This window comes from Rhodococcus sp. NPDC003382 (assembly GCF_053589135.1).
Genome location: NZ_JBSFRH010000018.1, coordinates 1 through 57,051 on the forward strand (window position 1 = coordinate 1; position 57,051 = coordinate 57,051).

General features: G+C 68.8%; 53 protein-coding genes (1 of these 53 only partly in view). 25 read left to right on the forward strand and 28 right to left on the reverse strand.

The window, feature by feature from the left end:
- Positions 1–373: 373 nt before the first annotated feature.
- On the forward strand, positions 374–1,627 hold the full coding sequence (locus ACWDUD_RS14115) for a Mur ligase family protein (protein ID WP_197256944.1): 1,254 nt from the start codon (positions 374–376) through the stop codon (positions 1,625–1,627).
- Positions 1,620–2,333 (forward strand): type 1 glutamine amidotransferase, encoded by a 714-nt coding sequence (locus ACWDUD_RS14120; protein WP_450109697.1) that lies wholly within the window; start codon positions 1,620–1,622, stop codon positions 2,331–2,333. Before ACWDUD_RS14115 ends, ACWDUD_RS14120 begins: the two co-directional genes overlap by 8 nt.
- A gap of 10 nt (positions 2,334–2,343) precedes the next feature.
- Here ACWDUD_RS14120 and ACWDUD_RS14125 read toward each other — a convergent pair whose 3' ends face one another.
- From ACWDUD_RS14125 to ACWDUD_RS14150, 6 genes are all read right to left on the reverse strand, one after another.
- A complete protein-coding gene (locus ACWDUD_RS14125) occupies positions 2,344–3,183 on the reverse strand; it encodes an alpha/beta fold hydrolase (protein WP_450109698.1) in 840 nt (279 codons plus the stop codon).
- 101 nt (positions 3,184–3,284) lie between these two features.
- Complete coding sequence (locus ACWDUD_RS14130; RefSeq protein WP_450109699.1) at positions 3,285–3,713, reverse strand: hypothetical protein; 429 nt, start codon at positions 3,711–3,713, stop codon at positions 3,285–3,287.
- A gap of 46 nt (positions 3,714–3,759) precedes the next feature.
- The gene (locus tag ACWDUD_RS14135; RefSeq protein ID WP_450109700.1) at positions 3,760–4,323 is read right to left on the reverse strand and encodes a hypothetical protein; all 564 of its coding nucleotides are present in this window, start codon (positions 4,321–4,323) and stop codon (positions 3,760–3,762) included.
- A gap of 183 nt (positions 4,324–4,506) precedes the next feature.
- On the reverse strand, positions 4,507–6,090 hold the full coding sequence (gene fadD5 / locus ACWDUD_RS14140) for a fatty-acid--CoA ligase FadD5 (protein WP_248674255.1): 1,584 nt from the start codon (positions 6,088–6,090) through the stop codon (positions 4,507–4,509).
- A 264-nt stretch (positions 6,091–6,354) separates the two neighbouring features.
- Positions 6,355–7,143, reverse strand: coding sequence for an enoyl-CoA hydratase (locus ACWDUD_RS14145; protein WP_248674256.1), 789 nt, complete (start codon positions 7,141–7,143; stop codon positions 6,355–6,357).
- The gene (locus ACWDUD_RS14150; RefSeq protein WP_450109701.1) at positions 7,140–8,126 is read right to left on the reverse strand and encodes an NAD(P)H-dependent flavin oxidoreductase; all 987 of its coding nucleotides are present in this window, start codon (positions 8,124–8,126) and stop codon (positions 7,140–7,142) included. Before ACWDUD_RS14150 ends, ACWDUD_RS14145 begins: the two co-directional genes overlap by 4 nt.
- 220 nt (positions 8,127–8,346) lie before the next feature.
- Here ACWDUD_RS14150 and ACWDUD_RS14155 point away from each other — a divergent pair, with 220 nt between their 5' ends.
- Genes ACWDUD_RS14155 through ACWDUD_RS14165 form a run of 3 tightly spaced genes read left to right on the forward strand, consistent with a single transcriptional unit; the run spans position 8,347 to position 11,245 of the window.
- Positions 8,347–9,654 (forward strand): TetR/AcrR family transcriptional regulator, encoded by a 1,308-nt coding sequence (locus ACWDUD_RS14155; RefSeq protein WP_450109702.1) that lies wholly within the window; start codon positions 8,347–8,349, stop codon positions 9,652–9,654.
- Positions 9,651–10,757 (forward strand): NAD(P)-dependent alcohol dehydrogenase, encoded by a 1,107-nt coding sequence (locus ACWDUD_RS14160; RefSeq protein ID WP_197256960.1) that lies wholly within the window; start codon positions 9,651–9,653, stop codon positions 10,755–10,757. The genes ACWDUD_RS14155 and ACWDUD_RS14160 overlap by 4 nt, the downstream gene beginning before the upstream one ends.
- Before the next feature lie 11 nt (positions 10,758–10,768).
- Entirely contained in the window at positions 10,769–11,245 is a 477-nt protein-coding gene (locus ACWDUD_RS14165; RefSeq protein ID WP_197256962.1) for a DUF4334 domain-containing protein, read from the forward strand.
- A gap of 99 nt (positions 11,246–11,344) precedes the next feature.
- Here the strand turns inward: ACWDUD_RS14165 and ACWDUD_RS14170 are convergent, their stop codons facing one another.
- A complete protein-coding gene (locus ACWDUD_RS14170; RefSeq protein ID WP_197256964.1) occupies positions 11,345–12,199 on the reverse strand; it encodes an oxygenase MpaB family protein in 855 nt (284 codons plus the stop codon).
- Positions 12,200–12,293: 94 nt separating this feature from the next.
- Entirely contained in the window at positions 12,294–13,004 is a 711-nt protein-coding gene (locus tag ACWDUD_RS14175; RefSeq protein WP_197256966.1) for a GntR family transcriptional regulator, read from the reverse strand.
- A gap of 223 nt (positions 13,005–13,227) precedes the next feature.
- Between ACWDUD_RS14175 and ACWDUD_RS14180 the strand changes: the two genes are divergently transcribed.
- Positions 13,228–14,736 (forward strand): aldehyde dehydrogenase family protein, encoded by a 1,509-nt coding sequence (locus tag ACWDUD_RS14180; RefSeq protein ID WP_197256968.1) that lies wholly within the window; start codon positions 13,228–13,230, stop codon positions 14,734–14,736.
- Between the two features lie 73 nt (positions 14,737–14,809).
- Positions 14,810–15,712 carry an oxygenase MpaB family protein gene (locus ACWDUD_RS14185; RefSeq protein ID WP_450109765.1) on the forward strand — a complete coding sequence of 301 codons (903 nt, stop codon included), beginning with the start codon at positions 14,810–14,812 and terminating at the stop codon, positions 15,710–15,712.
- Between the two features lie 94 nt (positions 15,713–15,806).
- Here ACWDUD_RS14185 and ACWDUD_RS14190 read toward each other — a convergent pair whose 3' ends face one another.
- The 4 genes from ACWDUD_RS14190 to ACWDUD_RS14205 all read right to left on the reverse strand — a co-directional run bounded on the left by ACWDUD_RS14190 (position 15,807) and on the right by ACWDUD_RS14205 (position 18,907).
- A complete protein-coding gene (locus ACWDUD_RS14190; RefSeq protein ID WP_450109703.1) occupies positions 15,807–17,282 on the reverse strand; it encodes an MFS transporter in 1,476 nt (491 codons plus the stop codon).
- A gap of 81 nt (positions 17,283–17,363) precedes the next feature.
- Positions 17,364–17,957, reverse strand: a complete 594-nt coding sequence (locus ACWDUD_RS14195) for a TetR/AcrR family transcriptional regulator (protein WP_450109766.1) — start codon at positions 17,955–17,957, stop codon at positions 17,364–17,366.
- Between the two features lie 8 nt (positions 17,958–17,965).
- Complete coding sequence (gene recR / locus ACWDUD_RS14200; protein ID WP_450109704.1) at positions 17,966–18,574, reverse strand: recombination mediator RecR; 609 nt, start codon at positions 18,572–18,574, stop codon at positions 17,966–17,968.
- Positions 18,575–18,583: 9 nt separating this feature from the next.
- Positions 18,584–18,907 carry a YbaB/EbfC family nucleoid-associated protein gene (locus ACWDUD_RS14205; protein WP_072813514.1) on the reverse strand — a complete coding sequence of 108 codons (324 nt, stop codon included), beginning with the start codon at positions 18,905–18,907 and terminating at the stop codon, positions 18,584–18,586.
- A 76-nt stretch (positions 18,908–18,983) separates the two neighbouring features.
- Between ACWDUD_RS14205 and ACWDUD_RS14210 the strand changes: the two genes are divergently transcribed.
- Entirely contained in the window at positions 18,984–19,724 is a 741-nt protein-coding gene (locus ACWDUD_RS14210; RefSeq protein ID WP_450109705.1) for an Rv3717 family N-acetylmuramoyl-L-alanine amidase, read from the forward strand.
- 43 nt (positions 19,725–19,767) lie between these two features.
- On the opposite strand, the gene ACWDUD_RS14215 is transcribed toward ACWDUD_RS14210, so the two are convergent.
- Positions 19,768–20,202 (reverse strand): SRPBCC family protein, encoded by a 435-nt coding sequence (locus ACWDUD_RS14215; RefSeq protein ID WP_248674260.1) that lies wholly within the window; start codon positions 20,200–20,202, stop codon positions 19,768–19,770.
- A gap of 144 nt (positions 20,203–20,346) precedes the next feature.
- Between ACWDUD_RS14215 and ACWDUD_RS14220 the strand changes: the two genes are divergently transcribed.
- The gene (locus ACWDUD_RS14220; RefSeq protein WP_450109706.1) at positions 20,347–21,792 is read left to right on the forward strand and encodes an FAD-binding oxidoreductase; all 1,446 of its coding nucleotides are present in this window, start codon (positions 20,347–20,349) and stop codon (positions 21,790–21,792) included.
- Positions 21,789–23,108, forward strand: coding sequence for a class I SAM-dependent methyltransferase (locus tag ACWDUD_RS14225; RefSeq protein ID WP_450109707.1), 1,320 nt, complete (start codon positions 21,789–21,791; stop codon positions 23,106–23,108). The genes ACWDUD_RS14220 and ACWDUD_RS14225 overlap by 4 nt, the downstream gene beginning before the upstream one ends.
- 38 nt (positions 23,109–23,146) lie before the next feature.
- Here the strand turns inward: ACWDUD_RS14225 and ACWDUD_RS14230 are convergent, their stop codons facing one another.
- The 6 genes from ACWDUD_RS14230 to ACWDUD_RS14255 form a co-directional block, all read right to left on the reverse strand.
- Complete coding sequence (locus ACWDUD_RS14230; RefSeq protein WP_450109708.1) at positions 23,147–24,184, reverse strand: type IV toxin-antitoxin system AbiEi family antitoxin domain-containing protein; 1,038 nt, start codon at positions 24,182–24,184, stop codon at positions 23,147–23,149.
- 123 nt (positions 24,185–24,307) lie between these two features.
- Entirely contained in the window at positions 24,308–26,452 is a 2,145-nt protein-coding gene (locus tag ACWDUD_RS14235; RefSeq protein WP_450109709.1) for a 3-hydroxyacyl-CoA dehydrogenase NAD-binding domain-containing protein, read from the reverse strand.
- Between the two features lie 23 nt (positions 26,453–26,475).
- Entirely contained in the window at positions 26,476–27,690 is a 1,215-nt protein-coding gene (locus ACWDUD_RS14240; RefSeq protein ID WP_450109710.1) for an acetyl-CoA C-acetyltransferase, read from the reverse strand.
- Between the two features lie 173 nt (positions 27,691–27,863).
- Entirely contained in the window at positions 27,864–28,502 is a 639-nt protein-coding gene (locus ACWDUD_RS14245; protein WP_450109711.1) for a response regulator, read from the reverse strand.
- Positions 28,499–30,460 carry a histidine kinase gene (locus tag ACWDUD_RS14250; protein ID WP_450109712.1) on the reverse strand — a complete coding sequence of 654 codons (1,962 nt, stop codon included), beginning with the start codon at positions 30,458–30,460 and terminating at the stop codon, positions 28,499–28,501. The genes ACWDUD_RS14245 and ACWDUD_RS14250 overlap by 4 nt, the downstream gene beginning before the upstream one ends.
- A 40-nt stretch (positions 30,461–30,500) precedes the next feature.
- Positions 30,501–31,187, reverse strand: a complete 687-nt coding sequence (locus tag ACWDUD_RS14255; RefSeq protein ID WP_450109713.1) for a hypothetical protein — start codon at positions 31,185–31,187, stop codon at positions 30,501–30,503.
- A 349-nt stretch (positions 31,188–31,536) separates the two neighbouring features.
- Between ACWDUD_RS14255 and ACWDUD_RS14260 the strand changes: the two genes are divergently transcribed.
- Together ACWDUD_RS14260 and ACWDUD_RS14265 are read left to right on the forward strand one after the other, a co-directional pair.
- Positions 31,537–33,372, forward strand: a complete 1,836-nt coding sequence (locus ACWDUD_RS14260) for an Hsp70 family protein (protein ID WP_450109714.1) — start codon at positions 31,537–31,539, stop codon at positions 33,370–33,372.
- A 79-nt stretch (positions 33,373–33,451) separates the two neighbouring features.
- On the forward strand, positions 33,452–34,768 hold the full coding sequence (locus tag ACWDUD_RS14265) for a DUF7373 family lipoprotein (RefSeq protein ID WP_450109715.1): 1,317 nt from the start codon (positions 33,452–33,454) through the stop codon (positions 34,766–34,768).
- 59 nt (positions 34,769–34,827) lie between these two features.
- Here ACWDUD_RS14265 and ACWDUD_RS14270 read toward each other — a convergent pair whose 3' ends face one another.
- A complete protein-coding gene (locus ACWDUD_RS14270; protein ID WP_197254429.1) occupies positions 34,828–36,432 on the reverse strand; it encodes a TRAP transporter large permease in 1,605 nt (534 codons plus the stop codon).
- Between the two features lie 357 nt (positions 36,433–36,789).
- Between ACWDUD_RS14270 and ACWDUD_RS14275 the strand changes: the two genes are divergently transcribed.
- A complete protein-coding gene (locus ACWDUD_RS14275) occupies positions 36,790–38,190 on the forward strand; it encodes an MFS transporter (RefSeq protein WP_197254431.1) in 1,401 nt (466 codons plus the stop codon).
- Here ACWDUD_RS14275 and ACWDUD_RS14280 read toward each other — a convergent pair.
- Positions 38,177–39,829 (reverse strand): PucR family transcriptional regulator, encoded by a 1,653-nt coding sequence (locus tag ACWDUD_RS14280; RefSeq protein ID WP_197254433.1) that lies wholly within the window; start codon positions 39,827–39,829, stop codon positions 38,177–38,179. The two genes, ACWDUD_RS14275 and ACWDUD_RS14280, sit on opposite strands and share 14 nt — an antisense overlap.
- Positions 39,830–40,108: 279 nt before the next feature.
- On the opposite strand from ACWDUD_RS14280, the gene ACWDUD_RS14285 reads away from it, so the two are divergent.
- The 8 genes from ACWDUD_RS14285 to ACWDUD_RS14320 all read left to right on the forward strand — a co-directional run bounded on the left by ACWDUD_RS14285 (position 40,109) and on the right by ACWDUD_RS14320 (position 47,001).
- Entirely contained in the window at positions 40,109–40,558 is a 450-nt protein-coding gene (locus ACWDUD_RS14285) for a GlcG/HbpS family heme-binding protein (protein WP_197254435.1), read from the forward strand.
- 182 nt (positions 40,559–40,740) lie between these two features.
- Complete coding sequence (locus ACWDUD_RS14290) at positions 40,741–41,460, forward strand: TenA family transcriptional regulator (RefSeq protein WP_197254437.1); 720 nt, start codon at positions 40,741–40,743, stop codon at positions 41,458–41,460.
- A 90-nt stretch (positions 41,461–41,550) separates the two neighbouring features.
- Positions 41,551–41,919, forward strand: coding sequence for a Rieske (2Fe-2S) protein (locus tag ACWDUD_RS14295; protein WP_197254445.1), 369 nt, complete (start codon positions 41,551–41,553; stop codon positions 41,917–41,919).
- A complete protein-coding gene (locus tag ACWDUD_RS14300; RefSeq protein ID WP_197254447.1) occupies positions 41,916–43,142 on the forward strand; it encodes an NAD(P)/FAD-dependent oxidoreductase in 1,227 nt (408 codons plus the stop codon). The genes ACWDUD_RS14295 and ACWDUD_RS14300 overlap by 4 nt, the downstream gene beginning before the upstream one ends.
- Complete coding sequence (locus ACWDUD_RS14305) at positions 43,139–44,584, forward strand: aldehyde dehydrogenase family protein (RefSeq protein ID WP_450109716.1); 1,446 nt, start codon at positions 43,139–43,141, stop codon at positions 44,582–44,584. The genes ACWDUD_RS14300 and ACWDUD_RS14305 overlap by 4 nt, the downstream gene beginning before the upstream one ends.
- Positions 44,585–44,625: 41 nt before the next feature.
- Positions 44,626–44,982, forward strand: a complete 357-nt coding sequence (locus ACWDUD_RS14310) for a Rieske (2Fe-2S) protein (RefSeq protein WP_197254451.1) — start codon at positions 44,626–44,628, stop codon at positions 44,980–44,982.
- Positions 44,979–46,568: a gamma-glutamyltransferase family protein gene (locus ACWDUD_RS14315; RefSeq protein WP_450109717.1), complete on the forward strand. Its 1,590-nt coding sequence runs from the start codon at positions 44,979–44,981 to the stop codon at positions 46,566–46,568. Before ACWDUD_RS14310 ends, ACWDUD_RS14315 begins: the two co-directional genes overlap by 4 nt.
- Entirely contained in the window at positions 46,558–47,001 is a 444-nt protein-coding gene (locus ACWDUD_RS14320; protein WP_248674271.1) for a RidA family protein, read from the forward strand. The genes ACWDUD_RS14315 and ACWDUD_RS14320 overlap by 11 nt, the downstream gene beginning before the upstream one ends.
- Before the next feature lie 8 nt (positions 47,002–47,009).
- Here ACWDUD_RS14320 and ACWDUD_RS14325 read toward each other — a convergent pair whose 3' ends face one another.
- Entirely contained in the window at positions 47,010–49,238 is a 2,229-nt protein-coding gene (locus ACWDUD_RS14325; RefSeq protein WP_450109718.1) for a DNA polymerase III subunit gamma and tau, read from the reverse strand.
- Positions 49,239–49,406: 168 nt separating this feature from the next.
- Between ACWDUD_RS14325 and ACWDUD_RS14330 the strand changes: the two genes are divergently transcribed.
- Together ACWDUD_RS14330 and ACWDUD_RS14335 are read left to right on the forward strand one after the other, a co-directional pair.
- Positions 49,407–50,042: a PadR family transcriptional regulator gene (locus ACWDUD_RS14330; RefSeq protein ID WP_450109719.1), complete on the forward strand. Its 636-nt coding sequence runs from the start codon at positions 49,407–49,409 to the stop codon at positions 50,040–50,042.
- 129 nt (positions 50,043–50,171) lie between these two features.
- The gene (locus tag ACWDUD_RS14335; protein ID WP_450109720.1) at positions 50,172–51,506 is read left to right on the forward strand and encodes an ammonium transporter; all 1,335 of its coding nucleotides are present in this window, start codon (positions 50,172–50,174) and stop codon (positions 51,504–51,506) included.
- A gap of 93 nt (positions 51,507–51,599) precedes the next feature.
- Here ACWDUD_RS14335 and ACWDUD_RS14340 read toward each other — a convergent pair whose 3' ends face one another.
- Positions 51,600–51,962: an HPF/RaiA family ribosome-associated protein gene (locus ACWDUD_RS14340; RefSeq protein ID WP_197254479.1), complete on the reverse strand. Its 363-nt coding sequence runs from the start codon at positions 51,960–51,962 to the stop codon at positions 51,600–51,602.
- Between the two features lie 147 nt (positions 51,963–52,109).
- Positions 52,110–52,703 carry an FMN-dependent NADH-azoreductase gene (locus tag ACWDUD_RS14345; RefSeq protein WP_450109721.1) on the reverse strand — a complete coding sequence of 198 codons (594 nt, stop codon included), beginning with the start codon at positions 52,701–52,703 and terminating at the stop codon, positions 52,110–52,112.
- A gap of 129 nt (positions 52,704–52,832) precedes the next feature.
- Here ACWDUD_RS14345 and ACWDUD_RS14350 point away from each other — a divergent pair, with 129 nt between their 5' ends.
- Positions 52,833–53,603, forward strand: coding sequence for a 2-phosphosulfolactate phosphatase (locus ACWDUD_RS14350; protein WP_450109722.1), 771 nt, complete (start codon positions 52,833–52,835; stop codon positions 53,601–53,603).
- Positions 53,604–53,622: 19 nt separating this feature from the next.
- On the opposite strand, the gene ACWDUD_RS14355 is transcribed toward ACWDUD_RS14350, so the two are convergent.
- Positions 53,623–54,258 (reverse strand): glyoxalase, encoded by a 636-nt coding sequence (locus tag ACWDUD_RS14355; RefSeq protein WP_450109723.1) that lies wholly within the window; start codon positions 54,256–54,258, stop codon positions 53,623–53,625.
- A 162-nt stretch (positions 54,259–54,420) separates the two neighbouring features.
- Between ACWDUD_RS14355 and ACWDUD_RS14360 the strand changes: the two genes are divergently transcribed.
- Complete coding sequence (locus ACWDUD_RS14360) at positions 54,421–54,876, forward strand: DUF421 domain-containing protein (protein ID WP_450109724.1); 456 nt, start codon at positions 54,421–54,423, stop codon at positions 54,874–54,876.
- Between the two features lie 157 nt (positions 54,877–55,033).
- Here ACWDUD_RS14360 and ACWDUD_RS14365 read toward each other — a convergent pair whose 3' ends face one another.
- The 3 genes in view from ACWDUD_RS14365 to ACWDUD_RS14375 are tightly spaced (at most 21 nt apart) and all read right to left on the reverse strand, a layout consistent with a single transcriptional unit that may run on beyond the window.
- Positions 55,034–55,609 carry an HhH-GPD-type base excision DNA repair protein gene (locus tag ACWDUD_RS14365; protein WP_450109725.1) on the reverse strand — a complete coding sequence of 192 codons (576 nt, stop codon included), beginning with the start codon at positions 55,607–55,609 and terminating at the stop codon, positions 55,034–55,036.
- 21 nt (positions 55,610–55,630) lie between these two features.
- Positions 55,631–56,512: a hypothetical protein gene (locus ACWDUD_RS14370; protein ID WP_450109726.1), complete on the reverse strand. Its 882-nt coding sequence runs from the start codon at positions 56,510–56,512 to the stop codon at positions 55,631–55,633.
- Positions 56,509–57,051: the 3' portion of a hypothetical protein gene (locus ACWDUD_RS14375; protein WP_450109727.1), read on the reverse strand. The gene runs 3 nt beyond the window's last position; only the last 543 of its 546 coding nucleotides appear in the window; its start codon lies beyond the right edge, outside the window; it ends in the stop codon at positions 56,509–56,511. The genes ACWDUD_RS14370 and ACWDUD_RS14375 overlap by 4 nt, the downstream gene beginning before the upstream one ends.

Consider the following 57,051-nt stretch of genomic DNA (forward strand, 5'->3'; position numbering starts at 1 on the left):
TTGTTGTCCAGGAGGGTTTAGAGATCGAAAATAACAAGGGGCGGGGGCGGGGGGGGGGGGGTGTGGGGGGGGGCGCCCCCCCCACAAAGGCACACCGGCGCGGAGCGCCGCTCCACGTGCCGGCACCGACCGGGCGAGGCGATCGGCAGCTCCTCGCCCCGCTCCCGGTCGTTTCGTCCTCGAGCACGGAACTCATCTCCGCCGGCCGTCTCCCCCTCGATCCCTGCGTGCGACTCCAGGGGAGCACGCGCGGCACACGCTCGAACCCGCCCACGGCCGGTCTGTGAGCGATTCCGTCCGTCCGGTCGCGGTGTGACCGCACGTACACCACTCGGCTCCGCAGCCCGAACGCAGCTGTGGAAAACTCGCCGGGGTGGGTACTAGCACTGGAATCACCACGCGCGGCCGGTTGGCGTTGCGCGCGGCGAAGGCAGCCGCGTGGGCGTCGCAGAAGGCCGGACGCGGCAAGGGCTCGATGATCGGCGGGCTGATCGCCCTGAAGATCGATCCGACGCTGATGAAGCAGCTCGGTCACGGCCGGAGAACGGTGCTCGTCACCGGCACCAACGGCAAGTCCACCACGACTCGCATGACCGCGGCCGCGCTCGCAACTCTCGACGACGTCGCGACGCAGCCGGACGGGGCGAACATGGACGCCGGCATCGTCTCCACCCTCGCCTCGAACCTCACCGCGCCGCTCGCCGCGATCGAGGTCGACGAGCTGCACACACCGCACGTCGCCGACGCACTCGATCCGCAGGCGATCGTGCTGCTCAATCTCAGCCGCGACCAGCTCGACCGCGTCGGCGAGATCAACATGATCGAACGCAAGCTGCGGGCGGGTCTGCAGCGTCATCCCGATGCCGTGATCGTCGCGAACTGCGACGACGTCCTCGTCACCTCCGCGGCCTACGACAACCCGAACGTCGTGTGGGTGGCGGCGGGTGCCGGCTGGGCCAACGACTCGGTCAGCTGTCCCCGCTCCGGCGAGCCCATCGTCCGAGACGGCGACCACTGGTACAGCAGTGGCTCCGATTTCGCTCGGCCCCAGCCTCATTGGTGGGTCGACGACGAGAACCTGTACGGCCCGGACGGGCTGGTGCTGCCGATGAAACTGACCCTGCCCGGTCGCGCCAATCGCGGCAATGCCGCGCAGGCGGTCGCCGCCGCGGTCGCGCTCGGCGCCGATCCGGCCGAGGCGGTCGCCGCGGCCTCGATCGTCGAAGAGGTCGCCGGCCGGTATTCGACGGTGCAGGTGGGCCCGCATTCGGTGCGCATGCTGCTGGCGAAGAACCCCGCGGGCTGGCAGGAAGCGCTGTCCATGATCGACCCGACCGTCGACGGTCTCGTCATCGCCGTCAACGGTCAGGTGCCGGACGGCGAGGATCTGTCGTGGCTCTGGGATGTGCGGTTCGAGCACTTCGACGGTGTGCAGGTCGTCGCGTCCGGTGAACGCGGAACCGATCTCGGGGTCCGCCTCACCTACGCGGGCGTCGAACACACACTGGTGCCGGATCCGTTGCGCGCCATCGCGTCCTGCCCTCCCGGCCGGGTGGAGGTACTCGCCAACTACACCGCGTTCCGGGATCTGAACACTGCGCTCGCGAAGGGATCTGCACATGCCTGAGTCGACCGTGCGCATCGGCCTGGTCCTGCCGGACGTGATGGGCACCTACGGGGACGGCGGCAACGCCCTCGTGCTGCGGCAACGTCTGCGGATGCGCGGGTACGACGCCGAGATCGTCCCCATCGGTCTGGAGGATCCGGTGCCGGATTCGATGGACCTGTACACGCTCGGTGGCGCCGAGGACTCGGCGCAGCGGCTCGCGACCCGGCACCTGCTGCGCTACCCGGGCCTGCAGCGCGCCGCCGAGCGCGGTGCACCGGTGCTGGCGATCTGCGCGGCCATCCAGGTGCTCGGCCACTGGTACGAGACGTCTGCAGGCGAACGCGTCGACGGTGTCGGCCTGCTCGACGTGACCACCACACCGCAGAAGACCCGCGCGATCGGCGAGATCGTGATCTCCCCCGCCGTCGAGGGCCTCACACAGCCGCTCACCGGATTCGAGAACCACCGTGGCGGAACGACTCTCGGATCGTCGGCGCGGGGCTTGGGCCGGGTGACCCGCGGCATCGGCAACGGTGTCGGCGACGGCCTCGAAGGCGCTGTGCAGGGCTCCGTGTTCGGTACGTACCTTCACGGTCCGGTGCTGGCCCGCAACCCGGAGCTGGCCGATCTGCTGCTGGCGCGCGCGCTCGGCGTCGACGCACTGGCACCGCTGGATCTCCCGGAGGTCGAACAGCTGCGCCGCGAGCGCCTGCGGACGAACTGACCGGACCGGTTCAGCCCCGGCCGCCGAGGTGCTCGACGACGAGCTCGGCGAGCGCTTCGGGGGCCTCGTCCGGGATCCAGTGGCTCACACCGGGCAGTGTCTCGAACCGGAACGGGCCGGTGACCCAGCGACCGCTCGCCGCGGGGCCGGACCGTCCGATCGCGAAGTCGCCGTCGCTCCACACCATCAGCGTGGGCACCGGCACCCGGCCGACGGCCTCGCGCGGCGACCACACCGACAACGCCCGATACCAGTTCAGACCTCCGCGCACCGCGGCACGATCCGCCAGTCGCGCCGCGTCGCGGGCAGCGGCATTCGCCGGCTGGCCGCTGCGCCGCAGCACCCGGCGTGCCGTCTTCTCGTCGGCGAACAACCGCTCGGGCAGCCAGGGCAGCTGATAGAAGAGCATGTACCAGGAGCGGAACAGCTGCAGGCTCGTGCCCAGCGCCCGGACGAACGCGGCGGGATGCGGCACCGACACGGCGGTGAGCGACCGCACCAGGTGCGGATGACGGGCGGCGGTCGCCCACGCGACGACCGCGCCCCAGTCGTGTCCGACCACGTGGACCGGCCGCCCGATCCGGTCGATGAGCGCCGCCGTGTCGGCGACGAGTTCGGACTGCCGGTAGTCACGGCGCCGGCGCGGGCGCGCGTCGGGCGAGTAGCCGCGTTGGTCCGGTGCGATCGTGCGGTACCCGCGGGCGTGCAGCAACGGTGCCACCCCGTCCCACGAGCGGGCGTCCTGCGGGAATCCGTGCAAGAGCACTATCGGTTCGCCGTCGAGCGGTCCCTGGTCGCGGACGTCGAAGGTCAGTCCCGCCCTGCTGAACGATTCGATGCGCTCCGGCATCCGGCCCCCCGTTGCGATCTGCCCCCGAACCGCGAACTGCCCCTGAACAGGGGTTCGGCCCGAATATTCGCTTTACGCGAACTCCGGGCCGGATCTCTGCTTCACGAGCCTCTGTCGTCCTCGGACGTCTGCTCGATTCGCACCAACGATGTTACGCGCGTCACAATCGGGAGCGCAAGTGCATTTCCGGCCGCGATCGCCTGATCGGCCAGCGCCGACACTTCCGGCCGTTGCACCAGCTCGCGCACGGCCGTGACCGGGGCGAAGAGCCACTCGACGGTGCCGACGATCTTCTCGACGCCGACCAGCGTCGCGTCGACCCTGTCGATCGAGCCACCGAGCCGATCGACGACGGTCTCGAAGTCCCCGAGCCTCGAATCGAAGGAGGCGAGCACCCGGTTGAACTCGTCGAGCGATGCCGCGATCCCGCCGGAGACGTCGTCGATCCGGGCGATCGTCGCGTCGGCGTTCAGCGCTGCGGCGGTGAGACGCCGCAGCCGGCTCGGATCGTTCGGCCTGGTCTGATCCACCACGTCGGCTCCCCCTCCCCCCGCTCACGGCTCTCGCCGTGGGCTGTCACTTCGCGTCGGCACCGTCCAGCAGCCACCGGTCGCCGTCACGTTCCAGCGTGATCAGGAACCGTGTCGCGTCGGTGCGCCCCTCCGGGACGGCCACATTCTTCACATCCTGGTCGAGGAACACCAGGACCGTCGCGCGGTCGCCGTCGACGGTTTCGACCGCGGCGTGATCCGCGCGCGCGACCGAGCTGCCCTGTCCGTTCTCCACCAGCGACCGCAGCTCGCCGGCGACCGTGTTGTATTTCGCCGCGAACTCGTCCGTGGAGATCTCGGTGACCGCGGCGAGCGAGGCGTCGAAACTCTGGAAGTCGTAGGTGCCCAGCGTGATCGCGTACTCGCGGGCACTGTCGAGTGCCTCGGTGCGCAACCGGTCCGCCGACTCGGCCCGCCACCACAGCACGGCGAAGGTCCCGGCGGCGATCGCGAGCACGAGAACCAGGCCCCTCACGATCCACTGCCGGCCCGAACCGGCCTTGGTCGACGTCCGCTCGGGAACCTCGATCGCTTCGAAGGGTGCTGTCACCTCTGGAGCCTTGCCGTCCGACGTATCCGTCGTTGCCATCAGTCGCGCAGTCCTTCCAGCGATTTCCGCCGTTTCTTGAAACTCGACACCGGGGGCAGCGGTTTGACCGCTGCCCCCCCGGTCCGGACACGATGCCCCTGTCGTCGTGTTCCGAAATCCCCCCGACCATCCCCCGACCGGGGGCACACGGCTCCCCCCGCCATGTGCCCCCCAACTCGACCGTCAGCCCTGCACGACGGCCGAGAGTCCTCCACGCAGTTCGTGCTTGACGACCTTGCCGCTCGCGTTGCGCGGCAGGGCCTCGACGATCACCACTTCCTTCGGGTGCTTGTAGCGCGCCAGGTTCTCGTCGAGGTACGGCTGCAGTTCCTCGATCGTGAGATCGTCGGCGCCGGGAGCCAGTGCGACGACCGCGACCGGAACCTCACCCCACTTGGCATCCGGACGGCCGATCACCGCGGCCTCGAGCACCTTCTCGTGGCCGTACAGGACGTTCTCGACCTCGGCGCAGTAGATGTTCTCGCCGCCGGAGATGATCATGTCCTTCTTGCGGTCCACGACGTAGACGAAGCCTTCTTCGTCGACGCGCACGAGGTCGCCGGAGTGGAACCAGCCGCCCGCGAACGCATCCGCGGTCGCAGCCTCGTTGTTCCAGTACTCGCGCATCATGGTCGGTCCGCGGTAGACGATCTCACCGACCTCGCCGGGCGCGACGTCGTTCATCTCGTCGTCGACGACGCGAGCCTGGATCGTCGGGATGACCTGGCCGACGGAACCGAGCTTGCGAATCGCGTCCTCGCCGTTGAGAACACACGTGATCGGCGACATCTCGGTCTGCCCGAACACGGCGACGTTCGACGCCTCCGGGAAGGTCTCGGCCATGGCCCGCAGGATCGTGTCCGAACTCGGTGCCGCTCCCCAGGAGATGTTGCGCAGCGAGAGCTTGCGCGGATTCGCCTGCTGCGCAGCACACATCGCCTGCCACTGCACCGGAACGAGGAACAGACTCGTGACTTTTTCGGCCTCCAGGACGTCGAGCAGCGTGTTCGGGTCGAACGCGCCGACCGGGTAGATGACGGTCGTCTGACCGAGCATCAGACTCGGGGCCATCGAGCCGAGCGCGGCGATGTGGAACATCGGCGACGCACAGAAGCTGATCGTGTCGTCACCGAAGTTGTGGAATGCGCGGATGCAGGTGAGGGACTGTGCTTCCATATTCGAGTGCGTCAGCACCGCGCCCTTGGGCCGGCCCGTCGTTCCCGAGGTGTACATGATCAGCGCGGGCGTGTCGTTCGGAATATCCAGGGGCTCGTGCGCTTCCCCTTCTTCCGCGACGAGATCCTCGTAGGCCACGGCGTCGCCCTGCGGGTCCGCGCCGACGGTGACGACCAGGTCCAGGCCCTCCGACTGCGCACGCGCCGCATCGGCGAGCGGGACGAGCGGTCCCTCCACGACGATGGCCTTGGAACCGGAGTCCGCGATGAGGAATGCCACCTCGGGCGGCGTGAGCCGGAAGTTGACCGGTACGGCGATCGCGCCGAGCGCGTTCGCGGCGAGCACGGTCTCGAGGTACTCGGGGCGGTTGAGCATCAGGATGATGACGCGGTCGCCGAAACCGACGCCGCGCCGCGACAGTGCGTCGGCGAGCTTGTCGACCCGCTCGTCGAGCTGCGCCCAGGTGATCGACTCACCCTGGAATCGCAGCGCCGTGCGCTCGGGGATCATCAGGGCGTGGCGGGCGACCTGGTTGTTCCAGTTGTTGTTGCGGAAGCGCGTGGACTCCGAGCGTGCGGAGGTAGCGGTCATCGACTGTTCCTCTCGAGGGGACGGGGAGCGAACCGGCGAGGTCGGCACCGTTACGTTGTGACACACATTACAGATGCCGAGGGGTCTGCGCCAGGCCCTTTGTTAACGTGGATTCTCGAATTCTTCGGACGTTCACGGGCACGTGATTCCGGAGGAACTGCGGCCCGCAGCATCTCGTAATCCGCTGGCCAGAGCGGTGTGCGCCGGTAGCGTGGGCCGCCGGAGCACACCGCGAACCAGCGGTGACAAGTGCATCGTCGGTCTTCAGGCGAAACGCGGGGGTCGCTTCTGCAGCATCGCGGTGGCACCCTCGAAGAAGTCCGCGGACGTCAGCAGCTCCGTCTGGCCGGCCTTCTCCCGTTCGAGTGCCTCGTCCAGCGCACCGAGCGTCGCTGCGTTCAGCGCCTGTTTGGTCAGGGCCAAGGCGCGTCGCGGTCCCGCCGCGGTCCGTGCCGCGACCGTCCGGACGTGGTCGAGGAGCTGATCGTCCGGCAGGGTCTTCCCCACGAGACCGAACCGGTCGGCGTCCGCCGCGGAGACCCGGTTGCCGAGCAACGCCATCTCGGCTGCACGGGCCCGCCCGATCGCCGCCGGGACGAGCAGGCTCGACCCGCCGTCCGCCATCAGGCCGACGTTGACGAAGGAGAGGAAGAAGTACGCGCTCTCGGCGGCGTACGTGAAGTCTGCGGCGATGGCGATCGACACCCCGAATCCAGCGGCCGGTCCGTTGACCGCCGCGATGACCGGAACCGGCACGGTGGCGATGGAGCGGATCAATGCGTTCGCGGTGTCCATCGTGACCGCCGGATCGGACGGGTTCTCCGCTCCCGCAGCCAGATCCGCGCCGGTGCAGAACGCCGTGCCCTCGCCCGTGATGACAATTGTGCGGACGTCCGGATTCTCGCCCGCCGCGTCGACGGTGTCTCGCAGGGCGCCGATCGTGGCGAGATCGACCGCGTTCATTCGCTTGGGCCGGTCGATCGTCAGCCACAGAACGTTGTCGATCAGCTCCGACCGCAGGCCCTGCACGGCCGCCTCACCGCCGCCGGTCACGCCTGCACCGCCGCCGGATCGAGGAAGCTCGTGAGGCGACCTGCGATGATCGATTCCGCCTCCGCGACCATCCGCTCGACGAGCTCCGCCACGGTGGGGATGTCGTCGATCAGGCCCTGGCACTGCCCGGCGGTCCAGATGCCGGCGTCGATGTCGCCTTCCTCGAAGACCTTGCGACCCCGGGCGCCCGCCACCAGGTGCTGGATGTCCTTGAATTCGGCTCCGCGGGACTCGATCTCGACTACCTCGGCGCTGACCACGTTGGCCGCGACCCGTGCGGTGTTGTGCAGGGTGCGGAAGATCAGCTTCGTGTCGAGTTCGCTGTTCGCGACGATCTGCTCCTTGACCGCGTGCGCGACGGGCGACTCGACGGTGCACATGAACCGGGTCCCCATGTTGACGCCGTCGGCGCCGAGTGCGAGTGCCGCGACGAGACCGCGGGCGTCGGCGATACCGCCGGAGGCGATCACCGGAATCCGGAGCTTGCGGGTCGCGGCGGGGATCAGCACGAGGCCGGGCACATCGTCCTCACCGGGGTGGCCGGCGCACTCGAAACCGTCGATGCTCACCGCGTCGACACCCACCCGCTCGGCCTTGACGGCGTGGCGCACGCTCGTGCACTTGTGGATCACCTTGATGCCGGCGTCCTTGAAGAACGGCAGGTGGTCCACCGGGTTCGACCCGGCGGTCTCGACGATCTTGACGCCCGACTCGATGATCGCCTGCCGGTATTCGGCGTAGGGCGGCGGCGTGATCGACGGCAGGATCGTCAGGTTCACGCCGAACGGCTTGTCGGTGAGTTCGCGGGTCCGTGCGATCTCGCGCACCAGATCCTCGGGTGTGGGCTGGGTGAGGGCGGTGATGAATCCGAGCGCCCCCGCGTTCGCCACCGCGGCGACGAGTTCGGCGCGGCCGACCCACATCATGCCGCCCTGAACGATCGGATGCTCGACGCCGAACGCCTCGGTAAATCGGGTTCTCACAGGTCCTCCCGGGATCCGCGCAATGTCGTCGGAAGGGCGGGGACGCACAGCCCGCCCGTCACTAAATCTGAGAATCGCCATTAACTTTGATTCTCGCCTCGCGCTTTGTCAATACGTTGTGTACTGCAGTTTTCCCGAAGTTCGGGTGCTTCCTGATGCTGTCGGGCGTGGAGTAGGATTGTTACCTTAGAGACAGAGACCCCGAACGCGAGGAGGCCCTGTGGCCGAACAGGCACAGGTCGAGAGTCGCCCGAGCCGCACCCGCGGAGCCGCCCGCGGCGGCGCAGGACCCGAGGGTGCCGACGGTCCCGACCGGCCCGCACCCCGGCGCCGCCCGAAGAACCGGAAGGCGCAGATCGCCACGGTCGCGGCCGAGGCGTTCAGCGAACGCGGATACCACGGGGTCAGCGTCGACGAGATCGCCGCGGCCGTCGGCATCTCCGGTCCCGCGCTCTACCGGCACTTCCCCAACAAGTACGCGTTGTTCCTACACGCGGTGACCGCACTGACCGAGGCACTGCAGGCCGCCGTGGCCGCGCCCGATCCGGACTCCGACGCCGCCGGACTCGGTCCGCAGGACGAACTCGACCGGCAGCTGCTCGCGACGATCCGCACCTCCATCGACAACCGCCGCACCGGCGGTCTGTACCGCTGGGATCGGCGGTACCTCACGAAGGAGGACCGCGCCGAGATCGACCGCATGATGCGGGACATCAACAGCCGCATCGGCGAGACGATCGCCGGGGTCCGGCCCGGCCTGGCCAGGTCCGACTACGTGCTGCTCAGCAGCGCGGTGCTCAGCGTCATCGGCTCCATCACCGCCCATCGGGCTCCCCTCGCGAGCCGCCGACTCGAGCAGCTGCTGCTCGGCGCGTGCCATGCCGTGATCGGCACCGAACTCGAGCCGGACGAGCCGCAGACGGACGAGCCCACGCGGGGTCCGGGACTCGCGGTCGCCAACCGGCGTGAGGTGCTCCTGCGCGAGGCGATCCTCCTGTTCGATGCCCACGGGTACCACGAGGTGAGCATCGAGGAGATCGGTGCGGCCGCGGGTATCAACGCCTCCGGCGTCTACCGGCACTTCGCCAGCAAGGCGGATCTGCTCGCCGCGGCCTTCCACCGGGCCGGTGACCGGCTGGCCGTCGCCGTCGGTTCGGCCCTCGCCGAGTCCACGACTCCGTCCGAAGCGATCGACGCGCTCACCGAGGTCTACGTGCGATTGGCGTTCGAACGCAGCGAGCTGATGTCGGTGTACTTCGCCGAGATCGGGAATCTGCCCGACTCCCATCGCGCGGACCTTCGCAACGTGCAGCGGCTGCACGTCGACGAGTGGGCCCGCCTGGTCGGTGAGGTGCGGCCCGAACTGTCCGCGGTCGAGTGCCGTTTCCTCGTCCACGCGGCCCTCAATCTGGTCCTCGACAGCGGCCGGCTCGTGCGATTCGATCCGGCTCCGTCGAACCTGAAGCGCGTGCAGCAGTTGATGCTTGCCGTCCTGCTCGGCGACAACACCGGGCAGGCCGGCGCATGACCCGCACCGCGACCGCGGCGGTGCTGCGCGCGCACGGCAGCGCCCCCGCCCTCGAAACCGTCACCGTCCCGGACCTGCGCCCCGACGAAGTGCTCGTGCGCATCGCGGGCGTCGGCATCTGTCACACCGACCTCACCGCCGCCGACGGTGGTGTTCCCCTGCCGCTGCCCGCGGTGCTCGGGCACGAAGGCGCCGGCATCGTCGCCGAGATCGGCTCGGAGGTCACCGAACTCGCGGTCGGCGACGCGGTGGTCCTCGGATTCGACTCGTGTCGTACGTGCCGCAACTGCAGCCGCGGTCGACCCGCCTACTGCACCCGGTTCGCACCCCTCAACTACGGGGGCCGCCGACCCGACGGCAGCACCACGATGCACGACGCCGCGGGCGAACCCGTCCACGGCAACTGGTTCGGGCAGTCGTCGTTCTCGTCGCTGGCGGTCGCGACCGCGCGCAACGCCGTGCGCCTGCCCGACGACGTGCCGGTGGCGCTCGCGGGGCCCCTCGGCTGCGGCCTGCAGACCGGCGCCGGCACGGTACTGAACACGCTGCGACCCGAGCCCGGCTCGTCGATCGCGGTGTTCGGGCTCGGTGCGGTCGGCATGGCCGCGATCGCGGCGGCGAAGATCGCCGGATGCACCACGATCGTCGGAATCGATCCGAATCCGCGGCGGCACGACGTCGCGGGGCAACTGGGCGCGACCACCGTCCTGTCCCCGGACGAGAACACGGCGCGACGAATCCGCGAACTGACCGGAGGCGGAGCCGATTTCGCGGTCGAGTCGGTCGGGTCCGAGACGGTGATCCGGCAGGCGCTGTCGTCGCTGGCCAGTCCCGGAACGTGCGCCACGCTGGGCCTGCGCGCGGGACGCAACCCGATCACCGTCGACCAGACGCACCTGCTCAGCGGTCGCACCCTGACCGGGGTCATCGAGGGTGACAGCGATCCGCACGTGTTCCTGCCACAACTCGCCCGGTGGTGGCGCGAGGGCCGGTTCCCGGTGGACGCGCTGGTTCGGACGTTCCCGTTCGAGAAGTTCGGCGACGCACTCGCCGCGGTCGAGGCGGGCGAAGTCGTCAAAGCGGTACTGACATTCGAACAGTGAAGGAGTTTGGGATGACGGTCCAGGAGGACGTCGCGGCCCTGCGTGCCCGCACGGATCGCATCGATCCGCGTGAACTCGACGCGGTGTGGGACCGACTCGAACCGGCCACGATCGACGATCTGGTCGGATATCGGTGGCGCGGATTCAGTTTCGACACCGGTCACCACACGCACCAGATGCTGGGCGCGGCACGCTGGTACGGCAAGTCGTTCGCCTCCGCCGAGAGCGCCCAGCCGTTGCTGTGCTACGACGAAGACGGAAACCTCTTCTCCGACAAGGCCACCGGTCGCGGCGGCGCGTCGCTGTGGGAGGTGCGGTTCCGCGGTGAGGTCACCGCGACCATGGTGTACGACGGCATGCCGATCTTCGACCACTTCAAGAAGGTCGACGACGACACGCTGATCGGCGTGATGAACGGCAAGGGCCGGCTGGTCTTCGACAACGGCGAGCACTACTGGTTCGGCCTCGAGCGCGACGTCGCTCTCTGAAACCCGTTGGTGGGGGCCGACATCCGGCCGGACCGGATGTCGACTCCCGTTACCCGGTAGTGCGCGGGACCTCGCCGAGGCGAGCGCAACGTCCGACGATCAGATGATGTGCTTGTCGGCGGCGAAGCGGCGGCGCATGTCGCGCAGGTAGTAGGTCGCCGACAGCTGCCGGATCGGACGGGGCACCTTGACGTAGACGGCTCCGATCGTGGCCATGAGACGGTCGAAGCGGCGCTGGTCGCGGGGACTCCACGGGAGCGCGAACTCGTCCCGGATACGCTGCGGCAGAAGGCCGATCGTGAGGAACCGCTGCAGCGGCATGGCGAGGCGCACCGGCAACGGCGAGTCGCCGCCGCTGAGCAGCACGCGGGTGTACGCGCGGACCTTGTCGTCGACCTGGAGGGTTGAGATCTTCTCGTCCCAGTAGGCGTCGAACTCGGCCCGGGTCGCCGGCCACATCTCTTCCTTGACCTGCAGCGCGGTGCCGTAGACCGCGGACTGCCGGTAGATGCGCTCGGCGTCGGCGTCGGACAGCTTCCCGAAGAAGCGCTCGTACATGTTCAGACCGTTGCGGTACAGCGTTGCCGCGACCCACAACTGCAGCTCGGGATCGAATGCGCTGTAGGTCTCCGAGCGCACCGGCACGTGGGCCTTGTTGACCAGCCGGACGATCGCCTTCTTCTCCTCCTCGGTGCCGAGGGTGACGGCGTAGACGTAGGTCATAGTGGTGCGCAGACGGTCGAGCGGCCGCTGCAGGGTCGTGCTGTGGTCGGCGACGCCGTACCCGACCCCACGCTCGGCGAGCTGCAGCAGCACGGTGGCGCCGGCACCGAGGAGCAGCATGGACTCACCGACGAAGTCGTTCAGGTTCACCGAGCCGGGCGGGATCGGCGGCACCGCCGCCGGCGTTTCCGGCGCAGACGTTTCGACACGCTCTTCCGTACGGGTCCCCATCGGTTCGTCCTCTTCTCAGCGAAATTCCGAGTGCTACACGGTCACCCAATATTGTGCACGGGTGTGTGCAGATTTCACAAGGGGTCGAACGGCCCTACTCCGCGGACCCGAAACCGACGCGCTCGAGATGCGTCACGAGGCGCTTCGCGGCGTCGTCGAACAGGGACAGGGTTTCGCCTCGCACGGCGTCGCGGTCGCGGGTACGCAGAGCGGCGATCAGGCGCCGATGCGATTCGACGGCCCGCTCGCCCCACCCGATATCCCCTGCGTAGAGGCGGTACGGGGTGTTGCGGGCGGCGCTGCCGAGGAACCAGGCCAGCTTCGGACTGTGCGCGAGGCGGTTGAGTTCCCGATGGAAGACGAACTCGGCATCCGCGATTCGCTCGACGTCCGGATCCCCACCCCGGGACGACGAAACCGCCGCAGCCAGAGCCTGATTGAGCTCGTCCAGGCGATCGAGATCGGCCTCCTTCGCACGATCGACGACGCGGAGAGCCAGCTCCACCGCGATGCGCCCCTGCAACCAGAAGACGTCGGCGACGTCGCCGGACCCGAACGGTGCGACGACGTACCCGCGGTTGGGGACCGACTCCACCATCCCCTCCCCCCGCAGCGTCAGCAGCGCCTCGCGCACGGGCGTGACGCTGACGCCCAGGTCGGAGGCGGTTTCGTCGAGCCGGACGAAGTCGCCGGGACGGAGTTCACCGGACATGATCGACCCGCGCAGATGCGCCGCGACCTCGTCGGACAGTTGCGGCCGTCGCGCCGATCCCGTGCCGCGGGACGTGCGTGTGGGTGCAGCCATCGCCTCTCCTCATCCTTCTCTCGCGCAACGATCCGATCGCGGGCAACAGGCGAATAGGGCGTGGCCGGTTGTCATTTCGCCTTTTCGCGCTCCCGGATCGGGCGAATACGGCCACACCTGCCCACGAGGGGTTGTCGACGCGGGACGCGCAGCCTAGTGTGAAACGCATTACCAGGAATCGCATCAAATATATGTGATGCGCTCGGCCAAGGAAGCGGCGCCAATGACCCAGGAACTGACCCCCACCGAGACGACAGGAGAGGCGGCCACCACGTTCGCCAGCCTCGATCCGCGCAACGGCAATGTGCTCGCCGAATATCCGATCGCCACCACCGCAGACGTCGCCGGCGCGGTCGAACGCGCTCGGACCGCCGCCCGTTGGTGGGACGCTCAGGGCTTCCGCGGCCGCCGCGACTGGCTGCTCGAATTCAAGAAGGCCATCGCGGTGGACGCCGACTCGCTCGCGAGCGTCGTCTCTGCCGAGACCGGAAAGCCGCACGGCGACGCGTTTCTCGAAGTGATGCTCGCCATCGAGCATCTCGACTGGGCGGCGAAGAACGCGAAGAAGGTTCTCAAGGCGCGCAAGGTGCCGTCCGGCCTCGCGAGCTTCAACCAGGCGGCGACGCTCGAATACAAGGCGCTCGGCGTCGTCGGCGTCATCGGGCCGTGGAACTACCCGGTGTACACCCCGATGGGTTCGATCTCGTACGCCCTCGCCGCCGGCAACGCCATCGTGTTCAAGCCCAGCGAACTCACGCCCGGCGTCGGCAAGTGGCTCGAGACCAAGTGGAACTCGATCGCCCCGACCCAGCCGGTCTTCCAGGTGATCACCGGTCTCGGTGAGACGGGCGCGGCACTCGCCCGCTCCGGCGTGGACAAGATCGCGTTCACCGGTTCCGGCCCGACCGCCCGCAAGGTCATGGCAGTGTGCGCCGAAACCCTCACCCCACTCGTCGCCGAGTGCGGCGGCAAGGACGCGATGATCGTCGCCGCGGACGCCGACCTGGACAAGGCCGTGCAGTTCGCCGCGTTCGGTGCCTTCGGCAACGCCGGCCAGACCTGCGCCGGCGTCGAGCGCGTCTACGTCGTCGAGTCGGTCTACCAGCAGTTCCTGGACAAGTTCGTCGCGGCCGTCGAGCGGGCCGTCCCCGGCGGCACGGACGATTCCACCTACGGCCCGATGACCCTGCCGCGCCAGATCGACGTCGTGCGCAGCCACGTCGAGGACGCCCTCGCCAAGGGCGGCACCGCCGTCGTCGGCGGCCCCGAGTCCGTCAAGGAGCGGTACGTCGAGCCGGTGATCCTCACGAACGTGCCGGAGACGTCCAGCGCGGTGTGTGAGGAGACGTTCGGCCCGACCGTCGTCGTCAACAAGGTGCGCGACCTCGACGAGGCCGTGGAGCGCGCGAACGGCACCAGCTACGGTCTCGGCGCGTCGATCTTCACCAAGAGCAAGTCGCGGGGTCGCGCGATCGCCGAACGCCTGAACAACGGCATGGTGTCGGTGAACTCGGTCCTCGGTTTCGCGGGCATCCCGTCGCTGCCGTTCGGTGGCATCGGCGAGTCCGGTTTCGGCCGTATCCACGGTGCCGACGGCCTGCGCGAGTTCAGCCGCCCGAAGGCCGTCACGGTCGAGAAGTTCAAGGCTCCTCTGAACCTGATGTCGCTCGAGCGGTCCGAGCGGGACATGAAGATCTCCGCCGCCATGCTCAAGTACATGCACGGTCGGTGATCGCGTGACCACGACACGTCCGTCCACCCGCCGCACCCGCAAGCCCGCGGTCGCGGCGGTGCCCGCGGCCCGCATCGAGAAGGCGGGTTCGTTCCCTGCGCCCGATCGTGATCCGCATCCGAAGCGCGGGCGCCTCGGGTGGCTGAGGGTGATCGAGGGTCTCGACCCCGTCACCCACCATCAGGACATCATGCGCATCACGGCGGGCTACGAGTTCCCGTGGGACTACCAGCGCTCGCTCGAGTTCGCTCTGTTCCGCACCTACTGCGTGCCGACGATCTCCGACTTGCTGGCGCGCACCGGGGAGTTCGAGAAGCGACCGCAGAAGCGGTACGACGACACGTCGCTGCTGATGGCCGAGCTGATCGAGCACGGCTACGACTCCGATCGGGGCCGCGAGTCGCTGCGCAACATCAACCGGATGCACGGGATGTACACGATCGACAACGACGACATGCTGTATGTCCTGTCGACGTTCATCTACGACCCGTTGGACTGGATCGACCGGTACGGCTGGCGGCGGCTGCATCCGAACGAGCGCCTCGCCTCGTTCCACTTCTACCGCCAGGTCGGTATCCGGATGGGCATCAAGGACATCCCGGAGTCCTTCCAGGAGTTCCACCGTTTCAAGACGGAGTACGAGCGGACGAAGTTCGTCTACAGCGACTCCAACAACAAGATCGGCACGTACACGCTGCGGCTGTTCGAGTCGTGGTACCCGTCGGTGCTCCGGCCGGTCGTCGCGTCGGCGGTGTATGCGCTGATCGACGAGCAGATGGCGACGGCGTTCGGATTCAAGCAGGGATCGCCGCGGTCGCGGGCGATCGCCGAGTCGGCACTGCGTGCGCGGTCGGCACTGGTGCGCCTGCTGCCGAAGCGCCGGGCGTCGGTGTCGGCGAAGAACCCGCAGAACCGCACGTATCCGGGCTACCCGGTCGGTTACCGGCCGCGCGATCTGGGCGTCGGACACCACTGATCCGGCCGGATCCCGAATCCACCCGGCCCCCGTTCCTCCGCCGGCTCGATCGAATCGGACGGCGGAACGGGGGCCGAGTGGTTGTTCGCTGTGATCAGGCGATGCTGCTGCGACGCCCGCGTGCCGGCAGCGCGAAGGCGGCGGCGAACACGATCACCGCGCATGCCCCGCACGCGAGGTAGGCGAGCGTGAATCCGGTGCCCGAGATCCCGCCGGCCAGGGTGTACGCGGCGAGGATCGAGGCGACCGTCGCGCTGCACACGGTGCTGCCGACGGTGCGCAGCAGCACGTTCACGCCGTTGGCGGCGGCGTTCTGCGTGGCCGGGACTGCGCCGAGGATGAGCAGCGGCAGCGTGCAGTAGACGAAGGTGGTTCCGATCGCGGCGACGAACACCGCGGCGACGACCGTCCAGACCGGCTTGTCCGGCACGGCATGGACGGCATATCCCGCGATGAGGAACAGCGCACCGGTGAACATCGCGACGCGTGCGCCGAACCGGTCCGCGACGCGCGCCGCGACGAGCGCGAAGATCATCATCGCGAAGCTCGCGGGCAGCTGGCACAGCGCGGCCTGCAGGATCGTCAGCCCGTAGCCGGCGCCGTGTTCGGGCGAGGCCTGCAGCAACTGGGTGGTGATGAGCGTGTTGCCGTAGAACGCGAAACCGACGACGACCGCCGTCAGGTGCGGGACCAGGACCGCGCGCTTGGCCGAGACCCGCAGGTCGACGAGGGGGTTGCGGTTGCGCAGCTGCTGCCAACCCCACAGGAGAAAGAGCACGACCGCGGTCGCGAACATCGTCAGCACCGCGGGGCTGGTCCAGCCCCACGTGCTGCCCTGGGTGATCGGCACCAGCAGGCACACCAGGGCACCGGTGAGACCGACGGCGCCGACGGCGTCGAATCGGCCGCCGGTGCGAGTCCGGGATTCGCGGATGAAGATCGTGGCCGCGGCGAGCACCCCGGCCCCGATCGCGGAAGTCACCCAGAAGAGCACGTGCCAGTTTGCGAACTCCACGATCGTCGCGCCGAACGGGATACCCACGGCGGTGCCGATACCCAGGGTCGCGCTGAGCACGGCGACGGCACGGTCGACGCGTTCGCGGGGCAGTTCGTCCCGCAGGATCGACATGCCGATGGGCAGCACCGCCGCACCGGCGCCCTGCAACCCGCGGGCCAGGATGAGCAGTCCGATGTCCGAGGTCAGCGCGCAGATCAGCGAGCCCAGCGTCATGAGAGCGAACGCGGTGACGAGCATGCGCTTCTTGCCGATCATGTCGGCGAGGCGCCCGAAGATGGGGGTCATGATGGCGCCGACCAGCAGTGTGGTGGTCAGCAGCCAGGACGCGGCGGTGGCGCTGGCACCGGTCAGGGCCGGCATGCTCGGCAACAGCGGAACCATGACCGTCTGCATGATGGCCTGGAAGACCGCGCCGACGGCGAGAATCGGGAAGACGAAACGCGACGAACCGCCGCGGGGGGCGGTCGTGCGGGAAGGTGCAACTACCGGTGAGGACAATCGGTCTGTGCGCGGGAATCGGATGCGCAAGGGGAGAACCGATGCCTGAGTCATCAGAAACTCCTTGCCTGTAGTAAATAATTGTTCACCACTGTAGGTGAACGGCCATTTACCTCACAAGGTGTGAGAGCTTTTTCACTCGCCGTCGAGCAGTTTCTGCACCAGAGGGGCGTACAACGGCAGCACGTCGTCGACCGTCCCGGTCGCGAGCTCTCGCATCATCCGGCGCCGCATGATCGCCAGTCCCATCACCATCGACATCGCCAGCTCCGCCCGCAGCCGCGCGTCGGGGCCGGGCAGACGCGCGGCGAGCGCGTCGATCATCTGCGTCGAGTAGTTCTCCCGCAGCGTGCGGTTGCTCTCCTCGCTCGTCCCGCTCATGAACAGGATGTTCATCGACAGCGGCCGATAGGGCTCGCTCGGTCGCGCGAGCAACGACACCATGTGCTCGCCGAGGCGTTCCACGGGCGCGTCGAACAGTGTTTCGGCGCCGCTGTGGAAATCGATCAGTTCCTCGAACAACTGCTCCTTGGAGCCGAAGTACTTGATGATCAGCGAGGCGCTGACCCCGGCATCCTCGGCGATGTCCTTGAGCGTGATCTCGCGGTACGGCCGGGTCGCGAACGCGACACCGGCCGCGTCGACGATCAGCTTCCGGGTCTCCTCGGCGGTCCGGCGGCGGCGGTGTTCCGGCGCTCCCGCTTCCGTCGGCGCCGTCTCCCTGGGCACCGACACGGCTACAGCGTCCGGCGACCGGACAATGCCCGGCCGAGGGTCAGTTCGTCGGCGAACTCGAGGTCGCCGCCCATCGGCAGACCCGACGCGAGCCGGGTGACGGTCAGGCCCGGGAAGTCGCGCAGCATCCGCACCAGATACGTCGCCGTCGCCTCCCCCTCGGTGTTCGGGTCCGTTGCGATGATGACCTCGGTGACGTCGACGCCGTCCTCCTGGTTGCCGATGCGGGTCAGCAACTCGCGGATGCGCAGCTGGTCCGGTCCGATCCCGTTGAGCGGATCGAGCGCACCGCCGAGCACGTGGTAGCGGCCGCGGAACTCCCGGGTGCGTTCGATGGCCTGCACGTCCTTGGGTTCCTCGACCACGCAGATCTGGGTGCGGTCGCGCCGCGGGTCCGCGCAGATCCGGCACCGTTCGTGATCGGACACCGTGCCGCACACCTCGCAGAAGCGCACGCCGTCGCGCACTCTCTGCAGGGCCGCCTGCAACCGGTCGATCTCCGGCGGCTCCACCGACAGCAGGTGGAACGCGATGCGCTGGGCGCTCTTCGGTCCGACGCCCGGCAGTTTCCCGAGTTCGTCGATCAGGTCCTGGACGGGTCCCTCGTACACGCCGGTCCTCTAGAACCCGGGCAGGCCCGGGATACCGCCCCCGAGACCGCCGGCCAACGGGCCCAGCTTCTCCGCGGCGATCTCCTGTGCCTTCGCGGACGCGTCGGCGATCGCACCGACCACCAGATCCTGCAGCGTCTCGACGTCTTCCGGGTCGACGACCTTCGGGTCGATGTGCACGGCCACGACCTCACCGGTGCCCTTGACGGTCGCGGTCACCAGGCCGCCACCGGCCTGACCGGTCACCTCCGCCTCGGCCATCTCGGCCTGCGCGGACATCAGCTGCTGCTGCATCTGCTGGGCCTGGGCGAGGAGCTGTTGCATATCGGGCATTCCACCGGGCTGCACGAGCACGTCCTTTCAGCAAGTTTCCACCGCCAGCGTAGTCGCTCGCCGGTACCGTGACGGAATGCGTGCGCGCCGGTGGTCGGGATGGATCGTCCCAGTTGCTGTTGCTGCGGTGCTGGTTGCCGGGGGCGGCCCGGCGCCGGCGCAACCGGGAAGCGGCCCGCTCGCCGGCCGCACCGTCTATCTCGACCCGGGGCACAGCGGCGCGAACGACGGCACCCTCACCACCCAGGTCCCCACGGGACGCGGCGGCACCAAGGACTGCCAGACCACCGGGACCGCCACCGACGACGGATACGCCGAGCACACCTTCAACTGGCAGCTGGCGGAGCTGGTCCGCGACGAACTCGTCGCGCTCGGAGCCCGGGTGCTGCTGAGCCGGTCCGACGACAGCTCGGTCGGCAGCTGCGTCGATCGGCGTGCGATCGAAGCGAACGAGGCCGGGGTGGACGCCGCGGTCAGCCTGCACGCCGACGGCGCCGCCGCCGACGCCCACGGCTTCCACGTGAACTACTCGGCGCCGCCGCTCAACGACGTGCAGGCCGGACCGTCGGTCGCGCTGGCGACGTCGATCCGCGACGCACTGCTCGCCGCGGGAGCCACGCCGTCGACCTATCTGGGCGCCGACGGGCTGCTCGGCCGCGACGACCTGGCCGGCCTGAACCTGTCGCAGCGCCCGTCCGTGCTCGTCGAGGTGGGCAACATGCGCAACCCCGGCGACGCCGCGCGCATGGCCGATCCCGCGGGCCGCGCTCAGCTGGCCGGTGCGGTCGTCGCGGGGATCGCGGCGTTCCTCGGGTGACGGCGTTCCTCGGGTGACGACCGACCCCCGTCGAACCCTGCTGTCAGTCGACTTCGCGACGAAGGTTCTCGAGCACCTGCTGCTGGATCTTGCGCAGCCCGAGCGGCGCGAAGGTGCGTTCGAAGAAGCCGCCGATGCCGCTCCCACCCTTCCACTGGGTCAGCGTCACGACGGTCGACCCGGTGCCGTTCGGCACCACGCTCCACGTGGTGACCAGCGTCGAATTCGCGTCCTCTTCGGTGATCGTGCTGCCCGACACCGACACCTTCGCCTCGATGTCGCGGACGCGCTTCTCGGTGGCGTGCAGTTTCCACCGCGCGACGGTTCCGGTGCCCTGACCGCCCGAGACGACCCGGTAATCGGTGTAGTGGTCGGAGAGGATGCGCGGTCGCACCGTCTCGTAGTCCGCGAGGGCCGCGAGCACACGCTCGGGAGCCGCCGCGAGCTGAATCGAACTGCTTGCGCTGACCTGCGCCATTGGGGTCCTCCTGGTGTCGTGTCTCGGCCGTCTGCGGTCGCACCGACCGGCAACTCGTCGAGTCCGCGCGGTAACCGGACGTACTCGACACTCCGGTCTATTGTGGATTGCGCCCGCAGACGCCGAGCCCGCAGGGGGAGCCGAATGCCGAGTACGCCACGTCAGATCGTTCCGACCGGTGTGCCGGCGCACCGTGAAGGCGTGGACCGCCTGCTTCGTTCCTACCGCAACATCCCCGGCGACGCACCGGTTCGGCTCGCGAAGAAGACCTCGAATCTGTTCCGCGCCCGCGCAAAGATTTCCGCACCCGGCCTGGACGTCTCCGGTCTCGGCGGGGTGATTTCCGTGGATCCGAAGGCGCGCACCGCCGATGTGGCGGGAATGTGCACCTACGAGGACCTCGTGGACGCCACGCTCCCCTACGGTCTTGTGCCGCTCGTGGTGCCGCAGCTCAAGACCATCACGCTCGGCGGTGCCGTCACCGGGCTCGGGATCGAGTCCACGTCGTTCCGCAACGGCCTTCCGCACGAGTCGGTCCTGGAGATGGACATCCTCACCGGTGCCGGTGAGATCGTCACCGCCACCCCGGACAACGAGCACGCCGACCTGTTCCGGGGTTTTCCCAACTCCTACGGTTCGCTCGGCTACGCAACGAGGCTGCGCATCGAACTCGAGCCGGTGAAACCCTATGTTGCGCTGCGGCACCTGCGGTTCGATTCGCTCGGCGCGCTGCAGGCCGCACTGGACCGCATCGTCAACGAACGCAGCCATGCGGGCGTGCCGGTCGACTATCTCGACGGCACCGTGTTCTCGGCGACCGAGAGCTACCTGACTCTCGGCACGCAGACCGACGAGCCGGGTCCGGTGAGCGACTACACCGGTGAGAACATCTACTACCGCTCGATCCAGCACGCGTCGGTCAACCATCCCAAGACCGACCGCCTCACGATCCGCGACTACCTGTGGCGGTGGGACACCGACTGGTTCTGGTGCTCACGCGCATTCGGTGCCCAGAACCCGCGGATCCGTCGCTGGTGGCCGAAGAGTCTGCTGCGCAGCAGCTTCTACTGGAAGCTCATCGCACTGGACCACAAGTACGGCATCGCCGATCGGATCGAGGCCCGCAAGGGGAACCCGCCCCGCGAGCGCGTCGTCCAGGACGTCGAGGTGCCTATCGAGCGCACCGCAGAGTTCATGCGGTGGTTCCTCGCCGAGATCCCGATCGAACCGGTGTGGCTGTGCCCGCTGCGGTTGCGTGATCGCAGCGCCCCGTCCGATGCGTTGTCGTTCGACGCGCAGCGGCCGTGGCCGATGTACCCGCTCGAGCCGAAGCGCACCTACGTGAACGTCGGGTTCTGGTCGTCGGTTCCGGTCGTCCCCGGCAACATCGAAGGAGCCGCGAACCGGACGATCGAGCGGAAGGTCGCCGAACTCGACGGCCACAAGTCGCTGTACTCGGATTCCTACTATTCGCGGGAAGAATTCGAAAAGCTCTACTACGGCGGGGGCGAATACCCGGCGCTGAAACAGAAGTACGACCCCAGGTCCCGTCTGCTGGACCTCTTCGCGAAGGCGGTGCATCGAAAGTGACCACATTCAAATCGGCGCCGACAACCCGCAGAGCGGGTGGACACGACGACAAGCTGAATCTGGCGGAGATCGTCGAGATCGTGACCGGCGGCGACATGCCGCTGCGATTCACCGCGTACGACGGGTCCGCCGCCGGACCGGAGGACTCCCCGTTCGGCCTTGCCCTGAACTCCCCGCGTGGAGCCACCTACATCGCGACCGCCCCCGGCGACCTCGGGATGGCCCGTGCCTACGTCGCCGGCGATCTCGAACCCAAGGGGGTGCATCCCGGCAACCCCTACGAACTGCTGAAGTCGCTGGGCGACCTGCACTTCGAACGCCCGCCGGCGCTGGTCCTCGCCCAGATCGCACGGTCGCTGGGCCGTGACCTGCTGCGGCCGATCGCCCCGCCGCCGCAGGAACACCTGCCGCGCTGGCGCCGGATCGCGGAGGGCCTGAGGCATTCCCGCAGCCGCGACGCCGAGGTCATCCACCACCACTACGACGTGTCGAACGAGTTCTACGAAATGGTGCTCGGCCCGTCCATGACGTACACCTGCGCCCTGTTCGACTCCGAGGACCAGTCGCTCGAGGAGGCGCAGGAGAACAAGTACCGGATCGTCTTCGAGAAGCTGAACCTGAAGCCCGGCGATCGTCTGCTCGACATCGGTTGCGGCTGGGGCGGAATGGTCCGCTACGCGGCACGGCGCGGCGTCAAGGCGATCGGCGCGACGCTGTCGCGCGAGCAGGCCGAGTGGGCGCAGAAGGCGATCGCCGCGGAGGGACTCGGCGATCTGGCCGAGGTGCGGTTCTCGGACTACCGGGACGTACCCGAGACCGGCTTCGACGCCATCTCCTCGATCGGGTTGACCGAGCACATCGGCGTCAGCAACTACCCGGCGTACTTCGGGTTGCTGCACAGCAAACTCCGCGAGGGTGGCCTGCTCCTCAACCACTGCATCACCCGTCCCCGCAACAACGGGAAGGTGAAGGCCGGCGGGTTCATCGACCGCTACGTCTTCCCCGACGGCGAGCTGACCGGTTCCGGCCGGATCATCACCGAGGCGCAGGACGTCGGCTTCGAGGTGCTCCACGAGGAGAACCTGCGTCAGCACTACGCCCTGACGCTCAAGGGCTGGTGCGAGTACCTCGAGGCCAACTGGGATGCGTGCGTCGCCGAGGTCGGTGAGGGCACGGCCCGCGTATGGGGCCTGTACATGGCCGGATCCCGGCTCGGATTCGAGCGCAATATCGTTCAGCTGCACCATGTTCTGGCGGTCAAGCTCGGCGCCGACCAGCGGCCCCTGACCCCGCTGCGTCCCTGGTGGAAGCCGTAGGCGGCTCCGCCGCCCGTGCGTGGTTTCGGTAGCACCCACTACCGAAACCACGCACGACACTCGCAAGGACCGGGAGCGCCCCGCACCCACCCCAGCCTGGTCAGCACCGCTTCGACCTCCCGCGCGACCTCGCACGGCGCCGACGCGACCTCCTGATAGCCGAAGACCAGCCGCGCCCGTCCGGCCAGTTCGGCGGCGTTGTCGCGACGCCGGTCCCGGAATGCGACCTCGACCATCGAATGCGCCCACCGGCCGTCCAGCCGAACCGTGAGCGGGCATCCGGCGGCGTCGTAGGTGCAGTCCTCGTACAACGTCCGGCCGTCGACGACCGTCGGGGCCTGCCGGGTCGCGACGGGCAGTGCGTGCGCCTGCTCGACGTCGATCGCGTAGTGATATTCGAGGACGGACTGCACACCGTCCGCCAGCAACGTCAGGGCCTCGGTGATCGGACCGCGGTAGCGGTACGGTGGCCGTTCCTCGATCCGCCGGCGCACATCGTGCAGTCGCAGCCCGGCGTTCGTGACCGTGGAGATCAGCGACATGTACGCCTCTCGCGGAGACGCTTGCGCCGTCGCCAGATCCAGTGCCGTGTCGACCTTCGTCGTGCGCGGCAACCGTGCGTCGACACCGATGTAGGCGTGCGCGCGGGACCGGTGCACGACGACCCCGGGATGCAGCGAGGCGGACGGTTTCGACACCGGCAGTTTCGCCTTCGGCCCGGCTGCCCGGACGGTCGCGCGTTGTGGCAGTGCGGATTTGCCGACCGGGACCGTGATGTGGACGGGTGCGGTGTCGTCGACGGGCAGCATGCCCCAGACCTCCGCCGCCGTGCGATGACTGAGCATCGCCGGACCGCCTCCGTACAACAGCGCAGCTTCGAGCACCATCGTCCGGGTGAGCGGTCCGCTGCTGACCGCGTAGACACCCTGCAGCACCCGTTGCCAACGCCCGGTGTCGAGCAGGTGCCGGACCGCTCCCCTGCCGATACCCGCCTCCGTCAGCTCGGCCTGGGTGACCAGACCGGTGCGGTCGTCGAACAGCCTCTGTACGTTGCTTTTTCCGAAATCATCCCCCATGCGGTCGATGATGACCGACGCGGAGACGGGAAAGGGCTCCCGACCGGGGTCGGGAGCCCTTTCCTGTGGATAACTCGTGCGTGGTTTTGGTAGCTGCTGCTACCAAAACCACGCACGGGCGCGCTAGCGCAGGGAGGCCGGCGGGGTGAAGCGCTCGCCGTACTTGGCGGCGAGTTCCTCGGCCCGCTTGACGAAGCCTTCCTTGCCACCCGGGTAGCCGACGATGAACTGCGCGACACCGCCGGTCCAGGCCGGGAAGCCGATGCCGAGGATCGAACCGATGTTGGCGTCGGCGGTCGTCTCCAGAACGCCCTCGTCGAAGCACTTCTGGGTCTCGATCGCCTCGGCGAACAGCATGCGGTCGATCAGGTCCTGCAGCGGCACGTCGAGCGTCGCCTCGGTCTGGTAGTGGTCACGCAGACCCTGCCAGATGCCGAGACGCTTGCCGGTCTCGTCGTACTCGTAGAAGCCGGCCTTCTCGAGGCGTCCCGGACGACCCTGCTCGACCATCCAGTCGACGACGTCGAGCGCGGGGTGACGGGTGGCGCCCATCTTGGTGTCGCCCTTGGCCGCGGCCTCGGCCGTCTCCTTCGCGATCTTCTGCATGAGCTTCATGTTCAGCTCGTCGGTCAGCTGCAGCGGCGGAGCCGGGTAACCGGCCTGCGAGCCGGCCTGCTCGATCGTCGCGGGCTCGATGCCCTCGCCGAGCATCGCGATGGCCTCGTTCACGAACGTGCCGATCACCCGCGAGGTGAAGAAGCCGCGGCTGTCGTTCACGACGATCGGGGTCTTGCGGATCGCGAGCGTGTAGTCGAACACGCGGGCCAGCGCCTCGTCGGAGGTCTTCTCGCCCTTGATGATCTCGACCAACGGCATCTTGTCGACCGGGGAGAAGAAGTGGATGCCGACGAAGTCCTCGGGGCGCTTCACACCGGTCGCGAGACCCGTGATCGGCAGCGTCGAGGTGTTCGAGCCGAGCAGCGCGTCGGGATCGACGATGTCCTCGATCTCCTGGAACACCTTGTGCTTGAGCTCGGTGTTCTCGAAGACGGCCTCGATGACGAAGTCGACGCCCGCGAAGTCGGCGACATCGGCGGTCGGCTTGATGCGATCGAGCAGAGCCTTCGACTTCTCCTCGGTGGTCTTGCCACGCGAGAGGGCCTTGGCCTCGATCTTCTCCGAGTAGCTCTTGCCACGCTCGGCGGCCTCGAGGGTGACGTCCTTGAGGACGACCTCGAAACCGGCCTTGGCGGAAACGTACGCGATGCCGGCGCCCATCATGCCCGCGCCGAGCACGCCGACCTTCTTGATCTCACGCTTCGGCACGTCCTTCGGACGCGAGGCGCCCGAGTTGATGGCCTGCATGTCGAAGAAGAACGCCTGGATCATGTTCTTCGCGACCTGGCCCGTGGCCAGCTCGACGAAGTAGCGGGACTCGATGGTCGACGCGTTGTCGAAGTCGACCTGCGAGCCCTCGACCGCCGCGGCCATGATGGCGCGCGGAGCCGGCATCGGAGCACCCTTGAGCTGCTTGCGCAGGTTCGCGGGGAACGCCGGGAGGTTCGCGGCGAAGGCCGGCGACGACGGGGTGCCACCGGGGATCTTGTAGCCCTTGACATCCCACGGCTGCACGCCGCCCTCGGGGTTGGCCTTGATCCACGCCTTCGCGGCCGGGACGAGTTCCTCGATGCTGCCGACGACCTCGTCGATCAGGCCGAGCTCCTTGGCCTTGACCGCGTTGTACTTGTTGCCCTGCAACAGAACCGAGAGCAGCGCGGTCTGGATACCGAGCAGGCGGACGGTGCGGGTGACGCCACCGCCACCGGGCAGCAGGCCGAGGCTCGCCTCGGGCAGACCGATCTGCACGCCCTTGACGTCGGCGGCGATGCGGTGGTGGGTCGCGAGGGCGATCTCGAGGCCGCCACCGAGAGCGGCACCGTTGATCGCGGCGACGACGGGCTTGCCGAGGGTCTCGAGGCGACGCAGGTCCGCCTTGATGTCCTGCACCTCGTCGAACGTCGCCTGCGCGTCGTCGGGTCCGATGGCGATGAGGTTGCGCAGGTCGCCGCCGGCGAAGAAGGTCTTCTTCGCGGAGGTGATCACGACACCGGTGATCGAATCCTTCTCGGCGACGAGACGATCCACGGTCGCCTTCATCGAGGACTTGTAGAGCGCGTTCATCGTGTTCGCGCCCTGGTTGGGGTCGTCGAGGGTCAGCACGACGATGCCGTCGGCGTCCTTATCCCAGGAAATCATGTTGTCGCTCACTGTTTTTCAGATTCCTTCCGGTGTCAGACGCGCTCGATGATGGTGGCCACACCCATACCGCCACCGATGCACAGGGTGACGAGGGCGCGCTTGGCTCCGCGACGCTCGAGCTCGTCGACCATCGTGCCGGTGATCATGGCGCCCGTGGCGCCGAGCGGGTGGCCCATCGCGATGGCGCCGCCGTTGACGTTGAGCTTCTCGTCCGGGATGTTCAGATCCTTCTGGAACTTCAGGACGACGGAGGCGAAGGCCTCGTTGATCTCGAACAGGTCGATGTCGTCGACCGTCAGGCCCGCCGCGGCGAGGACCTTGTGAGCGGCCGGGGTGGGGCCGGTGAGCATGATCGTCGAGTCGGCACCGGAGGTGGCGGTCGCGACGACGCGGGCACGCGGGGTCAGGCCCAGGTCCTTGCCGACCTGCTCGGAACCGACGAGCACCAGCGCGGCACCGTCGACGATGCCGGAGCTGTTGCCACCGTGGTGGACGTGGTTGATCTTCTCGACGAAGTGGTACTTCTGCATGGCCACGGCGTCGAAGCCGCCCATCTCGCCGATCGTCGCGAACGACGGGGCGAGCTTGCCGAGGCCCTCGAGGGTGGTGTCGGGGCGCATGTGCTCGTCGTGGTCGAGGATGGTCAGGCCGTTCTGGTCCTTGACCGGCACGACCGACTTGGAGAAGTAGCCACCGGACCACGCGGCAGCGGCGAGCTGCTGCGAACGCAGGGCGTAGGCGTCGACGTCCTCGCGGCTGAAGCCCTCGATGGTCGCGATGAGGTCGGCGGAGATGCCCTGGGGCACGAGGTAGCTGTCGTAGTTGGTGGCGGGATCGAGCATCCACGCGCCACCGTCGGAGCCCATCGGGACACGCGACATGGACTCGACACCGCCGGCGATGACCAGCTCGTCCCAGCCGGAGCGCACCTTCTGCGCAGCCAGGTTCACGGCCTCGAGGCCGGAGGCACAGAAGCGGTTGAGCTGGAAGCCGCCGGTGGTCACGGGCAGGCCGGACACGGTGACCGCGGTGCGCGCGATGTCGGCACCCTGGTCGCCGACCGGGCCGACGACGCCGAGGATCAGGTCGGAGATGCGGTTCTCGTCCAGGTCGGGGAAGCGAACACGCAGCTCGTCGATCAGGCCCGTAACCAGGGAGATCGGCTTGACGGAGTGCAGCGACCCGGTCTTCTTGCCGCGGCCGCGCGGAGTTCGGATGGCTTCATAGATGAATGCCTCTGTGGTCACAGTGCGGGGTTCCTTCCCGTGCTTTCGAATGTGACGGGCGTTGTCCGCTGTGACAGCAGCCACGCCCAACCTCCACCACCCTAGGAGCGTCCGGTCCGGCGGTTAAGGACCGAACCGATCGGAGTCCGTGACCGAAGCGAGCGAGCGCTCGGGTGCGGGACGGACGGGCGTGGTCAGACGCCGAGACCGGCCTCGCGGGCCCGCACGATCGCGGTCGCGCGGTCGACGGCACCGAGTTTGCCCAGCACGTTCGACACGTGGTTGCGCACCGTCTTCTGGCTCAGGACCAGCCGCCGCGAGATCGTGGCGTTGTCGTAGCCGCGCGCGACCAGGTCCAGCACCTCGCGTTCGCGATCGGTCAGTTCGGGGAACGCACCGCGCGCGACCCTGCGGGACGTGGCCATCACACCCAGCGCCTTCTCCGCGACCGAGGCGCCGACGATCAGTTCCCCGCCCGCGACCGCCCGGATCGCGCGTTCCACCCCGGACGGATCGGCACCTTTGACGAGGTATCCGCGCGCCCCGGCCCGCATCGCCGCGACGAGCAGATCCGCGTCCTCGTGCATGGTCACCATCAGCACCCGGAGTGCGGGATATTTCGCGACGAGACCGGCGGTCGCTTCGATGCCGGAACCGTCACCGAGTTCGATGTCCATCAGCACGACGTCGACGTCCGCGGTCACCACGTCGAGGGCCTGGCTCACCGAGCTGGCCTCGGCGACCACGTCGATTCCGTCGAGGGTGCCGAGCAGTGCGACCATCCCGAGCCGGAAGACGGGATGGTCGTCGACGACGGCGACACGGATGCTCATGACCCTCCTGCCGGAACTGCTGGTGACGTGGCCGTCCACGGCAGACGAGCACGCACGACGGTGCCGTGCGGGTGTGCTTCGGTGATGTCGACGACCCCGCCGACGTCGCGGGCACGTTCGCGCATGCTGTGGGTGCCGACGCCGACGCGGGCGTCCGGTCCCCTACCGCGACCGTCGTCGCTGACCTCGACGGTGAGCAGGTCTCCGGTGGTGTGGATGCGGACCGTGCATCCGCGAGCACCGGAATGCCTGCGCGCGTTCGTGACCGCTTCGACGGTGATGCCGTACGCCGCGGCGGCCACCGCCCGGGACAGTCCGGCCGGAGCGTCGGCGTCGACGTCGATTTCGAACCCGATGTGCGAATGTGTGCCGGCGAGTTCGTCGACCGCGGCGACGAGTCCCAATTCGTCGAGCACCGGCGGGAGCAGCCCCCGCGACAGTTCCCGCACGCCCTCGACCTGATGGTCGAGTTCGCGCAGCAGCGCATCGATCAGTTCCAGGGCGGCCGTCGGGTCCGTGGCGGCGAGGTTGCGGGCGCCCTGCAGCCCGAGCCGGATTCCGGCCAGGGACGGGCCGAGCCCGTCGTGCAGTTCCCGACGGATGGTGCGCCGCTCCTCGAGGCGTGCCTCCCTGAGCTGGTGCCGCGCCGCGTCGAGTTCCTCTGCGGACCGCAACACGACCAGCCCGGCTTCCACGACGGTGGCGAGCTCACCGAGCGCGCGCAGGCTGCGGGGCCCGAGGGCTTCGCCGGGCGGCGCGGTCACCGAAAGGGTTCCGGACTCGAGCGTCATCTCCTCGACGCGACCGGTGGGTTCTCCCCAGCGGGCGAGGATCTCGCCGTCCCGGCTCACCGTGACCGATTCGAGCCGCAGCGCGGTGCCGATGCCCGCGGTGAGGTCGCCGAGGAGTCGGCGGGGAGTGCCGGCGCCCGCGAAGTGACGGCCGAGATTCTGTACCGCGCGGGCGGAGTCGATACCGTCGCCGTACACGAGGCGGTGCACGCGGCGGGTCAGGTGGCTCCGCACCGGCTGCACGGCCAGCGCGACCGCGGTCGCGGCGATGGCCTGGGCGACGACCGAGCCGTCCGTCGGCAACATCAGCGACGCGGTCACCGCGACCACGAGATACCCGGCGGCGAGCACCGCGACGAGACTGCCGGCGAGCGCGGCGCGGCTGACCGCGAAATCCAGTCCCCACAGTCGTTGCCGCAGCACCACCACGAGGATCGCGACGGGGTAGAACGCCTGGGTGGCCAGGTGGATCAGCGGAGTGAGCATCCACGGCAGGCCGGGGACGGCGAGCGGAATGTAGGAGGCCGTCATCAGTGCCGCGCCGAGCGCGAGCCAGCCGAGCCCGGCGGACTCCGCCGCCTGTGCGGTGCGGCGCCGCCACAGCACGTGCGCGGCGGCGAGGAACCCGACCACCACGACGGGCAGCACCAGCCACGGGTCGGCGGTGTCGGTGTACGTGCGAGCCCACCAGAACCAAACGGTCGCAACGGTTCCCGCGACCACCCCGATCCGCTCGCGCTGCCCGAGCGTGCCGTCCCGGACCAGCCACGGCACCACCAGGAACAACGCGAGCGTTCCCGGGATCCACGCCGAATTCTGCAGGGGCGCGAGCGCGCCGACGAACGGCAACTCGGGTCGCACGAGCGCGAGCCGCGACCACGCGTAGGACAGCGCCGCGATACCCGGGCCGATCGCGGCGACCGCCGTGATGATCGGCACCGGATGCACGCGACGCGCGAGCACCACCCCCGTGACCGTGCCGTACACGGCGGCACCGACGACGTCGACGAGGAAGAACAACTGATCGGCGTCCAGCGTCGGCCGGGCGCCGAAGAACACCACGACCGAAACGACCGCGAGCGCCCAGGCCAGGACGGCGACGACTGCGGCGGGCACCGGTGCTCCACCGGTGCCCGCCGACCCCTCGTTCTCGTGCGCGACTGTCATGGTGCGCCGAGTATCCCCGATTCCCCCCGCATTTCGTGATTCACCGCGTCCGCGCGGCGACCGCGAAGCCGACCCCGGCCACGAGAACCCACACCGGGCCGACGAATCCGGCCAGGTACTGCAGCGGCGAGATGCCGGTCAGCAGCGTGAGGCCCCCCAGCACCACGCTCGCCCAGCCCAGCCAGCGCGGGACGGCACCGTGCCGCAGCGACGCGACCGCGACCGCGAGACCACTCACCCCGGCGCCGACCCACAGCCACGGAATGGTGCCCATCCAGTGCGAGGCGACCACCGCGACCTCGGGAACCATCTGTCCCGGCTCGCCGAGCCCGAACAGCAACTCGGTGTCGAGACCGGTCCCGAGCAGGGTCGCCGCCGACGTCAGCACCAGCCCGAACGCGGCAACGGCCGGCAGGATGCTGAACTCGGGCAGCGCGATGCGGAGGCGTCGCTGCAGACCCGCTGCGAACACGAGGAGCAGCACGGTGCCGACCATCAGCGTCAGGTGCATGACGAGCATCGCTGTGCGCTGCTCCGCGAACTCGGCGGTGATGGCGACCGCGTTGCCCGCGGTTTCCTCGTTGTAGGCGGCACTCATCGCCATGCTGGCCTGGATTCCGACCACCCCGGCCAGGCCCGCGACCGCGCCTGCCCAGGCCCACATCGACCCCACCGGGGGCCGGGGACTGTCGACGGTGTCGCGCTGTGCAGCGCTGTCGATGCTCATGTTCACCCCTCCGCTCGGGCGCCCGGTGCGCCCGTCGACAAGGACAGTGCTGCGCTCGGCGTCCCGGGCACGAGGGACAGCCGTCCCGACTTCCCGGGACGGGACGGCAACCCGAGGTGATGTGCGCCACAGCGCGACTCGCGGTTCGGGGCTCCGACGTGCGCGAATGCGGTGAGGTGCCACCGATGTGGAAAATTCCCGGGGGCAAGCGGGAACTTTTCGGCGGGGCCGCCCCTCTCATCCTCGACACACGGATACGACGCGAAAGCGAGGTCGGGATGAGCAGCGGGCACCTCTCCGGTCTCGCCCGGCCGGGTCGACGTGACAACCACACCGTAAGGGGAGAACGATGAGCTGGGTCCTTGCCGTCGACTTCGGCACCTCGAACACATCGGCCGCTCACCGCATCGGACCGGACCGGGTCGAGTCGCTGCCGCTGACCCACACCAGCAACCTGATGTCGTCGTCCGTGTACATCGACCCGGCCCACGCGATCTCGACCGGCGACGTCGCGGTGAACCGGGCGTCCGTCGACCCCGCCGGCTTCGTCGTCGCCCCGAAGGCACACGTGTCCGACCGGTCCGTGCTGGTGCGCGGTCAGGAAGTTCCGGTCGCCGCGATGATCGCGGCCGTGCTGCGCACCGTGTACGGGCAGTCGCTGCAACGGCACAACAACCACCCGCCCGCGGAGGTGGTGCTCACACACCCCGAAGCGTGGTCCGAGCGGGAACTGTCGGTCCTGCGCGAAGCGGCGTCGATCGCCGGGCTCGGCGGCAACGTGTCGCTGATCTCCGAACCCCGCGCCGCGGCGTTCTACTACTCACGCCAGCACGACGCCAAGATCGTCAAGGGATCGACCATCGCGGTGTTCGACTTCGGCGGCGGCACCCTCGACGTCGCGGTGCTCACCGCGACGAACGAGTGGACGTTCGAGGTGCTGCGCGCGGGCGGCGACAACGCCCTGGGTGGCAAGAACCTCGACGCCACGATCTCGCGCTGGGTGGACCGGCAGCTCGCCGACGAGGACCCCGATCTGGCGGCATGGTTGCGCCGGCCGGAGGGTCTCGACGCCCGCCGCAACCTCGACGATCAGATCCGTCGCGCCAAAGAGCTTCTCTCCCAAGCGCCTTCGGCGACCATTCGGGTCACCGGCAACGGCGCCGACATGACGTTCACGCTGACCCGGGACGAGTTCGAGCAGCTGATCGAACCGCAGATCACCCGCGGGGTGCAGCTGGCCGCGTCGGTGCTGCGAGACGCCGGCATCGACCGCGGTGGTCTGCAGGCGCTGTATCTGACCGGCGGCTCGTCGCGCATCCCCTACGTGCACCGGCGCCTGGCCGAACTCGGCCCGATCGCCACCCTCGACGACCCGAAAACCGTCGTCGCCAAGGGCGCGGCCGGGTTCGTCGCGGGTGGCCGCGTCACCGAACCGCCGGCGGACCGGCAGACCGTGGCGCTGGCGCGCGATCACGCACCCGGCCCCCGCCACGCCGCCCCGACCGGCCGGACGCAGCCCGCACCCGCCGTCTTCGCCGACGCCGCGACCCCGGAGACCACCTCGGCCGGGAAGCGCAAGCCGCTGCTGGTCGGCGCCGGTGTTCTCGTGGCGGCCGCGGTCGCCGCCGGCGGCGTCTACGCCTTCGCCCAGAGCGGCGGAACCGGTGGAACGTCCACCGCCTCCGCGGACACCGTCGAAACGACGACGGTGCTCGCCTCCGAAGGCGGTCTGCCGCCCGCCACGGCGGACTCCACCTACATCAGCGAATCCACCGACGACGTCACCTCGATCCTGCCCGCCAAGCTCATCACGTCGTCCGTCTCGTGCGAGAAGGCCGGGTTCAGCATGGAGAACGCCCTGCGCGTCGACTGCGACATCGATCCCGCGTCGTCCCTGGGCAAGACGATCGGCATGGGAGAGCACGACTACGTGACGGTGTCCGCGTACCGCGACGACCAGTACGCCCGATCGACCCTGATCCGCATGCGCGACAAGCCGATCACCGGCTACACCTCGGTTCTCTCCGAGGATGGTAACCGCATCATCGAGTACCAGCCGTCCGACCCGTACACCTCCTTCTTCAACGGCATCGACAAGACGAAGGGTCTCGTGATCAGCTTCTCGATCGCACCCGTCGACAAGGGACTGACGCTCCTGCGAGAGCTCGGTTTCCCCACGTCCTGAACCAGTTTCACCCCCCGATCTCTCGCCGCAGTACGGCACGAGAACGACGGCACACCAGAACGACAAGGAGTTCCACATCATGCGTACGTCACGCATCCTCACGGCCGCCGCAGCGGCAGCCGCTCTCGCCCTCACCGGGTGCAGCAGCGACGTCGAGGGCACCGCCGTCGACAGCGAGACCGCCGCGCTTGCAGCAGATTCCGGTGCCGAGCAGCAGGCGGACTTCGACATCGACTCCCTCGACACCGGCGGATACAACACCGTCCCCAAGGACTTCGAGGCGGAAGGCCAGCTCGCCGGCGACTTCGGTCCCGCCGTCGAAGGCCAGCGCATGGCCGAGTTCGTGGTTGCCCCGTACACGATCGACCCGAAGCTCGTCTCGGGCGGCGGCATGAACCAGGGCGTCGGCGTCGGGGGTCTCGCGAAACTCGGGCTCCTGAGCGACAGCGTCTCCGAGATCTCCGACAAGTACGAGATCATCACCACGTTCAGCGACTTCCAGGACTACGCCGACGGCTCCCACGGCCTCGGGATCTCCGTCGTCCGACTCCCGGACGAAGCATCCGCTGCCGCCATCGTCGCCGACCTCTACGCCGACGAACTCACCGACGGCAGCGGCGGGGACGACATCTTCGCGTCGGGGGCCGGCACTCCGGCCACACTGCCCGGCCTGCCCGATACCAAGGCCGTGACCTTCCGGTGGGAAACCGGCTCCGACACGGTGTCCTCGTACACCGTCAACGGCCCTCACTTCATCTACACCTACGCCACCACCACCCCCGACGACCCCGAGTGGGCGAAAGACATCACCACGCGCGCGCTCGAGAAGCAGATTCCGCTGCTCGGCAGCTTCCCGTACACGCCGACGCCGGAAATCCCCGAACTGGTGGTCGACATGGACAAGGTCCTCGCCCGCGCCGTCGGTTACACCGAGGAGGAGACGACCCGGAACTCCGAACTCGCGGTGTACGGCCCGCTGGGCTGGCTGCACTTCGACAGCAACCCGGCACAGACGGCCGAGCTCTTCGAGAAGACCGGCACCGACCGGGTCGCCATGGCGAACTCCACCGTGTACCGCACGGCAAGCCCGGAGGACGCCGAGACCGTTCGGGACGCGTTCCTGGCGCAGACCCGGAAGAACTACTCCGAGATCACCGAGGACGCGTCGGTGCCGCAGAACGTTCCCGACACGACGTGCATGAGCGGTGACGTCGCCGAGGGCCGGATGTCGGTGTGCTACATGACCTACGGTCCGTACGTCGCCGAGATCCAAGGCTTCCGGCCGATCGGCAACACCGACCCCGAGCGGGACTCGTTGCGCACGATGTCGCAGCGCATCGCGACCCAGTACGTCAAGTTCGTCAAGGCCGAGGAAATGGGTTTGGGCGAGAACTGACCCCGTTCCCGCCTGTGCCCCTGCCGCCGACCGCGGCAGGGGGCACAGCACCGGGTTCGTCAGAACACGAGCACCGCGAAGACTGTCGAGAGAACGAGACCGGCCATCACCGGAAGGAAGCACTTCCGGGCGAGATCGAGGACCGGCACCCGGGCGAAACCGGCCACCGCGACGAGCGACGACCATGCGACGAGCACCCCGCCACCCGACCAGATGTTGCCCATCTGACCGATCGCGGCGAGTGTCGCCGGATCGATGTCGACGGCGGGTCCGAGCGCACCCGAGAGCGCTCCCGTGAGGGGCAGGCCGCTGAAGCCCGACCCGTCGAGACCCGCGACGACACCGATGAGCAGGATTCCGAACGCGGTGACGAATGCGTTCTGCGGCAGATGCGTCTGAATCGCGGTGACGAGGTCGAACAGGATCGACGGTCCCGTCGCGTCCGACGGGAGACCGAGGATCGGCCCCACGAAGTCCGGGTTGCCGATGAAGAAGAACCCGGCGATGGGCAGCACGCATCCCATTGCCTTGAACGCGAACACCAGACCGTCGACGAGGTGCTCCGACGTCGTCTCGAGGAAGCCACCCCGGTCGGTCGATGCGGCGGCTGCGAACAGGATCAGTGCCGCGAGACCTCCGACGATCGCGGCGGCGTCGCCGCCCTTCAGCGGCGGTACGACCTCGGTGAACTTGCCGAGCATCAGATAGACGATGAACGCCAGGTAGACCAGCGGCACCAGCATCGCGAACGCCTTGGCGGTGCCACGACGTTCCTTCTCCACAGCGGCGACCTCATCGTCGGACGGGTCGGCGTCGACCACCGGGTCCGAGGCGCGCACCAGCACTGCGGTCGCCGCGGCCGGCTGCCCACCGTCGCTGGTCGGTCCGCCCACCGGCTCCGGGTGCACCGGGCGAGCAGAGCCGCCGCCCGCCGAACCGCCGGGCCGGTCCTCCTCCCGGGGGAGGTCGCCGATTCCCCGGTCGGCTTCCGCCTCCCACTCGACGAGCAGGTCCGGCGACGGCGCACGCCAGGTTCGCTTCTGCGTCAGGTAGGTGATCACCAGGGCGGTGACACCCACGATGAGCGACAGGACGAGAGACTTGTCGGCCACTGAATCGGTGTCCGCCCCTGCCGCGACCGCCGAGATGCCCGGCGCGACCTTGATGATGTAGTCCGACGACAGTGCCATGCCCTGGCCACAGATCGCGATGACCATACCCGCCGAGAGCGGCGACAGTCCGGCGCGGATGGCCACCGGAATGAGCACCGCGCCGACCAGGGGGACGGCCGGGGTGGGCCAGAAGAACAGCGAGATCACGTAGGTCACGGCGGCGAGGACGAGGAAGCTGCTCGCGCCCACGCGCATCACGCGACGGAACGGCGCGACCATCATCCGGTCGGCGCCGAGCTGGCGCAGCGCTCCGAGCATCGCCGTGACCATCGCGATGATGAGGAAGATGTTGAACAGTTCCTTCGCCGCGACGAGGCTCGCGTTGAAGATGGACGACAGCCCCGTGACGATGCTGCCGGAGAAGACCAATGCGGTCAGGAACGTTGCGACGACTGCGGGAACGACGATGTTCTTCCGCAGGGCCATGGTGGCCAGGATGACGAGTATGCCGGCCAGATAGACCCAGTGGGCGGCAGTGAGTTGTACGTCCAAAGCATGTCCTTCGGCGGGAGGGCGGAACGGATCGGGCTTGATTGGTGGAACTTTCCGCGTTCGGTCACACCGGGTCAACGAGAACCCTGCACACCGGCCCGGACGCTACCTGTGCACTGTGTTCCACTTTTGCGATTTCGTGTCGCCGAGTCGCTCGAATGTGAAAGATTGCTACGAGCGTGTTTCGCCAAGGGACAAAGCGCACTTTCCGGCGATACCTGTGCAGGGTGCCCTGATCAGGGGTCCACACGTGTGCACTCCGACCGCGCGCTGCCGAGCCACTCACCCGCCCCACGATGGGACAGTGGGATCGCGGCACGAACGGGGCCGCGCAGTTCCACGGTTCCAGGGAGTTCGATGAGCACACGCACAGAGGTGGCAGGCACACCGTCGGAAGCAACCGGCACGGGCACCCCACTCGCGTTGTCCGCCCTCCTCGCCGGCACGCTCATCGGCACCCTCAGCAACAACATCATCAATGTTCCCCTTCCCCTGATCCTTTCGGATTTCGACGCGTCCCTCGAGGACGGTGCGCTGCTCGCCGTCGGATTCCTCCTCACGTTCGCCGCGTCGATGCCACTCGCCGGATACATCGGCGACCGCTTCGGTCGCCGTCGCGTCTACAGCGCGGCCCTGCTGGGTACCGCGGTGTGTGCGCTCGGCGCCGCAACCGCACCGTCCCTCGAGATCCTTGTCGTGTGGCGTGCACTCGGCGGCGTCGCGGCCGCGGCGTTCGCCCCCGCCGTCATGGGGCTGATCGCGTGGTTGTTCGACGCGCAACGCCGCGCCCGTGCCGTAGGCGCGTGGGCGACCGTCAACGGTATCGGGCAGGCGATCGGCCCGACCCTCGGCGGATTCGTGGCCGGGAACTGGGGCTGGCGGTGGGTGTTCGTCCCGCTCGTCCCGATCGCACTGCTCGGGTTCGCCGGGACGATCCGCTGGATTCCCGCGTTCCCCGGGCGCCGCATGAACCTCGACGCGCTCGGTGCGGCAACGCTTACCGCCGGATCCGCCGGAATCGTGTTGGGACTGAGCATGTTCGGGCAGTCCGGCGTCGATGCTGCGATGCCACCGGTCGTACTCGCCGCGTCCGCAGGAGTGCTCGGCTGGTTCGTCGCACACTGCCTGCGCGCCCGAACGTCGTTCGTCGACGTGCGACTGCTGGCCGAAAGTCGTTTCGCCCGAAGTGCTGTCGCAGCCTTCGCGCAGATGTTCTGTCTCGGTACCGCGCTGCTGGCGGTTCCGTTGCGGCTGACGGAGACGGGTGCGTCCACCGCGACCGCCGGCACGATCCTGTTCGCGCTGCCCGCGGTCATGGCTGTCTTCGCGCCCCTGGTGGGGCGCACGACGGACCGGATCGGTGCCCGGCGCGTGCTCCGCACCGGGCTGGCGATCCTGATCGTCGCCCAGTGCGCTCTCGCGGTCGTTCTCTCCGCAGGAGAGCCCGATCCTCGGCTCGTCGCAGGCGTTCTCGCGGTGACCGGGGCCGGGATCGCCGCCGTTCAGACGCCGGCTGCGGCCGGATCGACACGCTCACCCGCGGGCGCCCAGGGCACCGGACTCGGGGTGTTCAACCTCATCCGTTTCGGCGGCTCCGCGGTCGGCGCGGCATGGGTGACGATCGCGCTCGCTCCCTGGTCCGTGAGCGTCGTCTTCGCGGTCTGTGCGGTGACGGTATGTGTCGCCTTCGCCGCCTCGTTCCTCGGTCGCGACCCCGAGGATGTCGAGAGCGTGGCGAAAGCGCTCAGCGATAGTTGATTTCGTGTTCGACCGAGGTGTGGAGACGATCGAGCAATTCGAGCCGGACCGCGAGCCACGCGGTGAACTGATTCTCCGGGGTCCGCACGTCCATCGCCATGGCCCGCGAGATCCGGTCGAGTTTCGACAGCATCGTGTTGCGGTGCACGTTGAGTTCGCGCGCGGCCGCGTTGACGTTGCCGCCGGAACCGAGATAGGCGACGAGTGTGTCGTAGAGGTCGCTGCCGGGCCGGAGGGAGCCGAGCACGTCGCCGACGAACCGTCTGCTCCGGTCGGTCTCCGCGACGAGCTCGAGAACCCCGTACCCACGTAGGTCGTAGTAGGACACCGACCCCGACATCCCCATCCTCTGCCCGATACCGAGAGCAACACGCGCCTGGCGGTAGCTCTCGCGGATCTGGTCGGCGCCCACGGCCGGTGCTCCGTGCGCGACGGGGACGGGACGGCCGCGCCGCCGCGACAGGTCCTCCGACACGGCCTCCGCGAACTCGGTGATCTCCGCCTCGACGTCACGGGCATCGCGGTATCGCAGTGACCGCACCACAACCAGCACATCACCGATCACGGTGACGTACGAGCGGATGGAAGGATGCGGCAGGACGCTCGCCGCGTAGCGGGCGAGACGCAGCAGCCCACCGGCCGCCTCACCGGCCGGCACGTTCGGGTTCTCCACGTATCCGGGAGCGACGAACACCGCGAACGTCGAGGTCAGATCGATGTCGTGGTATTCGGCACGGGCCTGCATGTCGTGCCGGCTGGAGAAATCCCCGTGCACCAGGGCCTGAACGAAGTCGCCGCGCGCACGTTCCTCGGCCTCGTCGACACTGCGCTGGCGCAGCATCTCGGATCCGATGATCGCGGTCGCCTGCTCGGTGACCACCGCGTGTTGCGCGAGATCGTGCGGATTCGGCGTCTCACCGGAAGCGAGGACCACCACCCACCCTTCGAAGCGTTTGCCGAGCCGGATCGTGCTCGCGGTGCAGGTCCAGTGCACGTCCCCCGCGGTCACGTCGATCACCCGGGTGTCGTGGTGACCCCGACCGGCGGCCGACGCACCGGTGAGCGAGTCGTGAAGCCGCTCCGAGATTTCCCGGACCGCGGTCCGCTCGATGCCGTGATATGCCACTGCCTGACCGCGGGCGTCCAGCGCCACCGCCGGATGCTGCGCGAGCGACGACACCTCCTTGATCAGGAGCGTGAGCCCGGCCCCTCGGTGGAGCAGCCCCGCGAGCGTCGAGTGCACGTGCGCGGAATACCGCATGACATGCACTTCCTGCATCAGGGACCGCTCGGCGAGCAGCCTGTTGAGTGCCGCGAACCCCACCGGGAGGTCGAGTTCGACGACGGGCAGGCCGGGTGGCCACGAGGTGATCGCGGCGGGCAGAGCACCGTCGACGACGAGCGCCGCCGCACCGCGCGCCGCGACGGCCGGCATCGCGTGTGCGTTTGCAGCCAGTGCCTCGGGCCGGACGTAGACCGCCACTCCGGCGAGGTCGTCGTAGCGACCCACGACCTCACCGAGCGGCAGTATCCAGCTCAGGACGCGGTCGAGGTCGGCACCGTCCGGTGCGACGCGTGCGCCGGCCATGAGCGGTTCCTCCAGCAGTCCGCGGACAGTCAGACGCGGGCTCGGTTCCATGGAGACCTACTTCCGTCGAGGGGCTGTAACGCCACACGGGGCCGGTGACGTCGTGCACTCCCTAAATCAGCTACCAGAGACGTACAGGCTCCGCACATGTGCATGTTATCCACATACTGCCCGCGTATCGGGGTCATTTTGACCGTCCCAACGGCCGCGCGGTGCTGTTAGAAATGAGCCACGCCCGACCACGAGCCTCCCGGCCGGGCAACAATCCGCCCGCTCGGGCAGCCGTCCCGGCAAGAACCGAACCGGCCCCGACTCAGAAAGTGGAGACCGATGCATCGCATTTACCGAATCACTCTCGACGACGCACTCCCCCTCCTCGCCGCCGGCCGAGCGAAGGCCGAGGAGATCGGCGTCAAGCAGACCCTCTGCGTGTGCGACGAAAGCGGGAATGTCATTGCCCTGCACAGGTTGCCGGGCGCACGACTGACCGGGGTCGACATCTCGATCGCCAAGGCGTTCACCGCCGCCGGCCACGAACGCGCTACACACCTGTTCAACGAACCGCCCAACGGGCCGGCACTCCCCGGGAACGAGGCATTCGGCATCAGCCACATGCTCCCCGGCAAGTTTGCGATCTTCGTCGGCGGCTTCCCCCTCGTCTACGACGGCCAGATCGTCGGCGCGGTGGGGATCAGCGGCGGAAACGGCGAGCAGGACAAGGCTGTCGGTGCCGCGATGCTCGCCGAGTTCGAGGCTCTCGTGTCCGCGACCGCGCACTGACACGTGCACTTCGACCCGACTACGCGGCGATTCCCGGTCATTGTGGCCCTGGCAGCGCCGATCCCACCCACCTAGGCTCGAACTCACCGAAACAAGCTGCACACCAGCACATTCGGACCCGCAATGTCGCGGAGCTCTCCACAACGGCATCGACCGCACGACAACCCGGAAAGGCACATCTCATGACCGAACTGCTCGGACGCGACGAGTTCCGCACCGCACTGGAAAACGCCATCAAGGGACGTGAAGCGAAGGACGCCTCCTTCAGCAAGGCATGGGCCGAAGGCAAGCTCGAGAAGCACCACTTCGCCCGGTGGGCGGAGAACCACTACCACTACGTGGGCCCCTTCGCCGACTACCTCGCGAACATCTACTCCAATACCCCCGACCACTACACCGACGCGAAGGACTTCACGCTCCAGAACATGTACGAGGAGGAACTCGCCGACATCCGGCACACCGACCTCCTCATCAAGTTCGCCGAAGCGTGTGGCACCACCAAGGAACGCGTCGAGGACCCGAACAACATGAACGCCGTGACCCGGGGACTCCAGGCCTGGTGCTACGCGGTGTCGCAGCGTGAGCACTTCGTGGTCGCCACGGCCGCGCTCGTCGTCGGACTCGAGTCCCAGGTCCCGAGCATCTACAAGAAGCAGATCGTCCCGCTCCGCGAGGTCTACGGCTTCACAGAGGACGAGATCGAGTTCTTCGACCTGCACATCACCTCCGACGTCGTGCACGGGGAACGTGGCTACCAGATCGTGCTGGACTGCGCCGACACGCCGCAGCTGCAGCAGCGGTGCCTGCAACTCGTCCGCTGGGGCGCCGAGATGCGCTACTCGTACACCAAGGGCCTGTACGACACCTACGTCGCTCCCGACCTGGAGCTGGCGTCGGCCTGATTCAAGACTCGCGGGGAGCGGTTGCTGCACAGCGGTTTCCGATACACAGCGGTTTCCGCTCCCCGCGTAGCAGACCAGCGAAGGAGAACGATGTCCACCGACGCCACCAGCGCCCCGACCTGGGTTGCTGTCGCCACCGTGAAGGAACTGACCCGCCGCCGCAAGCTCCGAGTGGAAGTCGACGGCGTTGCAATCGCACTGTTCCACGCGAACGACCGCTTCTACGCCTTCGCCGACCTGTGCGTCCATCAGGACCGTTCGCTCGCGAAAGGCACTCTGCTCCACGGCCGTGTCATCTGCCCCGGTCACCAGTGGCGGTTCGACCTCGAAACCGGGTACGAGGAGGACCAGGACCTCTGCCAGCCGACGTACCCCGTCTCCGTCGTCGACGACATCGTCCACATCGATCCCACCCCGCGACGCACTACCGGGGAATCCGGAAAGGACTGCACGGCATGACCGTTCGCACAGTAGTCACAGTCGGTGCCGGCCAGGTCGCCGCGGTCGCCGCCCGCACGCTCCGCCGCCGCGGATTCGACGGCCGCATCGTCCTGCTCGGCGACGAGCCGCACGAACCCTACCAGCGGCCGCCGCTCTCGAAGGAGTTCCTCGCGGGCCGCGAGGGCGGGGAGTCCCTCGCCCTGATGACGCGGAAATGGCTCGACGCCAACGACATCGACATCCGCACCGGGGTCGCGGTGCAGCGGGTCGACACCGCCACGCGCACCGTCGAATTCGACGGCGGGTCGCTCGCGGCCGATGCCGTGATCCTCGCGACCGGAGGCCGACCCCGCACGCTCGCCTCCACCGGCTCCCGGCCCGACCTGGTCCACTACCTCCGCACGCTCGACGACGCGACCGCCCTCGCGGCCCGGCTCACGCCCGGCTCGACGCTCGCCGTCGTGGGTGGCGGATTCATCGGGCTCGAGATCGCCGCGACCGCACGCTCGCTCGGCGTGAGCGTGACGGTGCTCGAACAATCCGACCAGCTCCTCGGCACCGTTCTCGGCGCCCGGGTCGGCTCCTACTGCGCCGATCTGCACCGTCGCAACGGCGTCGACCTGCGCACCGGAACCGGCGTCACGTCGCTGACGACATCCGACGCGGGCGTCCGGATCACGACGACCACCGGCGACACGATCGAGGCCGACGCGGTCGTGGTCGGCATCGGAATCGTGCCCAACACGGAGGTGGCCGCCGCGAGCGGGCTCGCCGTCGACGGGGGCATCGTGGTCGACGCCGTCGGACGTACGTCGGCCGAGCACGTCTACGCGGCCGGCGACGTCGCGAGCCGCTTCTCACCCCGGGCCGGCCGGCACATCCGCGTCGAGCACTTCGACAATGCGAACCGGCAGGCCGCCGTCGTCGCGGACACGATCGTCGGGCGCCAGTCGCTCTCCGACGACCCGCACTGGTTCTGGTCCGACCAGTACGACTCCAACATCCAGTTCGCCGGAACAGCGAGCGGAGCAACGGAATACATCGTCCGCGGCGACATCGACTCAGGCGAGTTCTCCGTCTTCTACCTGACCGGCGACGTTCTCTCCGCCGCATTCGCGATGGACCGCGGCGAAGACATCATGGCCGCACGCGAACTCCTCGGCCACCGGGTCGACGCCGTTCGGCTCGCCGACGAGGACGTCGATCTGTGGGACATGTACGAGGAGGTCGAATCCGCATGACGATCACGGGCCTGAACCACATCGACGGCAGCTGGGTACCGGCGGCGTCCGGCGCCGTCTTCGAACGCCGCAACCCCGCCGACGACACCGACCTGATCGGCACGTTTCCCGATTCCGATGCCATCGACGTGCGCAACGCCGTCGACGCACTCGACAAGGCCGCGCCCGAATGGGCTGCCACGCCGCCCGAACGGCGGGCCGCGATCCTCGAGGCCGCCGCCGAACATCTCGTCTCGCAGGCCGGCACGCTGGTCGAAGAACTGATCCGCGAAGAGGGCAAGACCCGCGCCGAGGCGTCGATGGAGGTGAGCCGGACGCCGCTGAACCTGCGGTTCTATGCCGGTGAGGCGCTCCGTGCCACGGGCACGACGTTTCCCGCGCCGGGTTCGACCACGGTGTACACCGTGCGCGAGCCGATCGGGGTCGTCGGTGCCATCACGCCGTGGAACTTCCCGCTCAACATTCCGTCCCGCAAGCTCGGGCCGGCACTCGCGGCGGGCAACACCGTCCTGTTCAAGCCGTCCGAGATCACCCCGCTCATGGGGCAGCGCCTCGTCGAGGCGCTGCTCGCCGGAGGCCTGCCGCCGGGCGCTATCGCCCTCGTCCACGGCGACGGCAGGGCCGGGACGGCTGTGGCCGGCGACGAGCGAGTCGCGGCCGTGACGTTCACCGGTTCCACCGAGGTCGGCCGCGCCATCCACCGCAGCATCGGCCCGGACCGGCGGGTGCAGCTCGAGATGGGCGGGAAGAACCCCGTGGTCGTGCTGGCGGACGCCGATCTCGACGCGGCCGCCGCGCTGATCGTCAAGGGTGCGTTCGGGTTGTCCGGCCAGGCATGCACCGGAACCAGCCGGGTGGTGGCCGTGGACGAGATCCACGACGCACTGCTGGAGAAGGTCGTCGCACGCGCCGAGGCACTCACCGTCGGGGCGGGGTCCGCTCCCGGCGTCTCGATGGGGCCGCTCGCGAGCCGGGGCCAGCTCGACAAGTTCCTCGCGTACGTCGCGATCGGAACCGATGAAGGCGCACGTCTCGTGTGCGGCGGGACGCGGTGCGGCGACGAGACCGGCTTCTTCGTGCGGCCCACGGTGTTCGCGGACACCACCCCGGGCATGCGACTGCTGACCGACGAGATCTTCGGGCCCGTCCTCGCATTCCAGCGCGCCTCGTCGTTCGACGACGCACTCGCCCTCGCGAACGACACCGCGTTCGGTCTCAGCGCCTCGATCGTCACGAACAGCCTCTCCGACGCCCACCGGTTCGTCGCCGGTTCGCGGACCGGTCTGGTGAAGGTCAACCAGCCCACCACCGGCATGGCCGGCAACGCGCCCTTCGGTGGCTACAAGCAGTCGAGCACACAGACCTTCAAGGAACAGGCCGGCCCCACGCTCATGCAGTTCTACCAATCCGAAAAGACCGTGTACCTCTCCCCCGAAGCCTGACCGACGTCCGGCTCACACCCACAGATGCCTGGAGGAAGACCATGGAGTTCAAGCGAGTGGCCCGTTCCGGGCAGGTGACCGAAGGTATCGTCCGCCGGTTCTACGCCGGCGAATACGAATTCGCCATCTCCCGGCTGGACGGGAAGGCATACGCGACATCCAACTACTGCTCCCACCTGGACTGCCTGCTCTCGTCCGGCAAGCTGGTCCAGGACGGTATCGGATGTTCCTGCCACGGAAGCGCTTTCGACCTCGAAACCGGGGAGCCGATCTGCCCGCCGGCAACCGAGCCGATCAAGACCTACCCGTGCGAGGAGCGTGACGGCGAGATCTTCGTCGGTATCGACCCGAACGAACCCCCGGAGGGTCCGCGCCGGCGCCGGAAGAGGTCGGCATGAACCGCCGGCCGCCGACGCTCGCAACCGGAGGGATGGTCGCGTCGAGCCATCCCCTCGCGAGCCAGGAAGGAGCGCGCGTACTCGCCGACGGCGGCAACGCGGTCGACGCGGCGCTCGCGATGGCCGCGGTCACGTGGCTGACGCTGCCCGGGCAGTGCGGACTCGGCGGTGATGCGTTCGCAGTGGTGCGCGAACCCGACGGCACCGTTTGGACGGTCAACGGCAGCGGCTACGGACCGGACGGCGGCACAACCGGTTTCTACCGGGACCGGGGCTTCGATGCGATTCCCCTCGACGGGGCGCTGGCCGTGGCGGTGCCGGGTGCACCGGCCGCTCTGGCCGCACTGCACGCGCAGGGGGCGAGCAGAGCGCTGCCGGAGCTGTGGGAACCCGCCGCGCGTATCGCCGAACGCGGCCTCCCGTGCTCGGCGAAGACCCGCACCGACGTGCAGACCGCGTTCGACGCGATCCGCAGCGACGCCGGACTCGCGGACGTGTACACGAAGCACGGTGCTGTTCCGCGCGTCGGCGACCGGCTTCCCCAAGCCGACCTCGCGCGCACGATTCGTGCACTTGCCCACGATCCCGCTTCCTTCTATACCGGCAGCCTCGCCGAACGATGCGTCGACGCGGTGCGGGCGGCCGGTGCCCCGTTCACGGGCGACGAATGGCAGCAGTGTGCAACGGTTCCCGTGGAGAACGCACTGACCGGAACCTATGCGGGGGCAACCGTCCACCAGACCCCATTGCCGACTCCGGGATGGATGGTGCTGCAACAGGCCGCGTTGTGCGACGGGGCATTGGGATCCGAAGACCTGCTCGGCTCCGAGGCGATCGATCGCATGGCCCGGGCCGCCGCGATCGCGTTCGAGGACCGATTGCGCTGGTGCTCGTCCGACAACGACGGGGCGGCACGCGCTCTCGACCCCGGCAACATCGCCGCTGGCCGGGCGCGTCTCGAATCACGCGAACCTGTAGGCGCTTTCGCTGTGGCGGGTGGGGATACGACGTCGCTGGTCGCCGTCGATGCGGACGGTCGCGCCGTCTCGTTCATCCATTCCCTCGCCTTCACGTTCGGCGCGAAGTTCACCGTGCCCGGCACCGGCATCGTGCTCAACAACCGGCTCGGACGCGGCGCGTACCTGATCGACGGGCACCCCAACGAGGTCGCGCCGCGACGCAAGCCCCTGCACACGCTCAACGCGTGGATCGTCACCGACGCGGCCGGCGAACTGCGGCACGTCGGTAACACCCCGGGCGGCGACGGCCAGGTGCAGTGGAACATGCAACTGCTCTCGCACCTACTCGACCACGGACTCGATCCGCAGGAGGCCGTGTCGGCGCCGCGCTTCACGGTCTACCCCGGCTCCGACGCGAACACCCTCGGGGCACCGACGGAGTTGCGCATCGAAGCAACTGTTCCGGAGTCCGTGCGCCGAGCGCTGTCCGACAAGGGACATCGGGTATCGGTGCTCGACGCGTTCGGCGCCGAAGGCAGCGCACAGATCGTCTCGCTCGACGAGCGCGGAGTGATGCTCGGCGGTAGCGATCCTCGGCAGGAAGGAGTGGCTCTCGGTGTCGAATAACGATGCTGTTCTGTCCGTTTCGGCTCCGGCACCCCAGGGGCGCTATGTCGCCGCGGTGGTCGCGGGCGATACCGTTCGCACCGCCGGAATGACACCGCGCCGCGACGGTGCCCTGGTGATCACCGGTCGCGTCGGTGCGGAGGTGTCCCCGGAGGACGCGCAGGCTGCCGCGGCTCTCGCCGTCCGCAACGCGCTCGCCGCCGTGCGCTCGGCGCTGCCTACCGGCACACGCTTTCGTCCCGTCGAGATGGTGGTGTATGTCGCGGCAGCGCCGGGCTTCACCGCGCTGTCCACGGTCGCGGACGGCGCGTCGGAGGTCGTCGAGCAGGAACTCGGAGCCGAGAACCTGCCCGCCCGCAGCGCCATCGGGGTGTACTCGCTGCCCGGAGGTGCACCCGTCGAGATCGCGCTCACCGCCGTGATCGTGCCCTGAGCGGGTCGCTACTTCTCCTCGATCCGCTTGGCGCCGAGGATGTCCTTCAGCAGTTCGAGGGCAACGTCCTCGGGGTCGCGACGAGTCGACGGATCGCCCGGGGTCGCGGCCTCGGCGAACATCTCCTCGACGTCGGCCTCCGTCACCGCCGACGGGTCCGGGGGCGGAGCGTCGTACGCCCCTTCCGGCCCGGGATCGTCCGGAAGATCCGGTGCTTCCGGAGGCGGAATGTCGTCGTAGTTCGGCCCCGACTGCTCGGGGCGGGCCGGACCCGGACCCTTCTGCTCGTCGGGACGCGGCTGGGCCGCAGCACGATTGGCCTGGCTCGGCCTCGAGAACCTCGGCTGCCCGCTCGGCCGCGACTGTTGCTGCACGGGAGCGGCTTTCACGGGTGCCGGAGCGGCCGACCCGTGCACGCACGTGACCTCGAAGTCGACGCCGAACACCTCGCGCAGCGCATCGGCGACGACGGAGGCATTGCGCGGTTCCGCGAGACGCTTCACGAGCGGCATCGAATCGTGGACGAGGACCACGCACGTGCCCTCCACGTCGCGCACCGACGCGCCGGACAGCATGACCTCGACCGTGCGGCTGCGGGCACGCACCTTCGCGCGCACCTCCGACCACACCGCGCGCAGGCCCGCGGCGTCGGGACCCGAGGCCGGCTGCGGCGGTGCGGCGGGCCGGGGTTTCGGCTGGGGTTCCGGCTCCGGTTCGCCGCGATCGGCGACCGCGCGGGCCGGCTGTGGCGGCGAAACCGGCTCGGGCTCGGGAGTTTTCGATTCGACCGGACGCGCAGCCGGTTCGGGGACCGGCGCCGGTTCGGGCGTCACCGGTTCCGGAGGTGCCACCGCCGCAGGCTCTGTCTGCGGCGCCGGACGTGCAGGCTCCGCCTGCGGCGCCGGACGTGCAGGTTCCGCCTGCGGAGCGGGCGCTGCCTGTTCCATCGCCCGACGCTGCGACGGCCGCTGGAACCGGGCGGCGGGTTCGTCGGGTGCGATCGGCGCGACCGCCGGTTCCGGCACCGGGCGCGGCGCGGCCGCCGGGGCCGCAGCACCGGCAGGGGCCGCAGCACCCGTCGCCGGGACGAACCCCTGTTCGAGCCGCTCGAGCCGTTGCAGCACAGCGGTTTCCGCATCGGATACAGCCGGCAGCAGCATTCGGGCGCACATCACTTCGAGCAGCAGGCGCGGCGCGGTCGCGCCGCGCATCTCCCCGAGACCCGCGTGCACGATCTCGGCGTACCGCGTGAGCGTGGCCGGTCCGATCCGGTCGGCCTCGTCGCGCATCCGGTCCAGGATGTCGCCCGGCGCGTCGACGAGACCGCGGTCGGCGGCGTCGGGCACCGAGCGGAGCAGGATCAGGTCCCGCAGGCGCTCGAGCAGGTCCACCGCGAAGCGCCGCGGATCGTGTCCCGCGTCCATCACCTTCTCGACGGTGCCGAACAGTGCCGCTCCGTCCCCGACCGCGAGCGCGTCGACGGCCTCGTCGATGAGCGCGACGTCGGTGACACCGAGCAGCGCGAGCGCGCGCGAGTAGGTCACGCCTTCGGGCCCGGACCCGGCGAGCAACTGGTCCATCACCGACAGCGAGTCGCGGGGCGACCCTCCGCCCGCCCGGATGACCAGCGGGTACACGGCGTCCTCGACGGGCACGTTCTCCTGCGTGCAGATCCGTTCGAGCAATCCGCGCATCGCGGTCGGCGCGAGCAGCCGGAACGGGTAGTGATGGGTGCGCGACCGGATGGTCGGCAACACCTTCTCCGGTTCGGTCGTCGCGAACACGAAGATCAGGTGCTCCGGCGGTTCCTCCACGATCTTGAGCAGAGCGTTGAAGCCCTGCGTGGTGACCATGTGCGCCTCGTCGACGATGAAGATGCGATACCGGGACTCGGCCGGGGCGTAGAACGCGCGGTCGCGCAGTTCGCGGGTGTCGTCGACACCGCCGTGGCTGGCCGCGTCGAGTTCGATGACGTCGAGGTTGCCGCCTCCACCGGGACCGAGCGCGACACACGAGGCGCAGACCCCACACGGCTTCGACGTCGGACCTTCCACGCAGTTCAGGGACCGCGCGAGGATGCGCGCCGACGAGGTCTTGCCGCAACCGCGCGGCCCGGAGAACAGGTACGCGTGATTGATACGTCCCGTGTCGAGGGCGGTGCTGAGGGGCTCGGTGACGTGCTCCTGCCCCACCACCTCGGCGAAGGTCGCCGGTCGATACTTCCGGTACAGGGCCACGCGCCGAGACTACCGGCGCACTCCGACACGAGGGCCGAGTGGTCGCCACCGGGCGGTCCGGGCAGGTGGCGACGGTCCGTGATCGAGACCACACACTCCCGACGCTTGCGTTAACGATATATCGCGTTCTATCTTGTTGGTGTCGAACAAACAGAAAGGGCGTACACAATGCGCAACGAACGACACCTCGGCGGACAGCGCCGACACAACACCCCCGACGGCGAGTTCCACCGCGGCCGGCGCCGCGGCGACGGACCCCGGCGCGGCGAGCATCCCTTCGGCGGACCCCGCCCGCATCGCGGCGGCGGAGAGGCCCGGGGCGGCCGACGCCATCGCGGGCGGGCCCAGCGCGGCGACGTCCGCGCCGCTACCCTGATCCTGCTGGCCGAGCAGCCCATGCACGGCTACCAGCTGATGCAGGCCATCACCGAGCGCACGGGCGGAACCTGGCGTCCCAGCCCGGGTGCGATCTACCCGACCATCTCCCAGCTCGAGGACGAAGGCCTCGTCCACGTCGAGGTCGACGGCGGACGCAAGCTCGCCTCGCTCACCGACGCCGGACGTCGCTACCTCGAAGACCCGGCCTCCGCGGTCACCGACCCGTTCGCGGGATTCACGGCATCGGCGGACACGCCCGATCTGCGGAGCGCGCTCGCCGAGGTCCATCACGCCGCACGCTCGGTCGCCGTCAGCGGGACCGACGAACAGATCGCCGCGGCCCGCGACATCCTGGCCGACGCGCGACGCGCGCTCTACCTGCTCCTCGCCGAAGGCCCCGCTCGGAAAGCGTCGGACGACGCATAACGGACATAAACACAGCGGGTGAGATTTCCGTAACGCGTTCGCAACACCACCGCCCCTCGGAGGAAACGCCACGGTCGGATCGTCGAATCCCGGTGCATTGAGATTCAGTGCCCGTGAGGAGATTCGCTCGTGCCCTCGACAATCGATGCCGGTGCCACCGCGTGGTTGCTGGCGAGCACCGCCCTGGTCCTGCTGATGACCCCGGGTCTCGCGCTGTTCTACGGCGGCATGGTGCGGTCCACCGGCGTGCTCAACATGATCATGATGAGTTTCGTCTCGATCCCGCTGGTGACGGTGACCTGGCTGATCGCCGGCTACAGCCTCACCTTCGACGACGACCTCGGCGGCGGCCTGCTCGGCGGGCTCTCCCATCTCGGGATGAGCGGCATCTCCCCGACCACCGTCCACGGACAGATCCCCGAGATCCTGTTCGCCACGTTCCAGCTCACCTTCGCGATCCTCACCGCAGCCCTCGTCAGCGGCGCGATCGCCGACCGCGCGAAGTTCTCGGCGTGGATGCTGTTCGTGCCGGTCTGGTCGCTGCTCGTGTATGTGCCGGTGGCGCACTGGGTCTGGGGACCGGACGGCTGGATCGCACGGCTCGGCGCGCTGGACTACGCGGGCGGGCTCGTCGTCGAAATCGTCTCCGGCGCGTCCGGCCTGGCACTGGCCATGGTTCTCGGCCCGCGTCTCGGTTTCAAACTCGATTCGATGCGACCACACAATCTTCCGCTGGTGCTGCTCGGCGTCGGCCTGCTGTGGTTCGGGTGGTTCGGATTCAACGCCGGTTCGGCGCTGGCGGCGGACGGCAAGGCTGCCGCGATCTTCCTCAACACGCTCGTCGCGGGCTGCACCGGCATGCTCGGCTGGCTGTTCGTCGAACAGCGCCGCGACGGACACCCCACCACGTTCGGTGCGGCCTCCGGCGTCGTCGCCGGTCTGGTCGCGATCACCCCGGCGTGCGGGACCGTCGGGGTGATGGGCGCGGTCGTCGTCGGCGCGGTTGCGGGTGTGGTCTGCTCGTTCGCGGTGGGCTGGAAGTTCCGGCTCGGTTACGACGATTCGCTCGACGTCGTCGGCGTGCACCTCGTGGGTGGCATCGTGGGCACCATCCTCATCGGACTGCTCGCGACCGCGGTGATGACCGACGGCCCGACCGGCCTGTTCTACGGCGGCGGCCTCGCCCAGCTCGGCAAGCAGATCCTCGCGGTCGCGGTGGTCGGCCTCTACGCGTTCGGGGTCACCTACGCCCTGGGCAAGGTGATCGACCGGTTCTTCGGGTTCCGGGTGGACCGGGAGGCCGAGTCGACGGGCATCGACCTCGCCCTGCACGCCGAATCCGCGTACGAGCACGGCGTCGTCGGGCACGGACCGATCGGTGGGGGCGCCGCGGCACACTCCCCGTTCTCGGTCCTGCCCCGCGACCTTCGCCGGGAAAAACAGGACGAACAGCCCCAGCAGTGACCGGCTTCCGGCCGGGCCCAAAACGACGATCGCCCCACCGCTGTGTGCGGTGGGGCGATCGTCGTCATGCGCGCGGTGAGCGCGGTCGTCGGATCAGAGTGCGTCCTTGTCGACCGGCATGTGACGGATGGACGGTCCGCCCTTGTGGTTGCCGGAGCGACCGAGCCGGGAGTCGAGCTGCTTCTGCAGGCGGCCGACGGCACCGTCGAAGGCTTCCTTCACCGAACCGGCGTGGTGGGTGACCGCGATCGGCTGCTGACCTGCGACGCGGGCCTCGAGCACGCAGCGCTTGTCGTCGACGCCGGTCTTCGCGGCGTTCTCGTCACCGAGATGGACCTCGACGCGGGTGATCCGATCGCCGAAGCGCTCGAGAGCGGACTCCACTTCACCTTCCAGCCTGCGGACGATGTCCTCGTCGACCTGGATGTTGCCGTCCTTGTTGAGCTGGACCTGCATGGTTATCCCTCCTTTTCGGGCGCGCCGGGACGGTGACCCGCCTCGGCGTAGTACCCACTTCGATCACACCCGATACGAGGGGGTTCGGCAAATCTCCGGCCGGTCGTGTCCGGCCCACCGGCGCCGGACGTCCCGAACCGGACAGCGTCACGCCCGGGAGCCCAGTTCGATCGCCAGGGTGCGCACGGATTCCTCTGCGGCGGAGCGGCTTTCCTTCGCCTGCCCGGCAAGCGGAGCGAGCGGTGCCAGCCGGTCGGCGAGAGTGAGTTCGGCGGTTACCACCTCGACGGCCATTCCAAGCGACACACCGAGAACCTGCTGCAGCGGCGGAACCGTGTGGTCGGTGCCCTCCCCCGGCGTGCCGGGCGCGTACGTGTTGCCCCGGCTCGACACGATCACGACGGGCTTGCCCGCGAACAGGCGGTCCGGGTTGTCGAACGGAACCGTGGTTCCGAGAACATGGATGTAGTCGATCCACGCCTTCAACGTCGACGGCAGCGACCAGTTGTACATCGGGGCACCGATCACGACGACGTCCGCGGCCGCTACCTCCGCGATCAGCTCGGCCTGCAACTTCTCCGCCGCGGCATCGGGTGTTTCGCCGTCCACGCGCAGACGCGCCGCGTGGTGCAGCCCCGCGTCGGTCAGGTGCGGCAGCGGCTCCTGGTGCAGATCGCGGCGGACGACGGTGTGGTCGTCCCCGAAGCCACGCCACGTCTCGGCAAACAGGGGACGAAACAATTCGCATATCCGCTCGGCCTCCAGCCATCCTTCCCCTCGATCGTCTCAGCGGATGACTGAGCCCCACGCGGATACGATTCCGCCGTATCGGTATCCGCGATCACAGCGGTGCTGTGGCACGCTGACCGGATGAATCCGGCACACACGCAACGCGACTTCGGCGTCCGATTCGAGTGGGGCCTGCCGGGAGCCGCGGCCGTCGCGGGCGGTGTCGACATCACAAGCAGCGCCGACATCGCGGTGGTCGTCGACGTGCTGTCGTTCACCACGACCCTGTCCGTCGCACTCGACCGAGGCGTGGAGGTGTTCCCGTACCGCTGGAACGACGACGGTGCCGCCGCTTATGCGGCCGAACGCGACGCGGCGCTCGCCATCGGTCGTCGAGCAGCCGGTCCGGGCGCGGTCAGCCTGTCCCCCGCCACGATTCGCGCGGCCACCGGGCTCGAGCGGCTCGTGCTGCCGTCCCCGAACGGATCGTCGATCGCGTACGAACTCGGTAGGTCGGCGCCGCTGTGCGTCGCCGCGTCGCTCCGCAATGCCGGCGCCGTGGCCCGGTGGATCGACCGGAACCACCCGGGATCGGTAGTCGCGGTCGTCGCCGGCGGGGAGAAGTGGCCCGATGGATCCCTCCGTCCGGCTATCGAGGACCTGTGGGGCGCCGGAGCCGTGATCGCCGGGCTCTCCGTTCACGGCCCGCGGTCGCCGGAGGCACAGGTCGCGGCGGACGCCTGGGCGACGGTGTCGGAGCGGGTCGCCGATGCGCTGCACGACTGCGCGTCGGGGCGCGAGCTGATCGCCGCCGGTTACGCCGGCGACGTCGCGGTCGCGGCGGAGGTCGGGCGGAGCGAGTCCGTCCCGGTCCTGCGCGACGAGCGATTCGTCGACGCAGCGCGAACCTGAGACCTGCGGATGCAGGCCCTCAACCCACGACAGCCTCCCAGACGTAACCGTCCGGATCGACGAATCCTTCTGCAGTGCAGCCGATGACGATGCGATGCGAGCCGGTGCCGTCGGCCGGAACCCCGAGAAGCTTCGCCAATCCCCGACGCTTGTACAGCGCGAGCGTGACGGGACTCGATGCGTCGGAGACGAATTCGGCGTACCTGCCGGCGAAGCTCCTGCCGGCGACGAGTCCGCGCTCGACGTAGAACTTCTTGGCGGCCTTCACGTCGTCGACACCGAGCAGCAGGACGAACTCGTCGATGTTGCGGGTGGCGGGACCGGTGTCCTTCTTCGCCGACGTCGCGATCTTCCAGATCGTGCCGTCCGGCGCCTGGACGGACCCGCCGTAGCCCCACAGGGACTTCGCCGCCGGTTTGGTCACCTCGGCGCCGGCATCGACGGCGGCGTCGAGGAATGCGTCGACGGTCGCGGGGCCGGAGACCGTCAGTGCAAGCGTGAACCCCCGGAAACCGGAGGTGTTTTCGGCGGACTCCCGAAGTCGGATGCAGGAGTCGACCCCGAACGCCTTGTAGAAGCGATGCGCGGCGTCGACGTCGGCGACCTCGAGCGTGACGGATGTGATGGACGTGGTGGGTGCTGTTGTGGTCGTCATGTCCACCACGGTAGGAACCGAGGGGCGTCGCGGGCTTCTCGATTCCTGACCGGTTCGTCCGGCCGTCGCCCCGCGGACCGATCCCGTCCGAACAGGCCACACGCTCACGCAGTCGTGGACACCATCGATACGGCACCTGTCACCGGAACTGCGGGAGGACCCATGGACTGGACCACGACCTTGATGCCCAGCATGCCGACCGTGGAACTGATCACCCGGGGAGTCATCACCTTCCTCGCACTGATGGTGCTGCTCCGGATCATCGGTCAACGCGAATCCGGCGGCATCGGCCTGACCGATCTTCTCGTGGTCGTACTTGTTGCCGACGCGGCAGGAGCCGGGATGATGGCCGATGCCCAGTCGGTCGGCGACGGACTGGTGGTCGCGGCCACCATGTTGTTCTGCAGCGTCGGTATCGACGCGGCCGCATATCGGTGGCCGCGTCTGGCACGACTCGTCAAATCCCGGCCGCGGCCCCTCATCACCGACGGTCAGTTCAATCGCCGGGCGTTGCGTCGCGAGTTCATGACGGAACAGGAAGTGCTGTCGCAACTCGGTTGCACGGCATCTCCGATGCGGACGAGGTCGCCCGCGCCTATCTCGAACCGAACGGGATGATCAGCATCATCCCGAGGTCGGGCGCCGGAACCGTCGAGCCGCCGGAGGGGCCACGGGTGTGAACCTTCCCCGTTTCCGAGCGAGCGGTACACCCGTCTCCTTCAACCGACCGAATGTACCGCTCGCTCGGAAGAGAAGGGGGTTGATGGACCGGACGCTAGCCCTTCTTGGCCGCCGCCTTCGCCGACTTCTTGAACTCGCGCACCTCCTGCAGCGACTTCTCGTCGACGACGTCGGCGATGGATCGGCGGGATCCCTCCTGGCCGTAGTCGCCGGCGGCCTCGCGCCAACCCGCCGGCTGCACACCCATCTGCTTGCCGAGCAGCGCCAGGAAGATGCGAGCCTTCTGGTCGCCGTAGCCGGGCAGCGCCTTCAACCGCTTCAGAACCTGCTTGCCGTCAGGATCTCCCGACGTCCAGATGGCCGACACATCGCCGTCGTACTCGTCGACGATCGCGGCGCACAGGGCCTGGATCCGCTGTGCCATCGACTTCGGGAACCGGTGCACGGCCGGGGGTTGCGCGCAGACGGTGACGAAGTCGTCGGGATCGGCTTCCGCGATCGCGTGCACGTCGAGACTGCCGAGCCGGTCGACGAGCTTCTTCGGGCCGGCGAAGGCCGTCTCCATCGGAACCTGCTGGTCGAGGAGCATGCCGATGAGCAGTGCCAGCGGGTCGGAGGCGAGCAGCGCGTCGGCGTCCGGGTCCCCGACCAGATTCAGCGTCGATGCCATGGGTTGATCATGCCCTGCCCGTTATCGCCGTCGCCACAGTACGGCGACGGCGATCGCGACGACGGTGAGCGCCAGCGTGGCGCTGAACGCGTACAGCCAGTGCGGGAACAGCGTCGGTTCCGATTCGGCGGGAACCGCTGCGAGAGCCGCGAACGATGCGACGACCGCGATGACCGATGCCGCCGCGGACCATCCGCGGGCGAGCCGCGAGTGCCGCTGACCGCGCAGTTCCACGCTGCGTCGTACCGCGTGCTCGATCACCTCGGCCGCCTCGGCGAGTTCTCCGTCGAGGGCGGCGATGTCGTCGGCCACGCGGCGCACCAGCAGCGACCGCAGCTGCGTCGGCTGTGTCCACGAATGGAACCGGTCGTCGTGTATCGATTCCTTGCGCAGCAGTGCCCGCTCCATCTTGCGGGCCTGCATCGCGGCGACGTCGTCGAGCGCGGCACGGAGCCGATCACCGTCGAGATCCTCGTGGTTACGCAGGTGCGCGAGCATCTTCCAGAAGTCCCGCGAGCAGTTCGCCCGCATCGCGACCCACGGCAGCAGCCCGAAGATCATGTCCCCGGTTCCGTGAGTCGTGTAGTCGCTGTCCACCGAGGTCGCCTCGAGATCGAGCAGCACGGCGCCGCAGTCCTCCCGCACCGCGATCGCGGCGCCGGGTTGTGCGGGCGCCTCGACGAGCTGAACCCGATCCCACCGCCACACCACACCCCACGCGCGGGCAGTGGCCCGGACACGGGATCCGGTCGCGTTGCCATCGACGAGGTCGCGTACCCGCTCGCCCCCACTCGACACGATCTCCACCATCAGCGCCTCGACGACCTTGCGATCGCCGACCCCGCGATGCCGGTGCACGACGATCTCGGGCAGCGGCCGGTAGGTCGCGGGGACGGGCATCATCCGGTTGATCCCGGGAACAGATCTTCGAGAGAAGCCGACGACGTCAGCTCGAACGGGGCGAGGAATCCGTCGACGGTGGGCCGGAAACCCTTCCCCTCACGGTCCTGCAGTGGATCGATACGCCGGCCGACGAGGGAGGGCTTGTCGGTCAGTGTCTCCAACGCGAGCACGAGTCCGTGTCCCGGGATCTCCCACAACGACGCACAGGTCGCGGGAGCGCCGACGAACGGACGAGCCGACGAGCCCGCCCGCAGCGCCCCGGTCGAGACGCCGAACGACACCTCGGGTCGTGTGCGATCGACGATGTGCCGGTACGCGAGCAGAACTGCCGGACGGACACCGTGATCGCTGGCGGGGTTCGCTCCGATCCGCGCGGGCAGGAACGGATCGACCGCCGCGGCGGGCGGAACAGGAGGTCGCGGGACCGTCGAGGCGTCGATATCGAGCGCCAGGAGAAAGACATCGAGCACGCCGTGGCATCCCGTAACGGACGCGACGGCGGTTGCGCCGGCTCCGGATTTCACGAGAGCGCGGTATTC

Coding starts and splice junctions, on each gene's coding strand:
- ACWDUD_RS14230 (WP_450109708.1), bottom strand. CDS start 24,184: ATGGGGGATGATTTCGGAAAAAGCAACGTACAGAGGCTGTTCGACGAC.
- ACWDUD_RS14170 (WP_197256964.1), bottom strand. CDS start 12,199: ATGGGGACCCGTACGGAAGAGCGTGTCGAAACGTCTGCGCCGGAAACG.
- ACWDUD_RS14350 (WP_450109722.1), top strand. CDS start 52,833: ATGAATCCGGCACACACGCAACGCGACTTCGGCGTCCGATTCGAGTGG.
- ACWDUD_RS14260 (WP_450109714.1), top strand. CDS start 31,537: ATGAGCTGGGTCCTTGCCGTCGACTTCGGCACCTCGAACACATCGGCC.
- ACWDUD_RS14355 (WP_450109723.1), bottom strand. CDS start 54,258: ATGACGACCACAACAGCACCCACCACGTCCATCACATCCGTCACGCTC.
- ACWDUD_RS14120 (WP_450109697.1), top strand. CDS start 1,620: ATGCCTGAGTCGACCGTGCGCATCGGCCTGGTCCTGCCGGACGTGATG.
- ACWDUD_RS14310 (WP_197254451.1), top strand. CDS start 44,626: ATGGAGTTCAAGCGAGTGGCCCGTTCCGGGCAGGTGACCGAAGGTATC.
- ACWDUD_RS14220 (WP_450109706.1), top strand. CDS start 20,347: ATGCCGAGTACGCCACGTCAGATCGTTCCGACCGGTGTGCCGGCGCAC.
- ACWDUD_RS14280 (WP_197254433.1), bottom strand. CDS start 39,829: ATGGAACCGAGCCCGCGTCTGACTGTCCGCGGACTGCTGGAGGAACCG.
- ACWDUD_RS14175 (WP_197256966.1), bottom strand. CDS start 13,004: ATGGCTGCACCCACACGCACGTCCCGCGGCACGGGATCGGCGCGACGG.
- ACWDUD_RS14215 (WP_248674260.1), bottom strand. CDS start 20,202: ATGGCGCAGGTCAGCGCAAGCAGTTCGATTCAGCTCGCGGCGGCTCCC.
- ACWDUD_RS14165 (WP_197256962.1), top strand. CDS start 10,769: ATGACGGTCCAGGAGGACGTCGCGGCCCTGCGTGCCCGCACGGATCGC.
- ACWDUD_RS14285 (WP_197254435.1), top strand. CDS start 40,109: ATGCATCGCATTTACCGAATCACTCTCGACGACGCACTCCCCCTCCTC.
- ACWDUD_RS14290 (WP_197254437.1), top strand. CDS start 40,741: ATGACCGAACTGCTCGGACGCGACGAGTTCCGCACCGCACTGGAAAAC.
- fadD5 (WP_248674255.1), bottom strand. CDS start 6,090: ATGACCGCTACCTCCGCACGCTCGGAGTCCACGCGCTTCCGCAACAAC.
- ACWDUD_RS14305 (WP_450109716.1), top strand. CDS start 43,139: ATGACGATCACGGGCCTGAACCACATCGACGGCAGCTGGGTACCGGCG.
- ACWDUD_RS14135 (WP_450109700.1), bottom strand. CDS start 4,323: ATGGCAACGACGGATACGTCGGACGGCAAGGCTCCAGAGGTGACAGCA.
- ACWDUD_RS14190 (WP_450109703.1), bottom strand. CDS start 17,282: ATGACTCAGGCATCGGTTCTCCCCTTGCGCATCCGATTCCCGCGCACA.
- ACWDUD_RS14365 (WP_450109725.1), bottom strand. CDS start 55,609: ATGGCATCGACGCTGAATCTGGTCGGGGACCCGGACGCCGACGCGCTG.
- ACWDUD_RS14340 (WP_197254479.1), bottom strand. CDS start 51,962: ATGCAGGTCCAGCTCAACAAGGACGGCAACATCCAGGTCGACGAGGAC.
- ACWDUD_RS14265 (WP_450109715.1), top strand. CDS start 33,452: ATGCGTACGTCACGCATCCTCACGGCCGCCGCAGCGGCAGCCGCTCTC.
- ACWDUD_RS14370 (WP_450109726.1), bottom strand. CDS start 56,512: ATGATGCCCGTCCCCGCGACCTACCGGCCGCTGCCCGAGATCGTCGTG.
- ACWDUD_RS14295 (WP_197254445.1), top strand. CDS start 41,551: ATGTCCACCGACGCCACCAGCGCCCCGACCTGGGTTGCTGTCGCCACC.
- ACWDUD_RS14205 (WP_072813514.1), bottom strand. CDS start 18,907: ATGCCCGATATGCAACAGCTCCTCGCCCAGGCCCAGCAGATGCAGCAG.
- ACWDUD_RS14160 (WP_197256960.1), top strand. CDS start 9,651: ATGACCCGCACCGCGACCGCGGCGGTGCTGCGCGCGCACGGCAGCGCC.
- ACWDUD_RS14330 (WP_450109719.1), top strand. CDS start 49,407: ATGCGCAACGAACGACACCTCGGCGGACAGCGCCGACACAACACCCCC.
- ACWDUD_RS14125 (WP_450109698.1), bottom strand. CDS start 3,183: ATGCCGGAGCGCATCGAATCGTTCAGCAGGGCGGGACTGACCTTCGAC.
- ACWDUD_RS14255 (WP_450109713.1), bottom strand. CDS start 31,187: ATGAGCATCGACAGCGCTGCACAGCGCGACACCGTCGACAGTCCCCGG.
- ACWDUD_RS14275 (WP_197254431.1), top strand. CDS start 36,790: ATGAGCACACGCACAGAGGTGGCAGGCACACCGTCGGAAGCAACCGGC.
- ACWDUD_RS14315 (WP_450109717.1), top strand. CDS start 44,979: ATGAACCGCCGGCCGCCGACGCTCGCAACCGGAGGGATGGTCGCGTCG.
- ACWDUD_RS14360 (WP_450109724.1), top strand. CDS start 54,421: ATGGACTGGACCACGACCTTGATGCCCAGCATGCCGACCGTGGAACTG.
- ACWDUD_RS14300 (WP_197254447.1), top strand. CDS start 41,916: ATGACCGTTCGCACAGTAGTCACAGTCGGTGCCGGCCAGGTCGCCGCG.
- ACWDUD_RS14250 (WP_450109712.1), bottom strand. CDS start 30,460: ATGACAGTCGCGCACGAGAACGAGGGGTCGGCGGGCACCGGTGGAGCA.
- ACWDUD_RS14180 (WP_197256968.1), top strand. CDS start 13,228: ATGACCCAGGAACTGACCCCCACCGAGACGACAGGAGAGGCGGCCACC.
- ACWDUD_RS14245 (WP_450109711.1), bottom strand. CDS start 28,502: ATGAGCATCCGTGTCGCCGTCGTCGACGACCATCCCGTCTTCCGGCTC.
- ACWDUD_RS14210 (WP_450109705.1), top strand. CDS start 18,984: ATGCGTGCGCGCCGGTGGTCGGGATGGATCGTCCCAGTTGCTGTTGCT.